Genomic DNA, 57,671 nt, shown 5'->3' on the forward strand with positions numbered 1-57,671 from the left:
CAGATTCGCGGGAGCTGGCCGACCAGCTGGTTCTGATCATGGAAGGCGTCTACGCCAGCGTGGCGGCCCTCGGCGCCGACGGGCCGGCGCGGCACGCCCGCGACCTCGTCCGGATCCTGCTGGACAGCCACGGCGCACGCCGCTAGCGCAGCGCCCTCGGGCGTCCGGCGATCGCGGCGTCGACGGCGAGCAGCCGGCGGGCGTTGTCGACGTGCAGATTTTCGATCATCCGCCCGTTGACGGTGACGACCCCCCGGCCCGCGGCCTCCGCGTCCGCCCAGGCCCGCACGATCTCCGCGGCCTCGGCAAGCTGCTCGGCGGACGGCGAGAACGCCCGGTTGCAGGGCTCGACCTGGCCGGGATGGATCAGGGTCTTGCCGTCGAACCCCAGCTCACGGCCCTGCCGGCATTCGGCGGCGAAACCCTCGGCGTCGCGGACGTCGTTGTAGACGCCGTCGAGGATCGCCTTGCCGCTGGCCCGCGCCGCCAGCAGGCACAGCCCCAGACCGGTCAGCAGCGGCGCCCGGCCGGGCACGTGCTGCGCACGCAGCTCGTTGGCCAGGTCGTTCGTGCCCATCACCAGCACGGCCAGGCGCGGCGAGGCCTGGGCGATCTCCAGGGCGCGCAACATCGCGATCGGCGTCTCCACCATCGCCCAGATCAGGGTGTGCCCCGGCGCCCCGGCCGCGTCCAGGTCCCGTTCGACGGCGTGCACGTCGGCCGGCGAGCCGATCTTCGGCACGACGACGGCATCCGGTCCCGCCTGGGCGGCGGCGCGCAGATCGTCGGCGTGCCAGGGTGTGTCCCGCCCGTTGACCCGGATCGCCACCTCCCGCCGGCCGTAGGCGCCGGCGGCCACGGCGGCGCAGACCCGCGTCCGGGCCTCCTGCTTGGCGGCCGGGGCCACCGCGTCCTCCAGGTCGAGGATGAGCGCGTCGGCCGGCAGACCCTTCGCCTTCTCCAACGCCCGCTCGTTCGCCCCCGGCATGTACAGCACCGACCGACGCGGCCGGTAGTCCGCCGCCGTCCCGTGGGCCGCCGTCGCTCCGGCCGCCGTCCCTTCGGACGCTGTCCCTTCGGCCGTGGCACCCTCGGCTGTCACCGCATCCCTCCCGTCCCCGCGCGCCCCGTCCCGCCCCGCCATCCGGACCCGGACGGTCCGCCGGAGACCAGGTGAAACCGATGTCTCTCCGACCAGACCGGCTGTTGCGGTCGAGGACACGCGGACTCACCCTACTGGCCCGGTGGCCGGTGCCGGGGGCCAGCCGACCGAGCGCAACGAGGTGAACGCACCGACCATGTGAGCGAGCCCAACGGCGCGAGCGAGCCCAACCAGGCGAGGATGTGCACGTGGTCAGTGCGAGCGGATGGCGGTTGCCGGTGGCGGCGGGACTGGAGCTGCACGTCGAGGACGTGCAGCCGGACGCCCGCCCGCCCGGTGGGGCGGCTCTGGCCGGCGCCCCGGGCGGCGGAGTCGGCAGCTGGGGCAGCCCGGTCGTGCTGGTCCACGGGATCGCCGGCAGCACCGCGGACTGGGCCGCGGTGGCACCCGAGCTGGCCGCCACGCGCCGGGTGATCGCCTACGACCATCGGGGGCACGGCGCCAGCGGCCGGGCACCCGGCGGTCGGGCGGACTACAGCTTCGACCTCCTCCTCGCCGATCTCACCGCCGTGGTTGCGGCACTCGGGCCGGCCGGGATCCATCTTGTCGGCCACTCCCTGGGCGGGGTGGTCGCGCTGCGGTACACGCTGGAGCATCCGGACCGGGTGCGTTCCCTTGTGCTCGTCGACACCGCCGCCGCGCCCGCCAGCGCCACCGGACCGGTCGCGAGGCGCATCGTGGCGGCGGTGCTGGAGGGAGCGGCGGCGATCGCGTCGGGCTCCGACCTTGCCCGTCGCGACGGCCGGGCCGGTGCCGGTACCGACGCCGACGGCCCGGCGGGCGCGGCGCAGGGCGGCGGCGTGGGTGCGGCGCAGGGCGACGGCGTGGGCGCGGTCCATGACCATCGCAACCCTGCCGAACGTCAGGTGGCGGGGCTGGGCCAGGCGGACCCGGAGGCGCTCGCCGCCTTGGGCCGGGAACTCGGCGGCTATCCCTCGCTCGTTCCCCGGCTCGGCGAGATCACCGTGCCGACGACCGTCATCGTCGGCGAGCACGACTCCACGCTGCGGGCGGGTGCGCAGACCCTGGCACACGACATCCCCGGAGCCCATCTCGCCGTCATCGCCGGGGCCGATCACAGCCCCCAGGCCAGCCGTCCGCTGGCGTGGCTGACCGCCGTCGACGCCCACTTCGCCCGCGTCGAGACGGCCGCGGCCGGCGGCACTCCGGCCGGCCGTGCCGCCCCAGCCGGCTGATGGGACGCCGTCCTGCCTGTCCGGAGGCCTCCGTGTCCGGACGCCGTCCTGCCTGTCCGGAGGCCTCCGTGTCCGTTTCGTCCCTCTGGATAGGCAGGAAGGCCAGGCCAGGCTGGCCGCGGCGGCGGGTCAGGCGAGCAGGAGGGCCGCGCCTTTTAGGGCGCACCACAGGCTGACGGCGCCGAAGGCGAGGACCCAGAACAGCGCGGGAAGGTGAGTGCTCTCGGCGAGCTTGTCGGCGTCCGAGCCGACCGCGCCGCGCCGGCGGGCGCGGTGCAGGACCAGCACCGACCGCGGACCGGAGAACAGCAGCACCCAGGTGAGCAGATAGGCGTACCAGAGCTGGACCCAGCCCGGGGCGTACCGGCCGGCGAGGATCAGCGAGGCACCGACCGAGACGACGACCAGCTCCCCGAAGCGGTTGCGCATCACGAGCAGCAACGCGGCGAGCGCCGCCACCGCCAGGATGAGCACGGCGGTCACCTTGCCCGCCGCCAGCAGCCGCGCCGAGCAGACCCCGATCAGCGAGGGGAAGACGTAGCCCGCCGCCCGCGTGGCGAACAGTCCGATGCCGCGGCGCCGGCCGAACGAATAGGTCAGGCCGCTGCCGTCGGACTCGACCCAGACACCGCCCACCCGCCGGCCGGAGAGAAAGGCCGCGAGAGCATGCCCGCCTTCGTGGACGGCGGTGTCGAGATGCTCCGGCACGCTGCTGACGAGCACGGCCAGCAGCGCGAGGAGCCCGGTCACGACGGCGACCGACCGCGGCGCCGCCGCCCCGTCCAGAACGACGGCAAGAGTGCCGTCCGCCACCACGCTCACCGCGCCCCCGAAGCCACGCCGAATCCCCCCGGGCCGGCGCAGGCGCGTCACCCCGAGCCCGAGGCTGCCCGCCGCCGGCCTGGTACCCCCAGACACGGATGCCGCCCTGACACGGATGCCGCCCGGCCTCCGCTCCCGCGTCCGGCCACGATCATCCCGGGCCGATCTGGGTGACTCCTCGTCTTTTCCCGGTATCGCCGGGATTCCGCGGCCGACAGGATGTCCGGTGAACCCGCCCGGTCACGGCTTCAGACGGTGTTGAGGTACTGGTCGCGGAGCTGGCGCTTGACCAGCTTGCCGGTGGGGGTGCGCGGCAGGTCGTCGACGAAGTCGACCGTGCGAGGGATCTTGAAGCCGGCGAGGCGGGGGCGCAGGAAGTCCAGCAACTCGGCGGCCAGCTCAGGGCCGGGGACTGCGGCCGGGGCGGGCTGGACGACGGCGACGACCCGCTCCCCCATCTCCTCGTCGGGCAGGCCGATGACCGCGACGTCAAGCACCTTGGGATGCAGGGTCAGGCTGTCCTCGATCTCCTGTGGGTAGATGTTGACCCCGCCGGAAATGATGGTGAACGCCCTGCGGTCGGTGAGGAACAGGTAGCCGTCCTCGTCGAGGTAGCCGACGTCGCCGGTGGTCGACCAGGTGGGGTGGTCGGGGTGGCGGGCGGCGGCGGTCTTCGCCGGATCGTTGTGGTATTCGAACGCGGGGACGTCCCGCTCGAAGAAGATCGTGCCGACCTGGCCGGTGGGCAGCTCGGCGCCGTCGTCGCCGCAGATCCGGACGATCCCCATCCCGGGGCGGCCGACCGAGCCCGGCTTGCGTAGCCATTCCTCCGTCGTGATGAACGTGGCGCCGGCCTTCTCCGTCGACGAGTAGTACTCGTAGATGATCGACCCCCACCAGTCGATCATCGCGCGTTTCACCTCGGGCGGGCAGGGCGCCGCCGCGTGGACGGCGACCCTGTGGCTGGACAGGTCGTACTTCTCCCGGACAGCCGGGGCGAGTTTGAGCATGCGGACGAACATCGTCGGCACCCACTGGCTGTGGGTGATGCGGTGGTGCTCGATCGCGGCGAGTGCGCCCTCGGCGTCGAAGCGATCCATCAGCACGACCGTCCCGCCGTGACGGTGCACCCAGCCGCCGAACCGCAGCGGCGCGGCGTGGTAGATCGGTGCGGGCGAGAGATAGACGGTGTCGGGGCCGAAGTCGTACATCGACCCGAACAGGGTGACCAGCGGGTCGCCGGGTTCGTGGACCTCGCGCTCGGGCAGGTCGTCCCGGATCCCCTTGGGCCGGCCGGTGGTGCCGGACGAGTACAGCATGTCCGTGCCGCACGGCTGGTGGGACAGCGGGCCGGGAGGCACCGAGGCCAGCGCCTCGTCGTACGAGCCATACGTACTCGATGCACCCGCGTCCGCGCCGTAGACCAGCCGGATCCCGACCCGGGGGGTCGCCTCGACGATCTGTTCGGCCACGTCGAGCAGGGCGGCCGAGACGACGAGGCCGCGCGCGCCGCAGTCGTCGATGATGTAGGCGACCTCGTCCGCGACGAGGTGCCGGTTGACGGCAGTGATGTACAGGCCCGATCGAAGCGCTGCCCAGAAGACCTCAAAGGCCCGCGGGTCGTTGTCGGTGAGCAGGGCGAGATGATCCCCGCGGCGCAGACCAACCTCGTGCAGGCGGCGGGCGAGCCGGCTCGAGGCGTCCTCCAGCTCGCCATAGGTGAGCACGGCACCCGTGCCGGCGACGATCACGGCCGGCTTGTGGGGAGACTGCTCGGCGAACACCCCCGGGTACATGCGCTCTCCCTGATGCCGATGCGGCGTGGCCGTTCGAGCGGATCCGAATGTGGCAGCCATCACAATATCGACGCCGTCACGTTACGTCCACAGACTTCGACACATCGGCGCCAGGCTCGACCCCCGAACCGGGCCTCGCCAGCCGGGTTGACTTCGAGTGCGCTCTCATCGTTACGGTCGGCTGCGGGCGACGGTTTCCTGCCCGTCCGAGCCCCTCGATGTCCGATTAATCCCTCTCGATAGGCAGTGCGGGGGAGTTCTCAGCCGCGGGATCGGCGTCCACACATGCAGGGTCAGCACGTGCAGGGTCGGCACACATGCAGGGTCAGCGATGACGAGCAGGAGGCTTCACCCATGCGGTACCGCAAGCTCGCCCGGACCGGCGTCGAGGTCAGCACCCAGTGCCTGGGCGCCATGATGTTCGGCGCCTTCGGCAACACCGACCACGACGAGTGCGAACGCATCATCAACCACGCGCTCGACGCGGGCATCAACTTCGTCGACACCGCCGACGTCTACTCCCAGGGCGAGAGCGAGCAGATCGTCGGCAGGGCCATCAAGGGCCGCCGTGACGACATCGTCCTGGCCACCAAGTGCTTCACCCCGATGGGCGACGAGCGCAACCACCGCGGCGGCTCACGGCGCTGGATCACCCGCGCCGTCGAGGACAGCCTGCGCCGGCTCGACACCGACTACATCGACCTCTACCAGGTCCACCGGCACGACTGGGACGTCGACCTGGAGGAGACCCTCGGCGCCCTGACCGACCTCGTCCGCCAGGGCAAGGTCCGTTACCTGGGTTCGTCGTCGTACCCGGCCGACTGGATCGTCGAGGCGCAGTGGGCCGCGCGCCGCCGCAACAGCGAGCGGTTCGTCTGCGAGCAGCCGCAGTACTCGATCTTCGCCCGGTCGATCGAGGAGGCGGTGCTGCCCGCGACGCTGCGCCACGACGTGGGCGTCATCCCGTGGAGCCCGCTGGCCGGCGGCTGGCTGACCGGCAAGTACCGCCGCGATGCCGAGATCCCGTCGGGCTCGCGCTTCGGGTCGGAGGGGGTGTTCGCCCGCCGCCGCGGCGGTGCCGGGCTGGACGAGGACCCGAGCACGCCCGCCCGCTACGACGCGGTGGAGGGGCTCGCCACCGTCGCCGAGCAGGCCGGGATCTCCCTGACCCACCTGGCGCTGGCGTTCGTGGACAGCCACCCGGCGGTGACGTCGACGATCATCGGGCCGAAGACGCAGGCGCAGCTCGACGACGTGCTCGCCGGCGCCGACGTCACCCTCGACGCGACCACGCTCGACGCGATCGACAAGGTCGTCCCGCCGGGCACCGACATCGCCGGCATCGAGCACTACAGCGGCAACCCCTCGCTGCGCCCCGCGTCCCGCCGCCGCGCCGGCTGACCCACCTCGCTGGCATGCCCGCACTGCTTGCCGTTCCAGAGGGACGAATCGGGCGCTGAACCCTCTGGAACGGCAAGGAAGGCGGACTCCGACCCGAACGGGGGCCGCTCCCGGCGCGGCGGGGCCGGGGAGGCCGTGTCAGCGGGCTGTCAGCGCGGCGGCCGCGCCACGCCCGGCGCGTCACCGGCGCCTCGCCAAACTGTCAGTGGTGGCCGGCAAGCTCATCGGCATGACGGTCACACACGAACACCGCACCCCCGCGATCGTCGCCGAGGGGCTGGTCAAGCGCTACGGCGCCACGACGGCGCTCGCGGGCGTCGACCTGACCGTGCCGGCCGGCACGGTCTTCGGCCTGCTCGGACCCAACGGCGCCGGTAAGACGACAGCGGTGCGGGTCCTGGCGACCCTGATCCGGCCGGATGCCGGGCGGGCGCTGGTCGGCGGCTACGACGTCCGCCACGACAGTCACCGGGTCCGCCAGCTCGTCGGGCTCACCGGGCAGTACGCCTCGGTGGACGAGATGCTCACCGGCCGCGAGAACCTGGTGATGATCGGCCGACTGCTCGGGTTGTCCCGGTCCACCGCGAAGGCCCGGGCGGGCGAGCTGCTCGCGGACTTCCGGCTCACCGAGTCCGCGGACCGGTCGGCGCGGACGTACTCCGGTGGCATGCGCCGGCGCCTCGACCTCGCCGCGAGCCTGGTCGGCCGCCCGCGGCTGCTGTTCCTCGACGAACCGACCACCGGTCTGGACCCGCGCAGCCGCAACGAGATGTGGGACGTGGTGCGCGACCTGGTCGGCGGCCACGGCGTCACGGTGCTGCTCACGACGCAGTACCTGGAGGAGGCCGACCAGCTCGCCGACGACATCGCGGTCGTCGACCACGGTCGGATCATCGCCCACGGCTCGCCGGAGGCGTTGAAGAAGCAGACCGGCGCGCAGACCCTGGCGGTCCGCCCCGGGGACGGCGCCGACACGCCGCTGGTGGCGGCGACGGTGGCCGAGCTGGTCGGGGTGGCGCCGGACATCGCCGCCGGCCTCGTCAGCGTCCGCGTCACCGACCCGGCCGTGCTGCCGGCGCTCGTGCGCCGCCTCGACGACGCCGGCGTCACCGTCGGGGAGATCACCCTGCGCAGCTCCAGCCTGGACGAGGTGTTCCTCGCGCTGACCGGCCATCCGGCCACGGACGGCCCGACCCCCGCCGAGCCGACCTCCTCCACCGACGTGAACGCCGGCGAGCCGGCCGTCGACGACCCGGCCGCGCGGATTCCCGCGGCGACAAGGAGCTGACCCGCCGTGACCGCCCTCACCACAGCCCTGCCGAGCCAGACCCCGGGGACGACCCGGGGAACGCAGCCGCTCGGATCCGCGCGGGTCACCCCGCTCGACGCGCTTCGCCACACCGCCACGCTGGCCTGGCGCACCCTCGTGCAGGTCAGGCACAACCCGATGGAGCTGCTCGACTTCAGCGTCCAGCCGCTGATGTTCCTGTTGCTGTTCACCTACGTGTTCGGCGGGGCGATCTCCGGCTCGACCGGCGACTACCTGACGTTCGCGCTGCCCGGCATCATCGTCCAGAACACCCTGTTCACGACGCTCAACACCGGCACCGGGCTGAACACCGACCTCACCAAGGGGGTGTTCGACCGGCTGCGCTCGCTGCCGATCGCCCGCAGCGCGCCGCTGGCCGGGCGGATCCTCGCCGACATGACCAAGCAGCTCTGGGCCATCGCGATGCTGCTCGGCCTCGGCTACATCCTCGGCTTCCGGGTCCAGACCGGGCCGCTGCAGGCGCTGGCCGCGGTCGGCCTGGTGGTGCTGTTCGCGCTGGCCGCCTCGTGGATCTCCGTGCTCGTCGGGATGCTCGTCTCCGAACCGGAGAAGGTGATGGTCTTCGGCTTCACGCTGATCTTCCCGTTGACGTTCGTCAGCAACGCCTTCGTCCAGACGTTCGACCATGCCCGGCTGGCTGCAGGCGTTCGTCAAGGTCAATCCGGTCACCGCGCTCGCCGACGCCACCCGCGGCCTGCTCGTCTCGGGCCCGGTCTGGACCCCGACATGGCACGCGCTGCTGTGGGCCGCGGGCCTGGCCGCGGTGTTCGCGCCGCTGGCGGTGACCGCGTTCAGGCGGCGGGTCTGACCGGCACGCGCACCGCGACCGCGTGGCCGCATCCGACCACCCCGGCCGCCTCGGCCACCCCGGCGCCAGCCCGGCCCGGCCCGGCCCGCGAGCATCGGCGGCGCGCCCGGGCGACCCGTCCTCACTAAGATCGAGACCAGCGCCGCCGGCGTCGCATCCACCACGTGAGGGAGCCTGCGCGATGAACGGTTCCGATCTTCTAGCCGACGCCTTCGGGCGGATCCGGGACGAGGTGCGCGACGCCGTCGCCGGACTCGACGCGCAGCAGCTCGCCATCCGCGTCGACGGGACGTCCAACTCCGTCGGCTGGCTGGTGTGGCACCTGACCCGCGTTCAGGACGACCACGTGGCCGACGTCGCCGGGCTCGAGCAGGTCTGGACCGCGGGGGGCTTCGCGGACCGGTTCGCGCTGTCGCTGCCGGCCGCGTCGATCGGCTACGGGCACACGACGGAGGAGGTCGACGCCGTCCGCGTGGCCGACCCGGCGCTGCTCGTCGACTACCACGAGGCCGTCCACGACCAGACCGTCCGCTACCTCGCCAAGATCACCGACGGTGACTTCGACCGCGTGGTGGACGAACGGTGGGAGCCGCCTGTCACCCTTGGGGTCCGCCTGATCAGCGTCGTTTCAGACGACCTCCAGCATGTCGGCCAAGCGGCGTTTCTGCGGGGCATCATCGAGCGACGGCAGTCGTGACGGCGCCGGGACGGGCCGCAGGCCGACCGGACGTTTCGTCACCCCGGTCGGGAACCCATCGCACAGTCGGCAAAAGGTAGGCGTCGTGCCCCATTGTTTCGTTGCCGGCGACGGTCAGCTCATCGTGCTCGACGTCTGGCGGCCCACCGAGGCCTTCCACCAGTTCTTCCTCGACCCGCCCGCGATCGACATCCTCATGCGGGACGCCGGGGTCGTCGACCCGCCCGAGATCCCCGTCTGGCAACCGACCGAGGGCGCCCCCGACACCTCCTGACTCCTCCACGGACACCCCAGCCCCGGCCGCCACTGGCCGCCACCGACGACCAACAGCCGGACGCGCACGGGACCGGATGCAAGAATCTCGGTCATGCCCGACGCCGGATCACGGCCTGCTCCCGGCCCGTCCTCCGTAGCCGCGGCGTTTCCCGCTCCACCGCCGCAGGACGAGATCATCCTCACGACGGCACGGGACGGGGACGCGGATCAGATCGTCAAACTGCAGTATCTCTGCTACCAGTCCGAGGCCGAGCTGTATGGCGACCACTCCATCGCGCCGCTGACGGAGACCGTCGCCGAGCTGCGCGCCATCCTCGCCGCAGGCGGTGACGGGCGGCGTGGCGACGCGGCGACCGTCCTCGTCGCGCGGTGCGGCTGGGAGGTGGTGGCGGCGGTGCGCGGGCGGCTCGACGGAGACACCTGCCGGGTCGGCCGGCTCGTCACCCATCCGCGGCTGCGCCGCCGGGGGCTCGCCAGCCGGCTGCTCACCGAGATCGAGCTCCACCACGCCACCGCCGCCCGTTTCGAGCTGTTCACGGGCGCTCGCAGCGTCGACAACATCCGCCTCTACACCCGCCACGGCTACCAGGAGACCGGACGGGCCATCGACGGCGGCATCGAAATGATCTTTCTCGGGAGGCCGGCCGGGACGCCCGCCTGAGCGGCCGGCCCGCCAGGCACTCCCACCGGCAGGCGCGGGCGCCTCGGGCCGTCAGGGATTGCGGGTGCGCAGCAGGGTGCGCAGCTCCGCGTTCCAGTCGATGCCCTCGCTCTCCCGGCCCGCCGGCACCTTCTCCTCGATCTCCGCGAGGAACCGGGTGACGATCGAGCGGGGCAGTTCGAGGTCGGCGTGCCCGGACGGACTGGACAGGGTGACGGTGACGACCGCGCGCCCCTCCGACCTGGTCGGCCGGATCCGCACGTCACCGGTGCCGGTGGGGCTCTGCGTCCCCTCTGCCAGCAGCGTGCGCGCGAAGATCCAGGTGATGGACTCCCGGCCGGGGCGCAGGATCAGCTCCACCGCGAACGGATCCGCCGGATCGTAACGCAACGTGCCCGCAACGGAGGCTCGCGCACCGTCCTCCGTGACGAAGTCGGCGGAGAGATCGCGCACCACGACATGCGCGGGCGTCGAACTGTGACGGAGCATCGCTGCCTCCCAACACGGTCAAATCCGACCGTGTCAGCATCTCTCCCGCCACGCTTCGGATCAGCCGCCCGAGGGGCCCCTGTGTACAGGCGGAACAACCCGACACTCACGGGCCGATCAGCAGGAGCGTTCGCTGGAGGTGCGCGGGGGAGGGAGCTCCAGGTCATCCCCAGGTGGTGAGGTTGCGGCTGAGGCCGCCGACCGGCGCGCCGATCACCTCGCGGTTGATCCCCCGCGTGTCCAGGACGATGGCGCCGGACGGTCGGATCCGACCGAGCTCGCCGTCGAGTTCGTCGTCGGTGTCGCCGCCGGAAGCGCCGGGGGCGCCGTCGCGGTCGCGGCCAGGGGTGTCCACGCCCCCGGCACCGGCACCGCGACGGACGGCGTCGGGAACGACGGGCGGATCGGCGTCCCGATCGGTGGGCCGGCGCAGCGGCAGGGCCGCGCCGCGCGGGACCGCCCGCCCACCGCGCAGCACGATGACCCCACGCAGCACCGTGCCGACGAGAACGTCGGTGCCGGTCGACGCGGTGACCGGCGCCGTGACCACGGCCCGCAGCAGCCAGCGCGGCCCGTCGAAGCCGAGCACGCGCACCAGCCAGGCCTCCCCACCGAGGGGCGTCTCGGCGCGGGCCGGTGTCTCGGCGCGGGCCGACGTCTCGGCGCGGGCCGACGTCTCAGCCGTGAGCCGAAGCTCCGCACCGCAGTCACCGACGGTTTCCCGGACCGACCCGCACGTCCTCGGATCGGCCCAGCCGGCGAGGCCCGCGAGCCGCTCGGCGGGCGAGGCGCGCAGCTCGGCGCGTGTCTCCTCCCACAGGCCCTGGCTCTTCGGCGCGGCGTACGCGGCGAGCGTCATCGTCGCCCGGCCGGCCCTCACCTCGACGGCGACGCCGCGGCCGGTGTCCGGATCCATCCGTAGGTCCACGGAGACGCCGGCCGGCACGGGGACGACGAGCGAGCCCAGGTCGAGGCGACGGATCTGGTCGTTCGGCGCCTCGGCCAGATCGTAGGGTCCCAGGGGCGGCTCGTGGCGCCGGGCGGGGACGCCCGCGAGATAGTCCGATCGGTCATCGGCGGCGGCGCCGAGACGGTTGCGGCCGAACCTTCCGAACATCGCGACCGCCCTCTCCACCTGGCAACCCGTTCAGGATCGCCGATGCCCCGGCCGGTGTCGACGCGAACGGGGATTCGCCAGCCGTCAGTGTGACCTGGAACCGGTGTGTACCCGTTGGGTAGACCGAGGGTAGGTTCGGGCGGGTGAGCGGAGTTCGACAGCCCCGGCCGGCGCCGCCGGCGACGAACCGTCCGCGGTCGCACGCGCGGGTGATGCACCCGGGCGCCCCGCACCCGCCGCACCGAGCCGCATGATCAGCGCCGTCGGAACGTCCACGACCGTGATCACGGCGTCCGCCCCGCTGAGCGACATCGGGCACTGGGCCCGCGGCAGCGGCCTGGAGGTCGTGCTGCTGGTGACGGGGGCGGCGCTGCTGACCCGGTTGGCAACCTGGCTCGGTGACCGCGTCACGAGCCGGATCGACGTACCCGCGACCGGCGCCGACCGGGTCGTGCGCACGGAGGCGGCCAAGCACCGGCACGCCGTCGCCCAGGTCGTCACCTGGACCGTGCTGGTCATCGTCTACTGCCTGACGGCGGTGCTGGTGCTGCAGCGCTTCGGCGTGCCCCTGACGGGTTTCGTCGCGCCGGCGACGATCGTCGGTGTCGCCCTCGGCTTCGGCGCCCAGCGGGTCGTGCAGGACATCCTCGCCGGGTTCTTCATCATCGCCGAGCGCCAGTACGGGTTCGGTGACCTGGTCCGCCTGCTCGTCGCCGGCGGCCCGGCGGCCGGGTCCACCGGCACGGTGGAGGAGGTCACGCTGCGCATCACCCGGATCCGGACGTCCAGCGGCGAGGTCGTCACCACGTCCAACGGTCAGATAGTCCAGGTGATCAACCTGTCCCGGGACTGGGCCCGCGCGATCGTCGACGTGCCGATTCCCGCGACCGCGGACCTCACCACCGTCAGCGATCTGCTCAACCGGGTCGGCGCCGAGGCGTACGCGGACGAGACCCTGCACGCCCTGCTGCTCGACGCCCCGACCGTGATGGGCGTGGAGAGCATGGACCTCGACGAGTTCAAGATCAGGGTCGTGGCCCGCACCCAGCCCGGCCGGCAGTTCGAGGTGGGCCGGACGCTGCGAGCGCGCATCGGCACCGCCCTGCTGCGGGAGGGCATCATCGTCCCCACCGATCTCGACACCGCCGCCCCCACCTCCTCATGACCCGCCCCGGCCGCACGACCCGCCCCGGCCTGGTGACCCGCGCCGGCCGCACGACCCGCGCCGGGTGCGTGGCCCACCCCGATCCGACCAGGCGGTGCCGAGCATGACCTGGCTGTCCTCGTTGCGGCCGGTCCAGTTCCTGCAGTCGATCCACATGCGCCGCTCCACCATCGGCCTGGTGGTGTTCTTCCTGCTGACCGTGGCGCTGTACCTGCTGGTTCGCCCGACCCCCGAGCGCGTCGTCCAGAACCGCCGCCTGGCGCAGACCACGCAGTCGACCGTGACCGACGGATCGGACGACGGCGCCGCGACGAGTACGACCAGGCCGCGTCGCACCACCCCGACGCCGACCGGCACCGTGACGCCCACGCCGACCCCGGCGCCCACCGCCACCGAAGATCCGGCGGCCACGGCGAGCCCCACCGCTGCGTCGACTCCCCTCTCCCCGACCGCGACCGCCGACACCGGCTCCGGCCTGCGATCGGACGGCACCGCGGCGACGCCGGGCGCGACCGCGCCGGCACCCGCCGCCACGCCCGGCCTCGGCTCGTCGGGAACCATCCCCCAGCCGTAGCCCGACCGACGTAGCCGCGCGACGTCGGACCGCCGCACGTCGTCAGACCACCGCATGTCGTCAGACCACGGAATCACCACGTATGGCCACCCGAAAGTGGGGATATGGACCGGTCGGTTGGGTACAGACCGACCATGACCACACCGCCCACCCCCGCATCGCCCGAGGGCGGTGCCCCGCGAGCCGGGACCGGTCCCACGGGATCACCGGTGTCGACGACCGAACCGATTCCCGCCACCCAGATGCCGACCGGCGCGCCGCCGCCCACCGCCGCGTACCCGTCACCGCCCGCCGCCGCCCCGTACGGCCAGACGCCCCCGCCCGGCGCACCCGCCGGCACGGCGCCCGGGCAGTACCCGCCGCCGACCGGCGCGCCCGGATCGTCGACCTCGCCGCGGACCGCGCCAGGATCATCGCCCGCGCCGACGGCCGCGCCGGGTGCGGGATGGCGGCGAGGTCCGGGGCGGGGCAGGCGCGCCGAGCGCCCGCACATCCCGGTGACCCGCACCAGCCGCGTCTGGACGACGCTGGTGCTGTTCGCGCTCGTCCTCATCCTTCTGCTGATCTTCATCCTGCAGAACCAGGACGATGTGAAGCTGTCGTTCCTGGGGGCGCACGGGTCGATCCCGCTCGCCGTCGCGATGCTGTTCTCGGCGGTCGCCGGCGCGCTGCTCGTCGCGATCCCCGGCGTCGGCCGCATGATCCAGCTCCGCAAGGTGGCCCGGCGCGGCACCGCGGCCGTCCCGGCTCGCTCGACCAGCGTGCCCGGCTCCACCGCCCCGGCTGGCTCCCCCGTGCCGCCTGGCTCCCCCGTCCCGACTGGCTCGAACGGCGTGGCGGGGTCGAACAGTGTGGCGGGGTCGAACAGCGTGGCCGGCACGGCCGATCGACCGGTCCCCACGGATCCGCCGGCCGGCAGGCCGGCCAGGAAGCTGCTCCACCGCTCGGCGCGGTGACCGCCCCGCGATGAGAGGGCGCCGGAGGGATGGTCGGGCGACCGGCCAGCGTGCCGCGGCGGCCCCGGACGCCGGTGCCGGTCGCGAGGTCGGCGGTTCGTCCGCCGGGACCGCCTCGGATGCCGGCCCCGGACGCGAGCCGCCGGCGGCGGTGCCGGACCAGACGCTGATGGTGCCGGACCAGGCGATACTGCGGGATCAGGCGGTGGCGGCCGTGCGGGCGGCCGACGGGCCGGGGCAGGTCACCGAGCTGCCCCGACGCTCCTGGTTCGGGGTGCTGCGCCGCACGGTCCGGGAGTTCATGGACGACGACCTCCCCGACCGGGCGGCCGCGCTGACCTACTACGCGGTGCTCGCCATCTTCCCCGCGCTGCTCGTGCTGGTGTCGCTGGTCGGGCTGCTGGGCAGGTCGACGACGGACCGCCTGCTCGACAACATCGAGCAGCTCACTCCCGGCGCCGCGCGCGACATCCTGCACAACGCCGTCAACGGGCTGCGCGACAGCGCCGGGTCCGGCGGGGTCGTCGCGATCATCGGCCTGGCCGGCGCACTGTGGTCCGCCTCGGGGTACATCGCCGCGTTCATCCGCGCCGCGAACGCCGTCTACGACATGCCGGAGGGCCGGCCCGTCTGGAAGATCGCCCCGCTGCGCCTGCTCATCACGATCACCCTGGTGGTGCTGCTCGCGGTCAGCTCGGTGATCGTCGTGTTCAGCGGTGCTCTCGCCGAACAGGCGGGCACCGCGATCGGCCTGGGCCACGAGGCGATCACCGCCTGGTCGTTCGCGAAGTGGCCGGTCCTCGTGCTGATCGTCACCGCCGTGATCGCGCTGTTGTACTGGAGCACGCCCAACGTGCGCCCGCACGGCTTTCGCTGGCTGACGCCGGGCAGCGTGCTGGCCGTCGTGATCTGGCTGGTCGCGTCGGGCGCGTTCGCCTTCTACGTGGCCACGTTCGGCTCGTACAACAAGACCTACGGGACGCTCGCCGGCGTCATCGTGTTCCTGGTGTGGCTGTGGCTGTCGAACCTGGCGATCCTGCTCGGCCTGGAGTTCGACGCCGAGATCGCCCGGGCGCGGGCGATCGCCGCGGGCCTCGACGAGGGCGTCGAGCCGTACGTGGAGCCGCGCGACACCCGCGCCTGGCCGCGCCCGCGCCGACGAGTCGCCCGGAACTGACAGGGCACGGAACGACCGGCTACGAGACGACGACGGGCTAAGGGACGACGGCGGGCTACGAGACGACGGCGGGCTAAGGGACGACGGTCACCGGCCACAGGCCGCTGCGGACCAGGCGGCTCGCCAGGGAGCCGATGAGCCGGTGCCCGGCGCTTTCGGACGCGCCGACGACGACCATGTCGGCCTGCACCTCGGCGGCGCTGCGCTTGATCCCGTCGAAGGGGTCGCCGGCGCGCACGAGGAAGCGGATCGGCACGCCGAGCTCCTCGGAGCGTTCCTGGATCGACGACCGCACCTCGGCGGCGATCGAGTCGATGACCTGCTGGACCGCCTCCCCGGCCGGGGCCGGCGACAGCGCCGCCCAGACCGACGGCGACGCCACGTACACGACGACGAGCCGGGACGCCTGCCGCCGGGCGAGACCCGCCGCGAACGCCGCCGCCCGCATCGCCGTGCGGGAGCCGTCCACCCCGGCGAGGATCGCCCGCGGGCCGTCCGTGCCGAGTTCGAACCGCCCCGGCTGCCACGCCGGCCCGAAGTCCTCGACCAGCATCACCGATGGCCCCACCTCAGCACTCACACCCGCAGTCTTTCGCACCCGACCGCGTCTGGACACCGGCGGGCGCCGGCAGCGCGCAGGCCGGTGGTCGGCATCAGGTGCAGGACCACCCCACCTGCCGGTGCCTCAGGCGCAGGGTTGCCTCAGGCACAGGGCCTGCCTCAGGCACAGGGCTGGTGGTAGGGCAGCGACGCGAACGCGTCGGTCCACTCCTCCGGTGTGATCCGGTTCGCCGGGTCGGCGCAGGCGGTGCGGGCGAGGCGGCCCGGGTCGGCCTCCCACAGCCGCAGCGTGCCGTCGTACCCGGCGGACAGCACGACGCCGGTGCCGGCGACGAACGTGACCGTGCTGATCGGGCGAGTGTGACCGTGCCACTGGGTCAGCGTGACCGGCGCGGCGGGGTCGCTGACGTCGAACAGGCGCACCGTCTCGTCGTCGCCGCCGGACGCCACGAGCGCGGGGGCGGCGCCACGGGCCACGCTCGAGACCCCGCCGAGCTGGCCGGCGACGACCGCCTGCGGGACGGGACGCCCGGGTTCGCGCACGTCCCACAGTCGGACGGTGGCGTCGACGCCGCCGGAGACGAGCAGGCCACCGTCACCGCCGAAGGTCACGGCACGCACGGCGCGGGTGTGTCCGCGCAGGACCGCGGCCGGTGTGGGGTGGGCCGCGTCGCGGATGTCCCACAGCCGCACCGTGCCGTCCTCCCCGGCCAGTGCCAGTGTCCGGCCGGCGGGTGCGAACGCGACGGAGTACACCCCGCCGGTGGACGTGTCGGCGCGGGAGCGCTGGGTCGGGTTGGCAGGGTCGGTGACGTCCCACAGCGCGAGGACGCCGTCGGCCCCGGCGGAGGCGAGGGTGTTGCTGTCCGGGCTGAAGGCGACGGTGCGCACGGCGTCGGTGTGCAGCCTGGCGACGGACCAGCGGGTGATGTGGGCCGGGTCGTGTACGTTCCACAGCCGCACCGCGCCGTCGGTGCCGCCGGAGGCGAGCAGGTCGCCGCCGCCGTTGAAGGCCAGCGCGCCGATCCAGCCGGTGCTCGTCACCGAGCCGAGCCGGACGAGCCGGGTGCGCTCGGCGACCTCCCACAGGGTGATGACGCCGTCCGTCCCGCCGGTGGCGACCCGGCTTCCGTCCGGGCTGGCCGCCGCCGACAGCACGGCGCCGGGCCCGGTGTCGACGGTGGTGGGGGGTACGTCGGTGCCGTACAGGGCGATCATCGCGCTGCGGGTGGCCGGCGAGCTCGGCGCCGCGGTGTAGGCCGCGAGGGCCAGGCGGCGGGCGAGCCCGTTGTCGTCGTCCTGAAGCGTGATCGCGCGGGTGGCGACCGAGTCGGGCACGTTCGACGCGGCCGACCCGTTCCCACCGCGGCCGACGAGCACCACGACCAGGCCCGCGGCGATGGCGATGACCGCGACCGCCGCCACGATCAGCCACGGCCGCCCCGAGCGACGCCGCCCGCGCGCCGACGCCGGCGCCGCGGTCTCGGCGCCCGACGCGGACGGCGCGCCGGCGGCCCAGCCGACGTCGTCGCCAACGCCGGCCTCGACCTTCGTCCCGAGCCTCTCCCTCGGCCCAGACCCGTCCCCGGGTCCGGACCTCGCCGCGATTCCGGCTTCGCGTTCGGGGGTGCGGGCGACGCCGCCCGACGCCTGGCCGACGGCGTGGCCCGACGGACGCGCGCCCGCGCCGCCGCGGGGCTCGGCCTCGGTCCAGATCGTGACCAGCCCGTCGGTGACCTCCGGCAGGCTCGTCTGCCACCGCTCCGCCGGCTGCCAGACGGAGTGCTGGCCCGACGGGGACGCCTCCCCGACCGGTCCGGCCGACCCGGCCGACCTGACCGGCCCGGACCCGCCGGTCGCGGCCGGCGGGCCGGAACGGCCACTGCGATCGCCCCGGTCCGCGGACGGCAGGGAGCCGGAGAGGTCGGCGCGTGCAGGCGTCGGCGGGAACTCGGGCGGCGGCCCGACAGGCTGATGATCGGTGATGGGGGTGACGGGGGTGAGGGGGTCCGCGGCGGCCGGGGTGGGGGGCGGCTGGGTGCCCCGCGGCGTGGTGTTCAGCGGCCGGATGAGCGCGGTCACCTCGGACAGCGACAGCGGCGGCTGTGGCACCGGGACCGGCGCGTCGGCCCGCAGGTCGAGCAGCCGGGCGTAGAGCTCCTCGGCGCGCGGCCGGTCCGCGGCGACCTTGCGCATCGCATCCTCGACGAGGGGGCGCAGGCTGTCCTCGAACCCGTCGAGCGTGGGCGGCTCGTTCACGGTGCGAAACAGCAGCCCGGGCGTCGGGCCGCCGCCGAACGGGTACCGGCCGGTCCCGGCGTAGATGAGGACACCGCCCCAGGCGAAGACGTCCGCCGCCGAGGTGACCTGCTCGCCCTTGGCCTGCTCGGGCGCCATGAAGGCCGGCGTGCCGAGCTGGCGGTCCCCGCCATGGTCGAGATCGAGCCTGGTGGCGGTGTCCAGGGCGCGGGCGATGCCGAAGTCGATGACCTTGGGGCCGAGCCGGGACAGCAGAATGTTGGACGGTTTGAGATCGCGGTGCACGATGCCGGCCCGGTGGATGGCCATGAGGGCGGTCGTCATGCTCACGGCGAGCTGGTGCAGCTCCGCCGTGTTCAGTGGGCCGCGCCCCACCACCGCCTCGGCGAGCGTCGGACCGTCGACGAACTCGGTGATCAGGTAGGGCTGCTCGGCGGTGATGTCGACGTCGAGGACCGCGGCGGTGCAGAACCGGGCGACCCGGCGGGCGTTGTCGGCCTCCTGCTTCAACCGCGCCCGGAACTCGGCGAGGCGGGCGAGGTCCGGGCGGATCAGTTTGACGGCCACCTGCCCGCCGGTGGGGGTCTCCCCCAGGTAGACCGTGCCCATGCCGCCCGCCCCGAGCCGGCGCAGCAGGCGGTAGGGGCCGACCTGGGTCGGTTCTGCGGGCCCAGGCCCGGGACGGCGGTCGTGCGCGCCGTCGGCGGTGGCGCCGTGACCGGATGGGTGGGACATCGGTGCGTCACTCCCGCCCTGGTCGTCGAGGAAGCCGGCCAAGGCTCGGCCGGTGGCTAACGGCTAGCGGCGCTGCGCCCTGGCCCGGCGCCGCCCCCGGGCCGCGAGCTGGTAGTGCACGGCCAGGAAGGACAGCGCGAGGAACAGCGGCAGCAGGACCGACGTCGCCGTCGCGCTGGTGTCCGCGGAGACGAGCACCATGTCGATCCCGGCGTCGAGGTCCTTGCCGCAGTCCGCCTTCACCGGGCGGTACCCCGGCCGGAAGCTGGCGAACTGGACGACAGTCTCGAAGGTACCGGCCTGGTCGGCGACGGCCCGCCCGACGAGTTCGCCACCGGCCGTGAGCACCGCCGGCGCCCCGGGCCGGCACCCGGCGCCGCGGGCGAACAGGGTGTCCCCCGCGGTGACGACGGTCCGGTCGAACAACAGCTCTCCGGGATGCGCCTCCCGCGCCACCGGGGTGCCGACCGGCGGTTCCGGTGCGCCGGCGGGAAGCACCGGGGTGCACGCGCCGAGCACGCGGACCGTGCCCTTGGCGCAGCGCGGCGGCGCCGGGACGGCGCACAGCTCGTCGAGCGGCACCGCGACGCCCCCCGGGCACAGCCGTCGCCCGGCCGGGCAGTCCAGCGTCGCCGCCCGCACCGAGCCGTCCCAGCAGACGACGGGGACGGGCGGTGACGGCGTCGGCGCCGGGCACGCCTCGCCCACCGGCACGCCGACCGGCGAACCGGCGCAGAACCGCTGCGGCAGCGGGCACTGGTCGGCGGTGTCGCGCACCGACCCGTCCGGGCAGGTGACCGAGGCATGCGGCGACGGCGAACCGCTGGTCGGCGTCGGCGCAGCGTGGTCGGTCCGGGTGGCGGTCGGCCCCGGGCAGGGCGTGGCGGCGGCCGCCGCCGGGCCGCGGGGGCGGGCCGGGGTCGCGCTTGCGCAGGGCGGCCGCTGGTCGCAGCCCGGCGCCGGTGACGATCCGGTCGGGCAGGTGGTCGAGCACGAGTCGGCGGACGGCTCTGCGTCGACGATGATCGGGCCCTCGGGCGCGGTCGTCAGTCCACAGGGCGGCGGCGGCGCGTGGCAGACACCGGCGGGGGAGGGGGCGGGGGCGCCGCGGGACGGCGAGGAGCAGGCCGTGGAGATGGGTCTACAGGTCCCGTCCGGGCCGGCGGTCGCGGCGGTCGGGCACACCGGTGCAGACGTCGGGCAGGTACCGGCACCGGCCAGCGCCGGGCAGACCGTGGGCGTGGGCGTGCAGTCCCCGCCGACGGCGAGGGTCGTCCCGCTCGGGCAGGCGGAGGGAGTGCTCGTCGGGCCGGTGGGGCCGGCTGAAGCCGAGGGCCCCGGGCCACTCGGCGACGCGGTGTTCTCGCCCCCGGACGGCTGCGCCGGAGTCGTCGGAGTCGTCGGCCTGGGCGGCGGCTGCGGCGCGGGATCCGTGGTCGCAGGCCCCGCCGGCGAGCCACCGGAACCCGGCGGAGTGCCACCCGACCCGGACTGGCGACCCGGTGAGCCGATGCCGGTGGAAGTACCCCCGGACCCGCCGGTGGAGGAAGCCCCGGACCCGCCGCCGGTGGCCGCGCCGCCCGTGGTGGACCCGGCGCCCGCACCCGGGTCACCTGCGGCTGAGCTGCCGGCGGGGGCGCCACCGGTCGAATCCGCGCCGGCCGCGAGGCCCCCGGACACTCCGGAACCCGACACGGCACCGGCCCCCGATGCAGAGCCGGTCCCCGACGCAGCGCCGGAATCAGCCACCGAGCCAGAACCCGACACAGAGCCAGAACCCGACGAATCGGCGGAATCCGATGAGACGGCGGAATCCTGCGTGCCGACGGAATGAGGCGGGGCATCGGTAGCCGTCGCCGCCGCGTCGTTCACACTCACCAGCCGGGGTGGCCCGAGCAGGCCGCCGGCCGCCCCCGCTCCCGCACACAGGAGCAGGACGCCAAGAAAGACGGTCGGCACGACCCCACGCCGAGACCGCCGCCCGAGTCGGTCGACCGATCGATGGCCAGACACCAGTGCGCCCCCCCGGGTGCGACCGGCAACACGTTGAGGCCGGCCCATCCCCATGACCCGCGAAAACACGTGATGCACGATTGGCGGAAGTCCCACCATACGACGCTCGTTAGAATAACAGCAGACCGGCCGCACATCCCGGTCGCGGGGGGAAGTAGTGACAATCGCAGGGCCGGCCGCGCGGCCGGCGCGGGAAAGAATTCTCATCACTGTTTGCCTGGCGGCGTGCCTCGGTTGGCTCATGTTGTCCCCGCCACCCGCTGCCCGTGCGGCGCCGGGGGGTGGCGTGGAGCTGGCCGTGACCGTCGACGGCCAGCCGCTCGGCCGGGGCGATCTCGTCCTCGATGCCGGCGCGGTAGCCCGAGTGGTGGTCGGCGTGCAGAACCTGAGCCGGTCGGACGTGGACGTCGACTCGGTGCGGCTGAGCGGCACCGTGCTCGGCCTGACCTTCTTCGACTACGACACCCGCGTCCGCACGACCGTGCCGGCCCGCGGCTCGGCGAACTGGACGGTCGATCTCGACATCCGGGACCTGGACGGGCGGGCCACCGGGCTGATGCCGATCGAGGTGGCGCTGCGCGACACCGATCTGCACACCGTGGCGAAGGCGACCGGAACCGCGAGTGTGCACGGCTCGCTGCTGTCCATCTACGGCCTGTTCGGGCTCGGCCTGCTGGTCCTGATGGGGCTGCTGTGGGCGGTGGCGCTGCTCCCCCTCGGCCGGCACGCCGCGCCGGCCGAGTGGTGGCAGCGGGGGCTGCGGTTTCTGCCGGCCGGCTGCGCGGTCGGGCTGTTCGGCGTCTTCGCCCTCTCCGCGACCCGCCTGTTGTCGCCCACCACCGCCGTCGACGTGTCCCTGACCGTCATCGCCGCGGCCGTCTGTTTCGCGATCGGCGCCCTGCTGCCCCGGTTGACCCCCGCCCGGCCCGCGTAGTCCCGCACCGCCCGTCCGCCGCGCACCCCGCCATCCAGCCGGGGCGTGTCGCTTGTTGACGCCATAACGACGCAGCGCCACCATTCAACTTCATAGAGTAGTTGCACGGTGGAGAACGCCAGGTCCTCCGTCGGGCGGACAGGAAAGGCGACTCACGTGCCGAACGACCGCAGGACCTTCATCCGCCTGGCCGCGCTGGCCGGCGCCGCCGCTCCCCTCGCGCTCGGCGCGGTCCCACCCGCCGCGGCGGCGACGGCAGGCGCCGCCACCGGCGACGCACCCGCCGCGGCGCCGCCGCCGCGTCCCCCGTTCGGGCGTCCGCCGGTGCTCGTCCCCGGCCCCAACGCCTACAGCCCGGGCCGACTGAAGGCCGGGAACGCCGCGGGACTGCTCGTCGGAAGCTGGGACGACTCCCCGTACAGCGCCATCGGCGGCATCTGGCGCGACGGGACCGTGCACTTCCTCCCGGGCAGCAACGATCCGGTGGCCGTCAACGAGGCCGGCGTCGTCGTCGGCGACGTGGTGACCCACTACGAACGCCAGGTGTTCCGCTGGTTCAACGGCAACTACCAGCGCCTGGAGCACCTCGGCGGCACCGACACCGCCGGCGGGCGCTCCAGCAGCGCGGCGGCCGTCAGCCCCACCGGGGCCGTCGTCGGCACCAGCAGCACCAACAGCGGCACGCGGCATGCCGTGCTGTGGCAGGGCCTTCGGCCGCAGGACCTCGGCACCCTCGGCGGCCCGTCGAGCCAGGCGTCCGACGTGAACGCCGCGGGCAACATCGTCGGTTCCGGCCAGACCGCCGCCGGCCAGTCACACGCCGCCGTCTGGTTCGGGGGAACCAGCCACGACCTCGGCACCCTCGGCGGGCCGACGAGCGAGGCCGTCGCCATCAACGATCGCGGGCAGATCGTCGGCCAGAGCGAGACCGCGGACGGCCACCACCACGCCGCGCTGTGGGACCGGGGCCGCGCGATCGACCTCGGCCCCCTGCCCGGCGAGACCACCTCGCGCGCGGTGGCGATCAACAATGCCGGCCAGGTGCTCGTCAGCTCGTACGGGCCGACGAACAGCGCCTTCCTCTGGCAGGCCGGACAGCGCACCCGGCTGTGGGCGCCCGACGGCTCCGTGGAGGCGACGGACCTGAACGACCAGGGAGTCGTCAGCGGCACGGTGACGGCCGCCGACGGCACCACACGCGCGTTCCGCTGGCGGGCCGGCCGGCTCACCGAACTCCCCACCCTTGGCGGCAACTACGCGAACGCGGGGGCCGTCACCCCTACCGGGATCATCCTCGGCACGTCCCATTCGGCGACCTCGCCGCTCCCGCAGGCGGTGTTCTGGCCGGCCCCCGGCCGCTGATCCCCCGCCGACCCGACCGGCCGCGAGGGCCGGCCGGGGAGGCCGGGAAAGCGCCGTCAGGCAGCCGGCTCGGCCAACACCAGAAGATATTCGAACTCGTACCGGCCCGGACCGCCGAGCGGGCCGAGATACTCGCCGGCGGCGAATCGCAGCAGGTCGTCGTCGAGTGCAGCGAGGAGTTTCGGATCCGGGCCGAGACGTTCGTATGTCTCGACCACCGGAGCGAAACACGCCCGGTAGAGCGTGCACCATTCCGCCGGCGAACCGGCGAAGTCCAGGCGGGCCGTACGCCGGTGCGTTTCCAGCCGGCCGACCCGGTCACCGAACAGGGCACGCACGTGGTCCGGGTCGCCCCAGTCCGTCGGCGCCGGCGCACCCTGCGCCCGGGTGGGGACGTACCGCTCCAACAGCGCGAACAGCCGTCCCATCGCCCCACCGGCGGTCCAGTTCGCCATCGCCACCGTGCCGCCCGGGCGGCACACCCGCACCAGCTCCCGGGCCGTCGCCGCCTGGTCGGGCGCGAACATGGCGCCGATACAGGACAGCACCACGTCGAAGTCCTCGTCGGCGAAGGGCAGCAGCTCCGCGTCCGCCTCCAGCCATTCCATGCTGATGCCGCGGTCGGCCGCGGCCTGCCGGCCCCGCTCGATGAGCTTGGGAGTGAGGTCGGAGGCGGTCACGTCCGCGCCCAGCTCCGCGGCCGCGATGGCCGCGTTGCCGCTGCCGGCGGCGACGTCGAGCACCCGGTTGACGGGGGTGACCCCCGCGGCCCGGACGAGGTCGCCGCCGAGGCCGACGAGCAGGCGGGCGATCACCGAGTAGTCCCCACGGGCCCAGGTCCGGCCGTCCGGGGCGGGCTCTCCCGGTGCCCCTGCGGCGGCGGCCGCCGCGTTCGCGGAACTCACTGGCCGCCCGACCAGCGCGTGTGCATCGAGATCGTCAACAGTCATGATCTTCCTTTCCCCGGCACGGGTTCACGGATTACACCGGGCCGATCCACCGCACCACAAAAGAAACCCCAGGTGGATCGCCACTTAACAGAGCGGAGCACCCATGAAGGGCACTCCACACCCGCCCCCAAGGCCGCTGAATATCCCCGGAAGCCGACAGGAAATATTCTCCGTGATCGGCCGGTGACACGCCAGCGATACGCATAGCCGGGGAATTGAAGCGGTCACGCCCCGGCAATGCGGCGGATGCGGTATAAGGCCCGTCCGGACGACGAGGGCGCCGGTCACCCGGTTTCGGCCGGCGGGCACGGCGCGCCCCAGGCCGGCGGATCGGCCAGGATGTCGGACGGGGCGCCCGACCCTCGGCAAACGCCGGCACCGACCAAACAGCGGAGGATCAGCATGAGCGAGTCCGGCGACGTCGCCGTCCAGACCCGGCCCGACCACGTCGCGGTCGTCGAGATCCGCCGGCCGCCGCACAACTACTTCGACGTGCACCTCGTCGAGGAGCTCGCCGACACCTACGACAAGCTCGCGGCCGGGTCCGAGGTCCGCGCGATCGTCCTCGCCGCGCAGGGCAGGCACTTCTGCGCGGGCGCCGACTTCGCCGGCGCCAGCACGGCGGCGGCGGTCACGGCCGAGGAGGGCGCGCCGGCCCTCTACCGGGCGGCGGCGCGGCTGTTCGCCGCCCCGATCCCGGTGGTGGCCGCGGTACAGGGCAGCGCGATCGGCGGCGGGGTGGGGCTCGCCCTGTCCGCGGACTTCCGGGTGGCGAGCCCGGAGACCCGGTTCGTGGCGAACTTCTCCCGGCTCGGCCTGCACCAGGGCTTCGGCCTGTCGGTGACGCTGCCGGCGGTCGTCGGCCGGCAGAAGGCGCTGGACCTGCTCTACACCGGCCGCCGGGTCGCCGGGCAGGAGGCGTTCGAGATCGGCCTGGCCGACCGGCTCGCCCCGGCGGAGGGGCTGCGCGACGCGGCGCTCGCGTTCGCCGCCGAGATCGCCGCGGCCGCGCCCCTGGCGGTGCGCAGCATCCGGCAGACGATGTGGGCGGACCTCGTGCCCGCGATCCAGGCCGCCACCGAGCGGGAGGCGTCCGAGCAGGCCATCCTGCGGGCCACCACCGACTTCGCCGAGGGCGTGCGGGCCACCGCCGAGCGCCGCGCCCCTCACTTCACCGGCCGCTGAACCCCGCTGTTCACGGGCGACCGGCGGTCGCGGGCGGCGGGGCACGGTTGTCGACGATGTCGCCGGTGGCGAGGTGGCAGCCGCGTTCGAGCAGGCGGCGTGCCGTGGACCTGCTGTCGACACCGTCGGCGATCACCTCGATGCCCAGGTCGATCACGGTGGCGAGGAACGCGTCGGTGAGGATGCGCAGCCGGTACTGGGTCGAGCGGTCGACCCACAGCGCCGTGTAGGCGGGATGCAGGGTGATCAGGTCGACGGGCAGCAGCCGCAGGCTGTCCACCGTGGTGTCCGCCGAGCCGACCTCGGCCAGGGAGATCCGCACGCCCGCGCGGTGCAGCCGGGTGAGGACCGCGGCGGTGGCGTCGAGGTCGCGGTCCCGGCCCGTCCCGCGGATGTCGAGGACGAGCGCACCGGCCGGCAGCCCCGCGTCGGCCAGGGCCGAGGAGATCTCCGCGGGTAGTCCCTCGCGGGCGACCCGCTCGGCGAGCAGCGGCACGTGCACCGCCGCCGGTCGCGCTCCGGGCTGCGTCCGGCCGGCGATCCACGCCAGGGCGTGGCGCAGCAGGAACCGGTCGAGGGCCGGCCCGACACCGGCCGAGTCGCCCAGGGCGGCCAGCCGTTGCGGACGGAACACGCCCAGCCGGGGATGATGCCATTCGAGCCGGGCCTGGTAGGCGGGCACCTCGTCGGTCGCCAGGTCGACGACGGGCCGCAGGCAGACGTCGAGCCGGCCGCCGCTCGGGTCGTCGCGGGCGGCCGCGGCGAGGGCGGCCCGCAGGGCGGGGACCGTGTCCGGCGCGCCGAGGCCGGCGTCGTAGACGGTGAGCAGTCCGGTCTTGCCGGACTTGGCCGAGTACATCGCCAGGTCCGCGCGATGCAGCAGGGTCTCGGCTGTGATCGCGGTGTCGGCGGTGCCGACGACCACGAGCCCGAAACTGGCCGCGACGGCGTAGGTGGTGTCGGCCAGCCGGACCGGAAGGCGCACCGCCTCCGCGAGCCGGTGCCCGATCGCCACCGGGTCCTCGCCGGCCTCGGCGTCGGACTCGGACTCGACGTCGGACTCGGACTCGGACTCGGACTCGGTCTCGGTACCGCCCCCGTCGTGGGGCCGGGCGCGGGCGGATTCGAGCAGGATGGCGAACTCGTCCCCGCCGAAGCGGGCCACGGTGTCGGTGGCCCGAACGGCGGCGGTGAGCCGGCGGGCGGTGACGCGCAGCAGCTCGTCGCCGGCCGCGTGCCCGAGCGTGTCGTTGACCTGCTTGAAGTCGTCAAGATCGCAGAAGACCACGGCGACCGGGTGGGGTACCCGGGCGTAGCGGGCCAGGGCCTGGTCGAGCCGGTCGGCGAACAGCGCCCGGTTGGCCAGGCCCGTCAGCGGATCGTGGAAGGCCAGCCGGCGCAGCTCCCGCTGGTTGTCCTCCAACCGCTCCAGCAGCCGCACGTTGTCGGCCATCGTCGTCAGCTGCCGGACGAGGGCCAGCACGAGTAGGCACAGCAACGCCCAGATCTCCTCCTGCCCGGCCAGATCGGTCCTCAGCACCCGCACGACCGCGACGGCGGCCGCGACGAGCAGCGGCAGGTAGGGCAGCATGACGTGCCACCAGCGCCGTCGGTACTCCGCGGCGGTCCACTGCGCCGCCGGGACCAGGACCAGGGGCGTCTGCACCGGCGGCAGCAGCGCGGCGAGACCCACCAGCAGCGGACCGATCACGAAGCCCATGTCCAGGATGCGCGGAAGGTCGGCGAGGCTCCGCGTCGTCGCGTACAGGTAGATCATGATGGCCAGCGCGAAGACCATCAGCCCCGAGCCGAGCAGGCTCAGGCCGAGCAGGGAACGCGGGCGGCGGAACGTGGCGATCAGGATGATCGTCACGGCGGTGACGAGCGCGGCGGCGGTCACGACCAGGGCCGGCAGGATGTCGTAGACGGGATGGTCGCCCTCCTTGATGCCGTTCTGCAGCACCGTCACCCAGGCGAGCAGCGCGACGGCGCCGGTCACGATGACGCTGTCGAGCACCGTGATCAGGTACCAGCGCCGCTGCCGGGCGGTGCCGCGCGCGAGCGTGTCGAACGGCTCGGTCGGATAGCGCAGCACCCCGGCCAGGCCGCACAGCCACGGCACCAGCAGGACCAGCATGGGCAGGGTGATGTGCGGCACGGGTTGTCCACCATGGACGACGTCGCGCAGCGAGGCGAGCGCCGTCCCCGACAGCGCCAGCACCATCACGCCGACGAGCAGGCGCCAGGAGCGTTCCGCGCCCTCGCGCCGGGCCGCGGTCACGAAGCAGGCCAGCGCGCCGGACGCCGTCGACGCGAGCCCGGCGGCCCGCACCACGATCAGCGCGGCCCGGGCGGGCAGCGTCAGCGTGGCCAGCGCCACCGCGACGACGACCACGGCGACGACGATCGCCGTCCACCGCCACCACCGGGCGACGGGCGGCCCCCCGAACCCGGCCGAGCGGGCCCGCGCCGGCCCGCGTGCGTCGTCCCGGATCCGGCCGTCACGCCCCGACCCGTCGTCACGCCCCGACCAGCCGTCACGCCGCGTCCGGCCGTCACGCCCCATCTGAACGTCACCGTCCAACCCGGCCGAGCGCGGCGTCACCGTGGCGGTCCGCCCCTCGGCCCCTTCGTACCTATGCCCGTCCGGCGACCCAGACCCGACCGAACCGGCCCGGCCGCTGCCCAGGGTGACCCCCGGTTCGGGGTCTGGCCTGGACGCCCGGCAGAGACCGGCGCTCCCGGGGCCGATGCACACCGGCGGCGACGGCCTGCCGGGCACCCGCGGCGAACGGCCACGGCGCTGCCCGGGCCGGTGTTCATCCGTCGTGCAGGACCGCGGCGAGCCGGTCGACCGCGGCGACGAGGCCCTCACCCGGAGTGCGGCTGTAGGTCAGCCGCAGGTGGGGGGCGACGACCTCGCCCACGGTGTAGGCACTGCCGGGCCCGACGGCGACGCCCGCCCGCCGGGCGGCCGCGGTGACGAGCCGGTCGTCGGCACCGGGCGGCAGCGGCAGCCAGACGTGCACACCCCCGCTGGGCGGCTGCGGCGGGCCGAGGGTGGGAAGGGCGCGCGCGATCGCGGCGAGCAGCGCCGCCCGGCGGGCCAGCAGCACCCGGCGCAACGAGGCCAGGTGCCGGCGCCAGCCCGGGGTGCTGAGCAGCTCCACCGCGGTCTGCTGGAGCACCGGGGCGACGAACAGGTCGTCGGTGATCCGCGCCCGGGCCAGCCGGGCCGCCACCGGGCCGCGGGCGGTGACCGCCGCGATCCGCAGGCCCGGGGACACGCTCTTCGACAGGGACAGCACGTGCACGACGTGACCGTCCGGGTCGGCGGCGGCCAGCGGGGGCGGGCTGACCGCGGTGAGATCCAGCGGCGCCACCCAGTCGTCCTCGACGCAGAACGCCCGGTGGTCCCGCAGGGCCGCGAGCACCGCCGGCCGGCGGTCCGGGGCGAGCACCGCCCCGGTGGGGTTGGCGTGCCGCGGCTGGAGGTAGACCAGCCGCGCCCCGCTGCGGCCGAGGACGTCGGCGAGATCGTCCGGGCGCACCCCGGCGCCGTCCGCCGGCACCGGGACCGGGACAAGCCCGGCGGCCCGCGCGGCGGCCAGCGCCCCCGGATAGGTGGTGTGCTCGACCGCGAGGGCCTCCCCGGGCCGGCCGAGGGCGCGGAAGACCAACGCGAGCGCCGCCTGCCCGCCGCTGGTGACGAGCACGTCGGACGCGGTGTGGGACGGGCTGACCAGGCCGGCGATCAGCCCGCGCAGGTCGGGCAGGCCGGCGACCGGGGTGCGATCCCAGGCGCCGGGCCGGCGCGCGGCGCGGGCGGCGGCCGCCGCGAGCAGGCCCACCGGCTGGGCCGCCGGATCCAGGTAGGCCGAGGCGAGGTCGAGCACGCCGTCGGGGACGGGTGAGTACAGGTCGGTCATGTCGTGCGGCAGGTCGTCGCGGGCGCCGAGCACGGCGGTCTGCCAGCTCAGGTCGGTCGACCGCGACGCCGGCGGCGCGGCGACGACGCTGCCGCGGCCGGGCGTGGTGAGCAGCAGCCCGCGGGCGGCGACCGCCGCGAGGGCCCGCTGCACCGTCAGCGCGCTCGCCCGGTGCCGGCGCTGGAGCTCCCGGGTGCTCGGCAGCGCCGAGCCCGCGGGCAGGCGGGCGCACAGCGCGGTCAGCTCGTCGACGATCCCCGCCGGCCCGCCCCCACCGCCCGGCCCGCCCCCACGGCCCGGCCCGGCCGCCGGCCCGTCGGCGCTTCCACCGATATCCTCGTACATGAGAGGCAAGGAAAGCGCATTCGTCGGGAGCGGGGAAGCGCGGGGGCTGGTGTCGGGCGCCGCGGGGGTGGTGGCGTTCAGCCTCACGCTGGTCGCGACCCGGGCCGCGGAGCCCGCCTTCGGTGCGCTGACCGTCGGCGCCGGGCGCGCCGTGCTGGCCGCCGGCCTCGCGGCGGCCCTGCTACGCCGCCGCGGCCTGCCCCTGCGCCCCCCGGACGGGCGGGCGGCGACGATCGTCATCGCGGCGACCGTGGTCGTCGGGTTCCCGCTGCTGACCTCGTGGGCACTCGCGGACGTCCCGGTCGCGCACGCCGCTGTCGTGGTGGGCCTGGCACCCGCGGCGACGGCCGGGTTCGCGGTGGTGTTGGCCGGCGAGCGGCCGAGGCCGCCCTACTGGGCGGCCCTGGGCGTCGGGCTCGCCGCGGTGCTGGCCTTCGCGGTGGTGCAGGGCGCGGGCCGGCCCCGGCTGGCCGACCTGCTGGTGCTCGCCGCGGTGGCACTCGTCGGCCTCGGTTACGCCGCGGGCGGGGTGCTCGCGCGGCGCTTCGACGGTGCGGCGGTGATCTGCTGGGCGCTGCTGGCGGCGCTGCCGGTCACGGTGCCGCTGACCGCGATCGGCCTGGCCGTGCATCCGCCGCGCGCGGTGACGGCCGGGGCGGCCGCCGGACTGGGCTACGTCAGCGTCGTGAGCATGTTCCTCGGCTTCGTCGTCTGGTATCGGGGGCTCGCCCTCGGCGGGGTGGCGCGGGTCGGGCGGCTCCAGCTCGCCCAGCCGGTGCTGACGCTGCTCTGGGCGGCACTGCTGCTCGGAGAGCCGCTGACGCCGGTCGGCGTCGGGACGGCGGTGGTCGTCATCGCCTCGGTCGTCCTCGGCCGTCGGGCTCCCGTACGCCCGAACCACGCCGGCTCCGTCACCGGCCCGGGCACGACCACGGCAGATCACCGGTAACGGCTGGTCGCGCTGGGCGGGTGGCCGAGCGCGGAGTTGCGGTGCGCAGTGCACGATCCACCGGCGTCAGACCGTGCACATCGCGCCGCGGCCGGCCCTGCCCCGGTTCGGACTCACGCCGCCGGGTCGCTCCCGTCGGTGCGCAGTGGATCGGGGGTGGCCCGCTGGGACGGGTGCGCGGCGCCCACCGGGTGGGCGCCGGGCGCCGCTCGCCCGCGCACTCACCAAGGGTGGGGGCGGCTTTGCCACACCCTGCCACCCACCGGTATGCATAAGGGTTCTCCGTACTTCACATCCGGCGGAACGAATCCAAACATCCGAGGCCGTGGAACCGGATTTCCCTCGGCCCCCCGCGAGCGGCCGAGACCCCCTTGGATGCCACACGTCGCAGGCCTGATCGGCATCGCCGCGGCGCCCACAACGGTGAATCCGCCACACCGAAGGCACCGATGGGGGGTGGCCGTCATCGGACGGTAATGAAGCACCTCACCGCGGTCACCCGATGAGGCCGTTCATCCCCTCGTCCCGCTCATCCTCGCGGACACCGTGGCGCCGGAGGAAATCGAAAAGCCGCAGCGCCGGTGCTCGCAGCGGGACCCACCACAAAGGCATGTGTGTCGCCCGATACCTTGTGCTGCCCCTCGCCCGGTAGCCCGGTCCGACCGAGCGTCGACCCGACTACCACCCATGGGCCGGCAATGGGCCCGAAAGGGCCCGAAAGGGCCCCGTCCCCCATGTGGTGGACGGCCCGGGACAGGCACCAGCCCAGGAACAGGAACCAGGCTCGTTCAAGGCACGGAGACGGTGAGGAATGAGAAGAAGCCTGCGTTCATCCGTCGCGGCGATAGCCGCGGTCGCCAGCATGGTCGTCGGCGTGACCGCGTGCGGCGGAGGCGGGGGGAACGGCGGGGACATCCTGAGCCAGGCCCGCAACGGCGGGTCCGACCCGTGCGCGCCGACACCGGGCGTCGACCGCGACACGGTCGGCCTCGGCCTGCTGTACTCCGGCTCGCCGTACGACGGCGACCCCAGCGCGCTGTTCCGGGCGGGCGTGGACGCCCGCCTCGGCGAGCAGAACGCCAAGGGCGGGATCTACGGCCGCCGGCTGTCCTACCGCATCGAGGACGACGAGGCGGTCCCCGCGCTGAACGCCGTCGGCGGGCGCGCCCTGGCGCAGCGCGACAAGGCGCTCGGCATCCTCCAGTTCAGCGTGGCGGCCGCCGGATCGGCGAAGCAGCTGGAGTCCACCGGGGTGCCCGTCGTCGACGGGCAGATCACCGATCCGTCGCTGGCGCCCCGCTCGAACGTGTTCAGCTACTCCCGGCCGGCGGTACAGGAACCCACCTCCAGCGGCTGGGGCGAGTTCCTCGCCAACCGGGGCGCGCACCGCGCGGTCACGGTCTCCCTGGAACTGTCCTCCGCCACCCGGTCGACAGCCGACGCCGCCCGCCGCAGCGTGCTCGCCGCCGGCCTGAAGGTCTCGGACAACCTGCAGGTGCCGAGCGGTCCCTTCGACGCCGACCGGTTCGTCGACGAGGTCCGGGACTCCGGCGCCGACAGCCTCATCGCCTTCGTCCCGGCGCCGAACTTCTACCAGATCGTCGCCGCGGTGCAGGACGCCGACCTCGGCCTCAAGGCGATCCTGGGCAACCCGACCAGCTACGACCGCAGCCAACTCGCGCGAGTCGGCGACTCCGCCGCGGGGGCGTACGCGTTCCTCGACTACACGCCGTTCGAGCTCAACACCCCGGCGCACCGGCGGTTCCTCGCCGCGATGGCCGCCTACGCGCCCCAGGCCGCCGCGCTGCCGGACGGCACCGCGCTGATCGGCTGGATCAGTGCGGACCTGCTGCTGCGCGGCATCACCACCGCCGGCGTCTGCCCGACCCGCGCCGGCGTGCTCGCCGGCCTGCGCCGCCAGACCCGCTTCGACGCCGACGGGCTGCTGCCGGCGGCGATCAACCTGAGCAGGGGCGTGGCCAACATCGCGCCCTGCTACGACTACGTCCAGGTCACCCAGGACGGCAGGAAGTTCGTCCCGGTGCCCGGCAAGCCACGATGCGGGCGGATCCTGCGGGCCGGCTGACCGCGCCGGCCGAGTGACCCCGCCGGCCGGGTGACGGCCGGGTGACCGCGCCCGCGCGAACGGCCGGGTTCCCGCCGCCGACCCGAGCGGGCGGACGGCGGGAACCCGGCGCGCCGGGGCATCACCCCGCGGTGAGCAGGTCGGGCGACCACCTAGCGTACGGTCGGCCACTTACCCCAGTAGTAGAAGCCGGGGTGCCATTCCTTGGGATGCCAGACCTTCGGGAAGTAGTGGTGGTGCCACCAGTAACCGGGAATCCAGTAGCCGGGTTCCCAGTATCCGGGGTGGAAGATCCGGTGCTGCCCCTTGTGGTCCTTGGGGCCGTCGTGCGGCTTGTCCACCGCCTTTGGCGGCGGCGGTGCGGGCGTGGTGGCGGCCGGACCTGGGCTTGCCAGTGACGGCGTGGCCGCGCCGGCGGGCGCGGCCGTCAGGAATGCGGCGAAGGCGAGGACGACAGCCAGGAGCAGATGTCTGCAACGCTTGATGATTTTCATGCACATCCCTTCGGCAGATGCGCCGTCACGACACCCCGACCGTTCGGATCTCCCGTCGGCAGGCCCTCCCCGGCGCACCTGCTGAATACCCTCGCCACCCTCCGCACAATCGTCGGCACGCCACGTTGTCGTGATCGGGCGAACCGCATTGTTCGGCGTTCGATACCCAGCCTCCGCCCGCTACCGGAATCGACACGTTCTGAATCCGACGGAAAAGGCGGCTTTTCCTGCGGTGCCCGTCCGCGCAGGCGGCTCGTCAGAGCACGGCACGTCAGGACACCGCGCGCCAGGACACGGCACGTCACGACATGGCGCGTCAGGAGACGGTACGACCGAGGTGACCGGCCAGCCGACGGTAGGCGTCCGCGTCGGCGGGCACCTCGACCACCGGGCCGAAGGGCATCTCCTCGCGGCCCTCGACCGGCACGGCCCGCCGGGCGATCTCCAGCGAGATGACGGCGAGCTCGGGATCGAGGCCGCCGGTGCGGCCCGTCGCGACCGCCAGATCCCAGGCGTGCGTCGTCAGCTCCTGGGTGTAGGCCGCCGCGGCAACCCGGCCGGGCAGCACCGCCCAGGGCAGGCGCAGCGGCCGGTCGAGCAGGGCGTCGTCGGACCAGACCGCGCGCAGCTCGGCGGCGGCCTTCGCGTAGCGCTCCGCCCAGCCGTCGAACGGCACCCCGGTGGTCACCAGCGGCAGCTCCCGGGGGTCGCCGCCCCGACCGGCGACGGCGACCCGGTCGACCACGGTGAACAGGTGCCCGACCAGGGTGGCGACGTCGAACTCGGAACAGGGCGTCGACAGCGCGATCTGGTCCGGCTCGACGGCGGCGACGAGCCGCCCCGCCTGGTCGAGGGCGCGGTCGAGCAGCGGACGCGGGTCGTCCAGCGGGTTCATGGAGGTGCTCCTTCGGTCGTCGTCGGTCGCAGTGGCGTGTTCGGGGGCGACGGTAGCCACCGAACAGGACACCTCCTGTCCTGTTCACGGCGCCGGACACGCCCGCTCGCGCGGCACCCCGGGAGACATGACCAGGCCACAGGCCGGATACCTACTCATCACGCTCAGGCCTGGTACACCCACGGCTTCTACGGCTCGGTCAGCCACAACGTCAAAGGGGTCTACCAGCGGTATCCGATCGTGACCCCCTGAGCCGGCCGGGCCGCCCCCGGGATCGGGCTCGGCCTACGGTGATCGGGTGCGTGCGAGTCGACTGATCGCCATCACCATGATGTTGCAGGCGCACGAGCGGCTCACCGCCGCGCAGATCGCCGGGCGGCTCGGCGTGAGCGACCGGACGGTCCGCCGGGACCTCGACGTCCTCGGTGAACTCGGGGTGCCGCTGTACTCCGAGCGGGGACGCGGCGGCGGGTGGCGGCTGGTCCACGGCTGGCGCAGCGACCTGTCGGGGCTCACCGCCGACGAGGCGCACGGGCTGTTCCTGGTCGCGGGTCCGGCGGCGCGTCCCGGGCTCGGGCTGGAGCCCGCGGTGGACTCGGCGCTGCGCAAGCTGCTGGCGGCCCTGCCGGCGGCGACCCGCCCGGACGCCGAGGCCGTCACCGCCACCCTGCTCGTCGACCCGGGCCGCTGGGGTGGCCCCGCCGTGACGCCGCCCGCCCCGCTCGCGACGCTGGCCGGCATCCTGCGGGCGGGCCACCGCGCCCGGGTCCGTTACGCCGGCCGGGCCGCCCGCGCGGCCGGCGAGCCCGCCCGCGACCGGGACGTCGACCCCTACGGCCTGGTGCAGAAGGGTGACGTCTGGTACCTCGTCGCCGGGACGGACGCCGGCCCGCGCACGCTGCGGGTCTCCCGCATCGAGTCGGTCACCGAGCTCGACGAACCGGCGAACCGTCCCGCCGACCTCGACCTGCCGGCCCTGTGGGCGCAGTCGCGCCGCGCGGTCGAGGAACGGATGTGGGCCTACCGGGTCCGCCTGCGCGCCGACCCCGCGATCGTGCCGATCCTGCTCGGCGTGCTCGGCGCCCGCGGCCGCATTGAACCGCCGGCCGCGTCCCCCATCGGCGGGAGCACCGCCGATGGCGCCGAGCATCTGCCGGCGCGCATCGCACCCCTGGGCACCGTGGACGACCACACCGCCGGCTGGACGGCGCTGTGCGCCTCGTTCCCGAGCGCGGCCGTCGCCGCCGCCGACCTCGCCGGATTCGGCGCCAGGGTCATCGTCGACGAGCCGCCCGGCCAGCCGGACGGCGTCGCCGCGCACCTTCGGCGCATCGCGACCGAACTGCTCGCGCGATACTCGGGCCCGGCATCGCGGACGGCACCGAACCCCGAGGCCGAAGATCGTCAGGAGATCGCACCATGACCCAGACCGGTACCGAGCCCCAGACCGGCGCCGAGACCACCGGACCCGATTTCGCCGAGCTGCCGCCGCGCAGCCGTCTGGTCGCCGAAGCGCTGCACGCGGCCGGGGCGGAGCAGGCCGCGCGAGCCATCCGCGAGCTGCCCGACTCGGCACGGACGGCGGCGGAGGCCGCCGCGGCGGTCGGCTGCGAGGTGGGCGCGATCGCCAACAGCCTGGTGTTCGTCACGGAGGCCGCGCAGCCGGTGCTGGTGCTGACCAGCGGCAGCCACCGGGTCGACACCGACGCGCTCGCCCCCAGGCTCGGGGTGGCCGCCCTGTCCCGGGCCAGCGCCGCCCAGGTGCGGGAGGCGACCGGGCAGGCCATCGGCGGGGTGGCCCCGGTGGGTCATCCGGCGCCGCTGCGCACCGTCGTCGACGTGACCCTCACGGACCATCCCCGGATCTGGGCCGCCGCCGGCACCCCGCACACCGTCTTCCCGACGACCTACGAGGAGCTCGTCCGGGTCACCGACGGCACCCCGCTGCCCGTGACAGCCGACTGAGCCGCCGCCGGCACGCGCGGTGTCACGACACCTGTAGGGCCGCCGGCGACTCGGGCAGGATCTGACCCCCGTCGACCACCAGCGCCTGCCCGGTGATGTAGGAGGCCTCGTCCGAGGCAAGGAACAGCGCCGCGTGACCGATCTCGTCGACCTCACCGAGCCGGCGCATCGGGATCGCGGCCTCCATCGAGTTCAGGTAGTCGGCGCCCAGCTCGTCGAGCCCTTCGGTGCGGACGCTGCCCGGGAGCACCGCGTTCACGGTGACCCGGTCCCGGGCGAGCTCGACCGCGGCGGTGCGCATGAACCCGAGCACCGCCGCCTTGGACGCCCCGTAGTGCGACCAGCCGGGATGACCGGTGACCGGCCCGGTGATCGACGAGGTGAGGATCACCCGGCCGCGGCCGGAGGCGACCAGCGCCGGCAGGAACGCCTGCACGGTGAGGATGGCGCCCTTGACGTTCGTGCCCAGCACCTCGTCGATGTCGGCCTCCGTGATCGTCGCCAGCGGCACGGACGGGAAGATCCCCGCGTTGGCGCAGACGACGTCCACCCCGCCGTGCCGCTCGGCGACGGTCCGGGCCAGCCGCGCGCTGTCCTCGGCGCTGGCCGCGTCGGCGAGCACGAAGCTGACGGTGCCCTCGCCGAGCTCGTCGAGCTCCTGCGCCGTGGTGGCCGCGGCGACGACATCCCGGCCGCTGAGCACGACATTCGCCCCCGCCGTCGCGAAGACCCTGGCGATGCCCTTGCCGATCCCCTTGCTCCCGCCGGTGACCACGACGGTCCGACCCGCGACCGAGGTGAACATGTGGCACGTCCTTTCGCCGATGCGCGGTGATGTCCGCATAGTCCCCGGCCGATGGGACGTTCAAGCAGCCCGATCCGCGGTCAGCCGGCGAGCAGGCGTCCGGCGAGGTAGGCCTCGGCGAGCTCGCAGCTGTCGCGGGCGTACGCCGGGATGCTGGGCACCGCGTCGGAGTGCGGGTGGGTGCCGAGCCACGCGACGAGCAGCAGCCGGCGCAGCAGCACGAAGGTCGGGATCATCGCGACGTCCGCGGCCGTCAGCGGGAGCCGCCGCTGGTAGGCGGCGAGCCACGCGGCGACGAGATCGCCGGCGGAGTCCAGGTGCTCGATGAACGACAGCGACGCCGCGAGGTCCCACAGGTACCAGCCGAAGCCGCAGTCGTCGAAGTCGATGACGCACACCTCGTCCGCCTTCACTGACTTCGCCGCCTGCGCCGCCTGCGCCGCCTGCGCCGCCTGCGCCGCGCTCGCGCCTCCCGTGCCGATGACCAGAGCGTCGTCGGGGACGAGGAGGTTCGCCATCCGCATGTCCGCGTGGATGAGCCCGAACCGCTGCGGCCCCCGGCCGAAGGCCGCCAGGCGCTCCTGGGCGACGGCGACGGCCCGGCCCAGCAGCTCCACGGCCTCACCCGCAGCGCCACCCCGCGATCCCCGCCCGGCGGCGACCGGAGATCCCGGCGCGTGGACGACCCGCGATCCCGGGTCGTCCACGCCCGCGGCTGCATCTGCTCCAACGACGACCGCCTCGGCCAGCGCCGTGCGCAGGCCGGAGATCCAGCTCCCCCACCGGGCGGCGGGGCCGAGGGTGCTCTCCCAGGTCCAGGCGAAGCGGGCGAACGACGGCGGGCGGGCCCAGCTCCGGGCGTGCCGATGCAGCCGGGCGGTGACGTCGCCGAGCTGGCCGAACGTCCCTCGCAGCGCGGCGGGTTCCAGGGCCTCGGGCGACCGGCCGTCGACCCACTCGAACAGCACGGCATGCCGCCCGGTCGCGGTCGCCACGAGGGCGCCGGAGCGGGTCGGGACGACCGGCGGAGTGCGCACGACACCGTCGGCGCGAAGGGCGGCCACCCAGGCGAGCTCCCCGTGGATCTCGGCGAGGCTGTGGTAGCCGGGGCGATGCAGCCGCAGCGCCCAGCGACGCCCGCCGGCCGGGTCGTCCACCTGGTAGGTGACGTTCTCCGAGACGTGCAGGAGGGTGGCCTTCGGCGCCGGCCCGAGATCGTAGGCGCCGAGCACCTCGTCGACGGTCACGTCCAGCCCGAGCAGCCCCTCCGCCGAGGTTGCGCTCATCGCACGGCCCCGCGAGGCGACGGCACCGCCCCTGCCGCCCCCACCTTCCCGTCCTTCGGCACGGGAGCACCGTAATACGGCTCCATCGTCCGTCCAGGCGAAGGTCCGTACCGTTACGCGAGCGGAGTGCATCGTCGAGCGACATGCGTCCGCGGACGGAGTGCATCGGCGAGCGGATCGCGTCTGGGACGGGAGGTGGCCGCGGTGGCCTACCGGATGACGGTGCGCGGCGAGCGGCACGTGTTCGCCGATCTGGCGGAGCTGTTCGCGAAGGCGAACGAGGAGAAGTCCGGCGACCAGCTCGCCGGGATCGCCGCCGGGTCGGCGCGCCAGCGGGTGGCGGCCAAGCTCGCGCTCGCCGACGTCACGCTCGGCGAGATCGTCGCCGCGCCGCTGATCGACGACGCGGTCACCGACCTGATCCTGCGCGGTCAGGACGCGGCGTTGTTCGCCCCGCTGGCGTCGCTGACCGTGGGTGAGTTCCGCGAGCTCGTGCTGTCGCCGTCGTTCCCGGCGCGCTGGCGCGACGACGGCCTGGCCCGCGCGATCACTCCCGAGATCGCCGCCGCCACCGCGAAGATCATGAGTGACAAGGACCTGATCTGCGCCGCGAAGCCGCTGCGGACGGTCACCCGCTGCCGCAACACGATCGGCGAGGCGGGCGTTCTCGGCGTGCGGGTGCAGCCGAACCATCCCGCCGACGACCTGGAGGGCATCCTGCTGTCGGTGCTCGACGGCCTGCTGCACGGCTGCGGCGACGCCGTGCTCGGCGTGAACCCGGCGCGCGAGTCGGTCGAGCAGGTCGGGACGATCCTGCGCGGCCTCGGCGCCCTGGTCGACGCGCTGGCTCTGCCGACGCAGACGTGCGTGCTCGCGCACCTCACCACCCAGCTCGCCGCGCTGGCCGCCGGGGCGCCGGTGGACCTGCTGTTCCAGTCGGTCGCCGGCACGGAGGCGGCGAACACGAGCTTCGGGATCACCCTGGACCTGCTCGCCGAGGGCCGCGAGGCCGTGCTCGCCCACCATCGCCGGGACCGGTCGGGCGACTTCGTCGGCGAGCAGGTCATGTACTTCGAGACCGGGCAGGGCAGCGCGCTGTCCGCCGACGCGCACCACGGCGTCGACCAGCTCACCTGCGAGGCGCGGGCGCACGGGGTGGCGCGGGCGTTCGACCCGTTCCTCGTCAACTCGGTCGTCGGTTTCATCGGCCCGGAGTACCTCGCCGACGCCCGCCAGATCACCCGCGCCGGCCTGGAGGACCATTTCGTCGGCAAGCTGCTGGGCCTGCCGATGGGCTGCGACGTCTGTTACACCAACCATGTCGACGCCGACCAGAACACCAACGACGACCTGCTCGTCCTGCTCGTCGCCGCCGGCTGCACGTTCGTGATGGGCGTCCCGAGCGCCGACGACGTCATGCTCGGCTACCAGTCGACGAGCTACCACGACGCCGCCGGCATGCGCGAGCTGTTCAACCTGCACGCCGCGCCGGAGTTCACCGCCTGGCTGACCGACCGCGGCCTGCTCGTCGACGGCCACCTCGCCGACCCCACCGGCCCCGTCGCCGCCCTGCTCACCGCCGGCCTCGACGACGCCCTCGCCGCCCTCCCCACCCGACCCGCCCTCCCCTCGGGCCCGACCCGGTGACCCCCGATTCCGACCCCACCGCCGCATCCCCCGAACGGACCAGTCCGGATCGGGGGCCCGCGGCGGTGCCGGTGGATCTGGCGGCGCTGGCCGAGCGGGTCCGGGCGGTGACGCCGGCACGGGTGTTCGTCGGCCGGACCGGAACCTCCTACCGGACGGCGAACCTGCTGGCGCTGCGGGCCGACCACGCGGCGGCCCGCGACGCCGTCGACGCCGAACTGGACCTCGCCGGCCCCGCGCTGGCCGCGACGACCGAGCGGTTCGGCCTGTTCGTCGTGCAGTCGGCCGCCGCCGACCGGGCCGAGTACCTGCGCCGGCCGGACCTGGGCCGGCGGCTGTCCGACGCCGGCCGCGCGCAGGTCGCCGCCCGCTGCCCGCCCGGCGCGGACCTGCAGATCGTGATCGGCGACGGCCTGTCCGCGGCGGCGGTGGACGCCCAGGTCCCGGCGTTGCTGCCCGCGCTGCTCACCGCGGCGGCCGAGGCCGGCTGGTCGACCGGCCAACCGTTCGCGGTGCGCCAGTGCCGCGTCGGCGTCATGAACGACATCGGCGACCTGCTGCACCCCACGGTGATCGTGCTGCTGATCGGCGAACGCCCCGGCCTCGCCACCGCCGAGAGCCTCTCCGCCTACCTGGCCCACCGCCCCCGCTCGGGCCACACCGACGCCGACCGCAACCTCCTGTCCAACATCCACCGCCGCGGCGTCACCCCCACCCAGGCCGTCGACCGCATCACCGGCCTGGCCCAGACAGTGCGCGCCGCAGGCACCAGCGGCGTCTCCATCAAGGAACCTCCGACAGCGCCGCAAATCCACACATAGCGGGAGCTTCGACCACGGAGCCGCCATCCGACCACCCCGGACGATCAGGACGTCCCACCGCGTTCTATCGTGAAGCCATCCGGAATAACGTGAAGGAGGCGGGGTTCGATGGAGCAGCCGGCCGAGGCGTCGATCTTTCTGAGCTGGTGTCATGGCGACCTCGCCGCCAAGGAGGCACTGCTCAGCCATCTGCACCTGGGCACCCTGGCCGGGGTGCGGATCGCCTGGTGGGAGGACTCGCACCTGCTGCTGGGCGCGGACTGGCGGCGGCAGATCCTGGCCCGGCTGGCCGCGTGCGACTACGGGTTGTTGCTGCTGAGCCCCGGGTTCTTCGCCAGCCGTTTCATCCTGGACGAGGAGCTGCCCCGCCTGCTCGGCCCGGACGCCGACAAGGTGCTGCCGGTGATGCTGAAGCGGGTGCCACTCGACGGCTCACGGGACCTGCACGGCCTGGACACGCGGCAGATCTTCACCGGCTCCGGGGGGCGCTGCTTCACCGAGACCCGCGGAGCCGGCCGGGAGCGGTTCGCCCTGGATCTGACGACAGCGATCCGTCACCGCGTGCTGAGCGACGCGGCCTGATGCGGCGACTCCCCCGCCGGGCGGTGCTGCGGCACCTCGACCGGCTCACCGACGACCTCACCCCCCGGCAGATGTCCCGGCTGCGGGGGCTGGCCGACCTGATCGGCGACGACGACCGCATCCCGATGCCACAGGCGTTGGACGTGGCCACCCCCGGCGGGGGCGATGTGAAGGCGCAGGACACCTTCCGCAAGTTCCGCGCCGCCCTCGACGACGCGGCGAAATCGGCCAAGGTCGACCTGCGGCTGGTCAGCGACCGGCGCAAGGCCCCGCCCACCGACCGGTTCTGCTGGTTCGAAGGCGCCGACGTCACCGTTGAAGAGATTGCCGAGCGTTCCGAGCGAGAGGCGGACCGTCGGACCGTCGACGAGCTCGTGCCGGCATCGGTGGCCGAGGTACTCCAGCCGGTCGTCCACGTCGAGACGGCTCCGCAGGCCTCCGAGGCGATTCGCGGTCTGGAGCGTCAGTTCGTGGAGCTGCTGATCGAGCAGGCCGCCGCCAGCTACCGGATCACCAGCCCGTTCGACCTTCGGCTTGGCGTCGACATCGTGGCCGAGCGGCAACGGTTGCGGGAGGCGGCCGAGGTGGTCGTGGAACTCGACAGCGCCGCCGCCCGCCTTCACGACCTCCCGGGCACGACCATCCGCCGTCCGCTCAGGTTCGCCCTGGAGGGCGTGCCGCCGATCGTGCCCGCCACCGAAGGCGCTCCGCTCCTCACCGACCGGCCGTTCAGTGAGTGCCAGGACCGCACCGCCAAGCTGCGTTTCGTCCGAGTGGTACTGGGGCTCGTCGATGATCGGCTCCGGACCGGCCAGATCGGGCCCGGCCCGGAGCTGCCGGCGCGGGCCCGCCCCGAGCCGGCGGCAGCGGACCGGGCCGACCCCCACGCGTGGGACGGCTCCGCTCAGGTGTCCCTCGCCTTGACGATGATGAGCCGGCGCCCGCTGGACGTGAAGCCGGTGCCTCCCATGGCCGGTGAGACCTCACTCGCCGAGCGAACCCCCGGGGCACCGGCGCCGCGGCAGCTCGGCGAACCGACGCCGGCGGTGGACCGGCTGTTGGCGTGGGCTCTCGACGAGTCGCCGTCCGCCCGCTACCTGTGCGCGCTACTCGGTGACGTCGGGATGGGCAAGACCACGACCGCCAAGCTGTTCACCGAGGCGCTCTTGGACCGCCGCAGGCAGGACGCCGCGGTGCCGCTGCCGATCCTGTTCGACCTGCGGGACCTGCCGTTGACGGTGGCGCGGGCAGGTGAGGGCCTGCCGAAGATCGTGCAGGCGCTGCTGGACGCCGGCAGCCGCGGCGCGGGCCCGTCGGCCGAGCAGGTGCTGGACCTGGTGGCCGCGGGCGACTGCGTCCTGATCTTCGACGGGCTGGACGAGGTCCTGGTGCACCTGGAGCCGCACCCCGGCCAGGTGTTCACCCGCACGCTGTGGCGTGCCGCCGAGGACACCTGGCAGTCCCGGACCGCCGGCCGGCGGGGAACCCGGCCGAGCCGACTGCTGTTGTCCTGCCGGACCCACTACTTCCGCACCATCAAGGACGAGACCAACCACTTCACCGGCCAGCACCGCGACGGTCCGGCCGGCGCCGACTACCTGGCCCTGCTCATGCTGCCGTTCAGCGAGGAGCAGATCCGCGCCTACCTCGCGGCGAACGTGCCCGGAGGCGACGCCGACCGGCTGCTGGAGCTGCTCGACAGCGTGCACAACCTGCGGGAGATCGCCGAGCGACCGCTGACCCTGCGGATGGTCGCCGAGCAGCTGGAGACGGTGGAGCAGGCGAAGCTCGAAGGCCGCACCGTGCGCGCGGTCGACCTGTACGCGTCGTTCGTCGAGCAGTGGCTGGACCGGGACGAGGGCAAGCACTCGCTACTGCCGGAGCACAAGCAGCTGCTGATGGAGGGCCTCGCCGCCCGGCTGTGGCGATCCGGCCGGGCGACGTGGCAGGTGAACGAGGTCGAGCAGTGGATGCTGACGTTCCTCGCCGGCCGCCCCGACCTGGAAATGCACTACGCGCAGAGAGCCCCCGCCTTGTGGAAGGAGGACCTGCGCACGGCGACGTTCCTGGTCCGCCGCAACGACGACACGTTCGGTTTCGCGCACACGTCGCTGCGCGAGTACTTTCTCGCCCGCCACCTCGCCCGGGCCCTGGAGCTTCCGGCGGAGCAGGCGCGGGCCGCCTGGCAGCTGCCGGTACCGAGCCCCGAGACGCTTGATTTCCTGGGCCAGTGGCTGGCGGGCCGCGAGGAGACGCAGCGCGCGGGATGCACGGCCGCGCTGGCGTCCCTGGCCACGCACGTCCCCGGCGGACGGGCCGACGCGGCGGCGGTGCTGGCCTTCGCATACTGCCTGGCGGCAGGCCGCGGCGGCCACCCGAGCCACCCCCCGGCCAGGTCCGTCCTGACCGGGGCCGACCTGACCGGTTGGCGGATCGACGGGGGCGACCGGCGGCTCGACCTGCACGGGGTGTCGCTGGCGGAGGCCACCCTGACCAACGCCGTGGTGTCCGACGCGGACCTGACCCGGGCCGACCTGTCCGGTGCGGACCTGACCCGGGCCGAGATCCACGACAGTGCGCTCAACGGCGCCGATCTCCGCCGCGCCACCCTCGCGGGAACGGTGTTCCGCACCTGCGACCTGACCGGCGTCCACTGGGCCGGCGCCCGCGCCTACGCCACCCAGGCGCTGCTGTGCCACCCGGCCGACGACACCCGCGGCGAAGGCTGGCTCGTGGCGCCGACCGCGTCCACGCGCCCACCCGGCTTCCGGCTGTCGTCCTTCACCGGCCACTCCGCCGCGCTGACCGGCGGCGCGTGGAGCCCCGACAACACCCGCATCCTCACCACCAGCGGGGACGGCACCGCCCGGATCTGGGACGCCACCACCGGACACCACCAGCTCACCCTCACCGGCCACAGCGACTGGGTGACCGGCGGCGCGTGGAGCCCCGACAACACCCGCATCCTCACCACCAGCACCGACGGCACCGCCCGGATCTGGGATTCCACCACCGGACACCACCAGCTCACCCTCACCGGCCACACCGACTGGGTGACCGGCGGCGCGTGGAGCCCCGACAACACCCGCATCCTCACCACCAGCGACGACCGCACCGCGCGGATCTGGGACACCACCACCGGACACCACCAGCTCACCCTCACCGGCCACACCAGCTTGTTGACCGGCGGGGCGTGGAGCCCCGACAACACCCGCATCCTCACCACCAGCGACGACCGCACCGCGCGGATCTGGGACACCACCACCGGACACCACCAGCTCACCCTCACCGGCCACACCAGCTTGTTGACCGGCGGGGCGTGGAGCCCCGACAACACCCGCATCCTCACCACCAGCGACGACCGCACCGCGCGGATCTGGGACACCACCACCGGACACCACCAGCTCACCCTCACCGGCCACACCAGCTTGTTGACCGGCGGCGCGTGGAGCCCCGACAACACCCGCATCCTCACCACCAGCACCGACGGCACCGCGCGGATCTGGGATTCCACCACCGGACACCACCAGCTCACCCTCACCGGCCACACCGACTGGGTGACCGGCGGCGCGTGGAGCCCCGACAACACCCGCATCCTCACCACCAGCACCGACGGCACCGCGCGGATCTGGGATTCCACCACCGGACACCACCAGCTCACCCTCACCGGCCACACCGACTGGGTGACCGGCGGCGCGTGGAGCCCCGACAACACCCGCATCCTCACCACCAGCACCGACGGCACCGCGCGGACCTGGGATTCCACCACCGGACACCACCAGCTCACCCTCACCGGCCACACCGACGCGCTGACCGGCGGGGCGTGGAGCCCCGACAACACCCGCATCCTCACCACCAGCGACGACGGCACCGCGCGGATCTGGGACACCACCACCGGACACCACCAGCACACCCTCCCCGGCCACACCGACACGGCGACCGGCGGGGCGTGGAGCCCCGACAACACCCGCATCCTCACCACCAGCACCGACGGCACCGCGCGGATCTGGGACGCCACCACCGGACACCACCAGCACACCCTCACCGGCCACACCGACACGGCGACCGGCGGGGCGTGGAGCCCCGACAACACCCGCATCCTCACCACCAGCACCGACGGCACCGCGCGGATCTGGGACGCCACCACCGGACACCACCAGCTCACCCTCACCGGCCACACCGACACGGCGACCGGCGGGGCGTGGAGCCCCGACAACACCCGCATCCTCACCACCAGCACCGACGGCACCGCGCGGATCTGGGACGCCACCACCGGACACCACCAGCACACCCTCACCGGCCACACCGACACGGCGACCGGCGGGGCGTGGAGCCCCGACAACACCCGCATCCTCACCACCAGCCGGGACGGCACCGCTCGGACCTGGGACGCCACCACCGGACACCACCTGCACACCCTCACCGGCCACAGCAACTGGGTGACCGGCGGCGCGTGGAGCCCCGACAACACCCGCATCCTCACCACCAGCCGGGACCACACTGTCCGGATCTGGGACGCCACCACCGGCCGGGCGGTCGGCTGGCGGCTCGAACAGCTCCCGGACGGCGAGCTGGCGCTCTGGTCGGCCGACGGGGATGAACTGCGTGGCGCCTCCGAGGGCTCATGGAGGTGGCTGGGTTGGCTGGTGCCGCGCGGCGACCAGCTGGTCCGGTTGCCCGCCGAGACCTGGGGCCCGCTTCCACCGCTGTATCGGTCAGCCGCTCCGATGCCCTGACCCTCCGCCATCACGAAGGTCGGACCGGCAAGGATGAGATCCATGGCGCAGACACGGCTTCTCCTGATCTCGGGCAGCACCCGCGGCGCGTCGACGAACACCGCCGCGCTGCGTACCGCCGCCGCGCTGGCGCCCGCCGGGGTAACGGCCGTCCTCTACGACGGGCTGGCGGAGCTGCCGGCGTTCACCCCGGACGCCGACGACTCCGCTCCGCCGCCTGCGGTCGCCGCGTTGCGGGCGCAGCTCGCGGCGGCCGACGCGGTGCTGTTCTGCACCCCGGAGTACGCGGGCGCGCTGCCCGGCAGCCTGAAGAACCTGCTCGACTGGACGGTCGGCACCGGCGATCTCTACGGCAAGCCCGCCGCCTGGATCAACGTCGCCGCCCCGGGCCGCGGCCTCGGCGCCCTGGCGGAGCTCACCACCGTGCTGGGCTACGTCACCGCCGAGATGATCGAGCCGGCATGCGTGGCGATCCCCGTGGCCCGCGACGCCGTCGCCGCCGACGGAACGGTGTCCGACGAGGCCGTCCGGGCCGCGCTCGGCGCCACGGTGCAGGCAATCACCGACCATCTTTCGGCACGGAACTCCGCTCCCCAGGACGCCACGCCAGGCTGACCACTCAGCCCACCTCGCCTCGCCGAATCGTCACCTCGCGGTCGCGCTGCGTACGATATCGTCCGCCGTGGGTGCATTCGCCAGAGCGACGGCCGGGAGGAAGCGATCAGTCCCTCGCGCCGCCACCGGTCGCCAGACCGGGCCGGACGCGGACAGCGGGACTGATCGGTGGCCGAGTTCGACAACCCGCGCCCGGCCGACGAGCTCGGCGGGGGTGCCCGGGCGTCCCGACCCGACGCGGGTCAACCCGCCGCCGATACTCCCCCGCTCCAGTCCGACCGGCCCACTGCCACCCCGCGCGAGGGAGTCGAACGCAAGGCAGCGCTCCTCGACCGCCGCGCCACCGAGGCCCCCGCACACGACCGGCCCGCACCTGCCATCACCGCCGCCGAACGGAAGGCGGCGTTACTCGAAGCCCGCGCCGCCGGCGTGGACCGGCCCGCGCCCGACGAATCCGCCAGGCCGTCCACCGACGCTCCCCGCGCCACCACCGACCCCGAACGCAAGGCCGCCCTCCTCGACAGCCGCGCCACCAGACGACTGCCAGACGGACCACCTACCCGCCCCGCGGACGCACCCGCCCGGCCCGAGATCAGCGAGAAGGTGTTCCAGCACATCCTGCACGGCGAGTGGAACAGGCGCGGCCGCCCCGTCGGCTTCCACAGCGCCCCCGACGGCCATCCCCCACCCGACCGCCGCATCACCTCGGTGGAAGACCGGAAACCAGACGGCACCTACCATGCCGACGTCGAGTTTCGCCATCCGACCACCGGAGAGTGGAGGAGGAAGGACGTTCCGGAGCACACCATGTTCCCGAACCAGTGGCCGGAACAGAAGGTGCGCGATGCGGTGCAAACAACCTACGAGAAGATCTACGATGACGTCATCGAGCCGCGACTGAGAAACAACGAAGAAATTCCCAAGAAGGCACTGCGAGACAGGTACGACGGTGTGCTGATACAGCTCTATGTAAGCCCAAGTGGAGAACTCAGGACTGCATTCCCGATCCAGAAGTCCGACCCTGGGGAGCATCGATGAGCAGATGGACGTTCCGGCGCGACGCAGACCAGAATTTGGAGATAGCCGAACCCCCGCTCGACCGAAATACCGAGGCTGCCGTCCTCGATTTCCTGGAAAGCGACGTCGGCCCATACCCGACGGACATCGAAAGATACGTGCGACGATGGCGGAGAGTTCGCACGGGCGAATTGAACGCTGCCCTGGGGAACGGCACCGTGCAGGAGATTGAGGGGGATCGGGTGCTGTTGGAGTCGTTGTACGAGCAGTGGGAGTCGGTGTATTTCACGATCGCGGAGTTCGAGGAGCTGCTGGACGACTATGCGGCGTTCCTCGACTCCCGGAGCCGGCCCGGCGCCGACGGGTGAGCGGTTCCGCGGAACCGTCGTCGGGTAGGCCGTCGAGCGGTTCCGCGGAACCGTCGGCGAGCGCCGGACGACGAGCGAGGGGTTGGACCACCAGCACGGGCCGAACCGTCAGCGGGGTAGGCCGACAAGTTCGTCGAAGCGGATGTGGCGGAGTTGCACGCCGAGGCGGCGGGCCTGGCGGCGGACCGGGCCGGCGGGGTCGGGGGCGAACGCCAGGCCGGCGTCGGCGGCGATGTTCGCGGCTACGGCGCCGATCGGCATGCCGTCGGTGGACAGGTGGCGGGCGAATTCCGGAGCCCGGAGCGCGGCAAGGGAACGGTCGGCCTGGGTCGCGGCGAAGCTGCGGGCGGTCTCTCCGCGGGAGCGGATGCGCCGTAGCAGGACGGCTCGGTCGGCGAGCAGCGTCACGTGCCGCACCTCGTGGCCGGCGCCGCGCAGCGGGTCGACAAACGCGGCCAGCAGGCCGGGGTCCAGCACCGTCATCGGCACGACGACCGGCCCGTCGCCGGCATCGAGCACAGTACCGAGCATCTCGACGACGCCGTCCCGCCACAGGGGCATCTCGCGAAAGTCGCCGCGCAGCGACGCGGGCAGCATCCGGCGCAGCGCGAAACCGAGGTGCTCCGGGTCGCAGACAAAGGAGCCGGCCAACCCACGGTGCAGTTCGTAGGCCACCTGCGTCTTACCGATGCCATTGGGTCCGTTGAGCCATATCAGCACCCGGAAGACGATATCAGCGCCAGGACCGACCTTCGAGTGCCATCCCCGCATCGGCCCTCCCGCACCGGCGGATACGGGATACGCGAAGCGCCGGCAGCCGCTGCCAAAAGGGCCGATCCGGCGGCGGCCGGGCCGAAGACGGACCAACACCGCGTCGCCGAACGCCACGCGTCAAGTGTCCGCTTCAGCGGCAGCGGCAGCGGCCGGCCCTACGCTTCGGGCCGGTGACCGGAAACCGTCATCGCCGCGGCCTCACAGGTCGGCGACGAACCGGGCGGTGGTTCACGGACCGCCGTTCGCGGAAAACGGGGTAATCCCGCCACCTCACCTCACGGCCTGACGCCGCCCGGCGATCGGCCCTGTTCTGCTCCGACTTTCGGCAAGGAGACTCCACGAGTGGCCACCAGCCCCCAGCGAACGACCGTCTTCGATTTCGCCCCCCAGGACCGATCCCTGCTCGACGCCCAGAACCGGGCGTTGGAGAACCTGGACCGCGGTGACTTCCGGGAGCTTCCGCCCGCGACCGCCGGCAAGTTCCAGCAACTCCAGGGCGCCGGAACGTTCGCGTCCGTCCGCATTCCCGGCGCGGACCCGGACGTCCAGCTCGACGCCGGCGTGTTCGTCCCGCTCGGTGCCGGTCAGCACCCGGTCGTCGTCCTACCCGCGCCGCTGGCCCCCACCGGGTGGCGCTCCTACCCCGGGCTGCTCGTGAACTTCGCGATCCGGGGCTATCTGGCCGTCGCGTACAGCGAGCGAGGACTGGCCGACTCCACCGGGAAGATCGACGTGGCCGGGCCGCGGGACCGGGCGGACGGTTCCGCCGTCATCGACTGGGTCCTGGAGAACCACGCCGACCGGGTGAACCCGGATCAGATCGCGTTCGCCGGGTCGTCCTACGGCGCCGGCCAGAGCCTGATCATCGCCGCGCACGACGACCGGGTGAAGGCCGTCGCCGCGCAGAGCGCGTGGGCGGATCTCACCCGCTCGCTGTACGAGAACGAGACCCGGCACATCGCGGCCTTCGAGGCCCTCGCGGCGCTGTTCGGCGAGGATCGGCTCTCCGACGAGACGCGGCAGATCTTCGAGGATTTCCGCGCCAACAAGAACATCAAGAACCTGATCGACTTCGGCGCCATCCGCTCGCCGATCAGCTACGTCGAGCGGCTGAACTCCCGGCAGGTGCCGGTCTTCCTCGGGACCTACTGGCACGAGACGATCTTCTCCGTGCCGGCCGTCGTCGAGTTCTTCAACGAGCTCAGGGGCCCGCGCCGGCTGCTGGTGCAGATCGGCGACCACGGCGGCGACGAGATCCTGGGCTTCCTCGGCGGCTGGAGCCGGCCGACCGCGACGACCTTCCGCTGGCTGGACCATCACCTCCAGGGCAAGGACAACGGCGTCGGCCAGGACGGCAACGTCCACACCGAGTACATGCACAACCTGTTCGACCTGCGGAAGTCCAACGACTGGCAGTCGTACGTCCAGCCGACCCGGCGGTTCTACCTCGACCAGCCGCGGGGCGGCGCCACCGACGGCGTCCTGGCGTCCCGGCCGGCCACCGGGTGGACGACGACCATCCAAGCGGGTGTCGACACTCCCGCGCACGTCGCCGAAGCGCTCGTCCAGACCGGCGTCCTGGAGCGGCTCGGCGCCCCCGCGATCTACGACACGGCGTCGATCTCGCGGCGGGACGCGGCCGTCTGGGTCACCGAGCCGCTGGTCGCGCAGAGCCAGCTCACCGGGAACGTCCGGCTGCACCTGACGGTCCGCCCGTCCGCGGCGACGGCGACGATCGTGACCCACCTGTTCGACGTCGACCCGGGCCGCGCCAAGGGCAAGATCATCACCAGTGCGCCGTACACGCTGCTCAACGACCGCGAGGGCGAGGCCCGCGCGATCGACGTCCAACTTCAGCCCGCGGACTACCGCATCCCCGCCGGCCACCAGCTCGCCCTCGTGATCGACACGAAGGACCGGCTCTTCGCCGACGCCACCGTCGACGGCAGCCAGGTCGAGATCGCCTCCCCGGACGGCGCCGCCTCCTACCTGGAGCTCCCGCTCGCCGACCTCCCCGACGCGGACTAGCCCTCCTGTTGCGCGGAACATGCGCCTGAGTCGGGGACGGGACGACGGCCGGGCCCGTGCGGTGGACGCCGCACGGGCCTGATCCGTCCGCGACGATGGCGGCGACCGAACGGCGTTCGGCGGCCGGCCCCGCATCGCGGTACGGATCGGTGGGCCGCGGGCCCACCGGCGGCTAGGCTCGGCGCCTGCGCCCGCCGCCACCGGTTTGGAGACGTCCGTCGATGAGCTCCGACGTTGTCCTCGACGCCCGGTTCACCCATGCGGTCTACACGCGCGCCCAGGCGGCCCGCCACGTCGGCCTCGACCCGGACGACCTGCGTCGCACCGCGATGTGGACGGTCGCTCGGGCACGGGTCGGCAACCAGATCGGCACGGCGCGCAACAACCCGCCACCGATCGTCACCTCACTTCGCCGCCCCTCCCCGCCGGAGCCGCGCATCCCGTTCATCGGCCTCGCCGAGGCCGTGGTGTACGCGGCCGTCCGGCAGGGGACAGCGCTGCCGCCGATCCTCGCCCACGGGGCACTGACCACCGTTCGGAAGAGCCTGGGCGGCGCGCACCCCCTGGCCACCAGGGCGTTCGTCACCGATGCGCTCGCCGTGCTGCGCACCTACGCCCAGCACGAGGACGCCGCCCCGGAGATCGTCCAGGCCGTGACCGCGCCCGCCCCATCGACCCCGCCGACTCCATCGAGCCCGCCAACCCCATCAATCCCGCCAACCCCGTCAACGCCGCCAACCGCGCCAAACCCGCCAACCGCGCCGGCATCACCATCCGCGCGAGACCTGCCGGCGTCACCGGCCGCCCTACCCGCCGACGGGTCGGAGTTCGCGCTTCTCGTCGCCCGCGTGGCCGCCCACGTGGACTATGGCGAGGACGGCTACATCCGCCGGATCCGACTACCCGGACACGCGACGGCGGACGTGATCGTCGACAGCGGAATCTCCGGCGGTCGGCCGTTCTTCGCCCGCGGCGGCCCGGCGGCGGACGTCGAGACGATCGTGCGGCAGTATCAGGGCGGGGTGCCGATCGGCGAGCTGGCCGACCGGCACGGCGTTCCCTCCGCCGAGATCGCCGAGCTGGCCGATCTCACCTGGCCGGACCCCGAAACACCCTCCATAGCCCCGCCCCCCGACGATCACCCTCGGTAGTAGGCATCGCGAGCGGCGACGGCGAGGAGCCGTCCGACGGTTCGTCCGCGTCACGACCTCGGCGATGTGGCGACCACTTCGCCGGGGTCGGCGTGCTCTCTCGGCGGGCGCCGTTGTCCCTGTGTGAACGCTTGCCGACTGACGGAGGGTGCGTCAGGCCCGGCGGTAACAATGGTCTCGATGTCCTCCACGCCGTCCTTCGCCACGTATCTCGCCGGTCTCGACCCGGTGGAGCTGGGTGCCGTGCTGCGCGCCCGCCCCGACGTCCTGGTCGAGCCGCAGCCCCGCGGCTTCGACCAGCTCGCCCAGCGGCTGACCGACGAACGCTCGTTGAGCCGGGCGCTCACCGAGCTCGACCGCGACAGCCTGGAGGTAGGTGTCGCGGTCGCCCTGCTGCCTGGCCCGGTGACGGCCGACCGTCTCGCGGACCTGCTGGACGTGCCCCGCGAGGCCGTGCGCGCGGTGGTGGACGGTCTGTTCGCCCGCGGCCTGGCCTGGCCCGCCCCTGCGTCGGCGGCCGGCGTCGAAGGCGGCGAGGGCACTCCCGGCGAGCCGGTCATCCACCTCCTACCGCCGCTGCGCCTCCACTGGTCGGAACCGTTCACCGAGATCGAGACCGCGACGCGGCTCGCCAGCGCCGCGCTCGTCGAGGACGTGCGGACGGCGGTGCGCGCGCTCGGCAGGGATCCGGCGGGGCTGCGCAAGCCCGAGCTCGCGGCGCTGTTCGCCCGCCTGCTGGCCGATCCCGCGCGGGTGGCGGGCCTCGTCGCCGGGCTCCCGGCGCCGGCGCGGGAGCTGCTGACGGACCTGTGGACGGCGCTCGACGAGGAACTCCCGTTCGTCGTCATGCTGGCCGAGCGGGAGCAGCGCGCCGGGCCGGCCGCCGTGCGGGCCCTGATCCGCGCTGGCCTCATGCTGCCGGTCCGAGGCCTGCCAGAGCTGCCCCGCGAGGTAGCCGTCGCCGCCTGGATCACCGAGCATCGCCGCACCCTGACCGGCCCGCCGGACATCCCCCGCCCGGCGGCGGATCCCGCCGGAGTGCGATCCAGTGCGCAGGCCGCGGCGCAGGACGCCGTCCGCACCGTCGCCGCGCTGCTCGACGAGGCGGCGGCCGTGCCGATCGCGGCGCTCAAGCGCGGCGGGATCGGCGGGCGGGAACGGCTGCGGCTGGCCAAACGGCTGTCGCTGCCGCCGGCGGACCTGCCGGTGTGGATCGATCTGACGGCGACCGCGGGCCTGCTGATCCACGACGCGGCCGGCTACGTGCCGGGACCGGAGTTCGCCGCCTGGCGGGAGGCCCCGCCGAGCCGGCAGTGGGCCCCGCTCGCACTGGCCTGGTACGTCCAGGAGCACGCCCCGTCGGGCCGGGAGCTCGACGACGAGCGGGACATCGCCCCGCCGTTGCCGATCGAATCCGATGCCGGCCTGCTGCGCGGGAACCTGCTGCGCGCCGCCGACGGCGGCCGCTCGGTGCGGCTGACCGCCGAGAACATCGACTGGTTCTTCCCGCTGGACGGCTACCCGGACTCCCTGCGGACGGCCGTGATGACGGCGACCATCCGCGAGGCCGAGCTGCTCGGCGTCGTGGCCGTCGACGTCCTGTCCGAGCTGGGCGAGGCGCTGCTGACCAGCACCGCCGACCTGGCCGACCTCGCCGGCCCCGCCGGCGCCTTCCCGTCGTACCGCGCCCTCACCGCAGCGATCACCCTGGCCGCGTCGGCCCTCGGCGACCGCTGTGCCGAGCTGCTGCCCGAGTCCAGGCCCAGCCTGATCCTCCAGTCCGACCTCACCGCCGTCGTCTCCGGCCCGCCGACCGCGGCGATGGCCCAGGTGCTGCGCGCCACCGCCGACCCCGAATCCCGCGGCGCCGCCGGGACCTGGCGGTTCACCCCCGCGTCCGTCCGCGCGGCGTTCGACGCCGGCTGGTCGGCCGACGAGCTGCTCGACGAGCTGCGCGCCATGGCCGACCACACGCTGCCCCAGGCCCTGGAATACCTCGTCGCCGACGTCGCCCGCCGCCACGGCCACGTCCGGGTCCGCGGCCTGCGCAGCGCCATCCTCGGCGACGAGCCGACGACCACCGAGCTGCTGCACACCCGCGTCCTCGCCAAGCTGCACCTGGCCCGGCTCGCCCCCACCGTCCTGTCCAGCCCCGAGGACCCCGACACCGTCCTCGCCGAACTGCGCCGCGCCGGCTTCTACCCCGTCGCCGAGGACGCCACCGGCACCGTCATCGTCCCGTCGTCCGGCCGCTCGCCGGCAGGGCCTCCGCCGCGCCGCCAGAAGGCCGCCGCCGGCCGACAACCCTCGACCGCGTCACCCGGCCGGACCCGGGCCGCCGACGACGCACCCCGCCGCGTGACGCCGGAGGAGCTCGTCGCCCGCCTGCGCACCGGCGCCGACGAGAGCGTGCCCCCGCCGAGCCCCCTGGTCCGCGAGCTCGCCGGCCTCAACGACCGCCTGAACGACAGCGAACTCGCCCTACTCGCCGAGGCCGTCGAGTCCCGCGGCGACGTGGTGATCACCTACCGCGACAAGAACGGCAAGCGCACGGTCCGCCGCATCACCATCAACGCCATGTTCGGCCGCTGGCTCGACGCCTGGTGCCACCTCCGCAACGACGACCGCGAATTCGCCGTCGCCAACATCCAGTCCATCTCCCCCGCCGGCTGACCCGGCCGTCGCGGCGCGCTGAAGCGCATTGCGGTACGTCCCGCACGATCCGCAGGCTCAGACCGTGCACAACGCACCGCAATCCGCCCTGCCCCGGCAGCAAGGCGGTCAACTCGGCACACACGCCCAGCCGCCCGCACCGTCCGACCGGACACCGGCGAGCTCCGCCAGATTCTCGCCGAGTTACGACCTCCAGAGATGACCACCGACACGGCCAGGTCGCTTTCCGCCCCGCACAGGGCGAGATTGCGATCCCTCCAGGAATGATCAGCGACGTTAGGAAGCCTGAAATCCTGCGCAGAGAGAATCAGTTGCGATCCCTCCAGGGATGATCAGCGACCCCATAGTAAAGGTGCAGGTCAAGGGCGGTGCGGATCGGGTGTCAGACGGCGATCTTGCAGCGGTCCGGCGGTAATGCAACCGCGCAGGTCAGAGCCATGATCCGGAGCGGGAGTCCTGAAGCATTCGGGAAGTGCCCGGTTCGCTCGGATGCGTCATCACAGTGAATACCGGAGGTACTCGTCCAGGGCCTACCGCCGAAAGCCGACGATTTCACGGCCCGCCGCCGCGTTTCCTGACCGGCGAACTCGAGGGCTCCGGATGAGTGCCTGAGCGACGTCGAGCTGGCCCTCCTGGGCTGCGTCGTCGAAGCTCGCGACAACGGTCATGGCCTGGCGGAGCCGTCACATTGCTACCGTCTGGGACGTCAGCCCGCTCCCCCGCCGGCTGATCCACGGCAGAACCTCACATCATCGCTCGCTGCGACGTCTGCGCGTCCGCCTGGGCGTTCGTCTGGACGTCTGACTGGGCGGCACTCGCGACGGCGGTAGCCGCGCGGAGGAAGGCGGCGACGGCCGGCGAGCGGGAGTCCTGTGCGGTCCCTCCAGGGATGATCAGCGACGCCTTGTCCTGGTCGACCTCCGGCCAGGACAAGAGCCGCGTGTTGCGATCCCTCCAGGTGATCAGCGACCCATGGTAAAGGTGCAGGTCAAGGATGGTGCGCACTGGGCACAAACCGGCGATCTTGCAGCGGATCGACGGTAGTGCAAGTGCGCAGGTCAGAGCCATGACTTGGAAGTACGGCCGGGACGTTTCGATGGGTCGGGATCCCCGGCGCGTCACCCTGGCGGGGGCGTGGAACCCGGCCTTCGCCACCGGCAGCGGGAAGCGTGGCAGGACAGCCCATTCGTGCCCGGCTCGCTTGTCCTCGGTCACGGTCTGGCTGGCGCGAACTCTCGGACGATCGGGCCGATCGACGCCTTCGCGGTCCGCTCACCTGCTGTGAAGCTCCATCTCGGGGTTTCATCGTCCGAGAAAGGGGCGCTGCGCCACCTGTCTGGCCAGGCTGGGTGGCCTGCGCCACGACGCGGCACGGCATTTCAGCAAAGATGATGGGCGGATGGACCCAGACCCCCTGATGACCGTCCTCCAGGTGGCTGATCACCTCAGGATCACTCCGTCATCCTGGCGGGCCAATGTGGCGAGCGGCGACGCCCCAGCCGCCGACGACCCCGACACCGATCGACCGGCGAATCGTCGCAGGCCGCGCTGGCGACGCTCGACGATCGAGGAGTGGAACCGGACTCGACGTCGAGGGGGGCGCCCGCACCCGGACACCCCGCCGGTCGATCCCGCCTGACGACCTTGCCCGAGGCCGGTCTGATGCGGTCCGATGCCGGCTCGGCACCGCTTCGACACGTGTCCGGGGAACACGCTCGAGTGGCAGGTCTCCTCGTCCAGCCAGGGACGCAGCACCCGGCATGACTGCGTGGTCGGCGGGGCCAGGTAGCCGGTGATGCAAAGAAAGTATGGTGCTCGGGAGTGGTCAGCCCGACCTCCTGGTGCAGGCCGAGTTGCAGCGCACGGCCGTGGGCCCAGCCGGTCCGCACGTCCGGCTCGCCGATGCCCAGGCGGCTGGCGTGCGATCTCTCCAGGGATGATCAGCGACGCGACGGCTTCGACCGCTACCTGATCCAGGGTCACGCGTTGCGATCCCTCCAGGGATGATCAGCGACCACCACACCCACCGGCCAGATCGGCCGCCAGCTCCTGTTGCGATCCCTCCAGGGATGATCAGCGACCCCATAGTAAAGGTGCAGGTTAGGGACGGCGTATGGCGGGAGTGAAAGAGTGATCTTGCAGTGGTCCGGCGGTGATGCAACTGTGCAGGTCAGGGGCATGATCCCGGATCAAGTTACTGGGGAGACTCTCGGGGCTGAATTGGGAGTTCCGCTGCCTCGGGCTGATCCGTTGGGCGTCGAGCACCCCACGGCGAGCGCGAGTCTGCATCGAGAAGTACAGCAGCCCGGACTCGCTCTGGCGTCCAAGGGCTCGCCAGCGCTCTGCTGGTAGAGCAGCCGGCGCACACCTCGGAGCCGTGCGCGGTCCATGGGACGCGGTCGAGCCGAGGGCGGGAAGCCGGCCTGTCAATCTCTTCTCTCCAGCAAAGAGATCGAGATACGCGCTGGTCAGGCTAGACGTCAGACTGCGTTTCGGAGTGACAACCGGATCGTTGGCGGGTAGCCCGGGTGGTGAATCCCGGCACCTTGCATCGCCGCGGTGACCCCCACAGACAGAGGGTAGCTGCGGCTGTGCGAGACTACCCGGCTGTGCGGATGACAGCGCAGCCGCTGCAATCGGACTGAACGGTCCGTGCATGAACGGGGGAGGCGTGAGATTTAGGGTCGATCTCGCAGCCGACAGGTCGTCGTTGCAATGGGGTGACGTTTTCACACCCGCACGGGCCTTGGCGTACGACCTGATCCGCGGTCAGGATCCGGAGCTGGCCGAGGAGCTGCACGAGCGCGGCTATGCAGGCTCGCCGTTGCGTCCGCTCGGCATCTCGGCGCCACAGTTCCGTGGAGCGCCCAAGAGTCGCG

Annotated in this window: 49 protein-coding genes (2 of these 49 only partly in view); 32 read left to right on the plus strand and 17 right to left on the minus strand. The window is 73.5% G+C overall.

Annotated elements, in window-relative coordinates; translation table 11 throughout:
- Positions 1 to 146, plus strand: the end of a protein-coding gene (locus FRAAL_RS24055; RefSeq protein WP_157892207.1) for a TetR/AcrR family transcriptional regulator. Its footprint begins 574 nt before the window's first position; only the last 146 of its 720 coding nucleotides appear in the window; its start codon lies beyond the left edge, outside the window; its stop codon occupies positions 144 to 146.
- On the opposite strand, the gene FRAAL_RS24060 is transcribed toward FRAAL_RS24055, so the two are convergent.
- Positions 143 to 1,102, minus strand: a complete 960-nt coding sequence (locus FRAAL_RS24060) for an HpcH/HpaI aldolase/citrate lyase family protein (RefSeq protein ID WP_231861322.1) — start codon at positions 1,100 to 1,102, stop codon at positions 143 to 145. The two genes, FRAAL_RS24055 and FRAAL_RS24060, sit on opposite strands and share 4 nt — an antisense overlap.
- 248 nt (positions 1,103 to 1,350) lie before the next feature.
- Between FRAAL_RS24060 and FRAAL_RS24065 the strand changes: the two genes are divergently transcribed.
- A complete protein-coding gene (locus FRAAL_RS24065) occupies positions 1,351 to 2,358 on the plus strand; it encodes an alpha/beta fold hydrolase (RefSeq protein ID WP_231861324.1) in 1,008 nt (335 codons plus the stop codon).
- 129 nt (positions 2,359 to 2,487) lie between these two features.
- On the opposite strand, the gene FRAAL_RS24070 is transcribed toward FRAAL_RS24065, so the two are convergent.
- Positions 2,488 to 3,276: a M50 family metallopeptidase gene (locus FRAAL_RS24070; RefSeq protein WP_231861326.1), complete on the minus strand. Its 789-nt coding sequence runs from the start codon at positions 3,274 to 3,276 to the stop codon at positions 2,488 to 2,490.
- A gap of 152 nt (positions 3,277 to 3,428) precedes the next feature.
- Entirely contained in the window at positions 3,429 to 4,976 is a 1,548-nt protein-coding gene (locus FRAAL_RS24075; RefSeq protein ID WP_041939722.1) for an acyl-CoA synthetase, read from the minus strand.
- Positions 4,977 to 5,330: 354 nt separating this feature from the next.
- Between FRAAL_RS24075 and FRAAL_RS24080 the strand changes: the two genes are divergently transcribed.
- The 6 genes from FRAAL_RS24080 (at position 5,331) to FRAAL_RS24105 (ending at position 10,149) form a co-directional block, all read left to right on the plus strand.
- A complete protein-coding gene (locus FRAAL_RS24080) occupies positions 5,331 to 6,377 on the plus strand; it encodes an aldo/keto reductase (RefSeq protein WP_011606610.1) in 1,047 nt (348 codons plus the stop codon).
- 229 nt (positions 6,378 to 6,606) lie between these two features.
- Positions 6,607 to 7,665 (plus strand): ATP-binding cassette domain-containing protein, encoded by a 1,059-nt coding sequence (locus FRAAL_RS24085; RefSeq protein WP_173402702.1) that lies wholly within the window; start codon positions 6,607 to 6,609, stop codon positions 7,663 to 7,665.
- Between the two features lie 6 nt (positions 7,666 to 7,671).
- The gene (locus tag FRAAL_RS24090) at positions 7,672 to 8,643 is read left to right on the plus strand and encodes an ABC transporter permease (protein WP_011606612.1); all 972 of its coding nucleotides are present in this window, start codon (positions 7,672 to 7,674) and stop codon (positions 8,641 to 8,643) included.
- A 53-nt stretch (positions 8,644 to 8,696) separates the two neighbouring features.
- The gene (locus tag FRAAL_RS24095) at positions 8,697 to 9,212 is read left to right on the plus strand and encodes a mycothiol transferase (RefSeq protein ID WP_011606613.1); all 516 of its coding nucleotides are present in this window, start codon (positions 8,697 to 8,699) and stop codon (positions 9,210 to 9,212) included.
- Between the two features lie 85 nt (positions 9,213 to 9,297).
- Positions 9,298 to 9,486: a hypothetical protein gene (locus FRAAL_RS24100; RefSeq protein WP_011606615.1), complete on the plus strand. Its 189-nt coding sequence runs from the start codon at positions 9,298 to 9,300 to the stop codon at positions 9,484 to 9,486.
- Between the two features lie 93 nt (positions 9,487 to 9,579).
- Positions 9,580 to 10,149, plus strand: coding sequence for a GNAT family N-acetyltransferase (locus FRAAL_RS24105; protein WP_011606616.1), 570 nt, complete (start codon positions 9,580 to 9,582; stop codon positions 10,147 to 10,149).
- A 51-nt stretch (positions 10,150 to 10,200) separates the two neighbouring features.
- Here the strand turns inward: FRAAL_RS24105 and FRAAL_RS24110 are convergent, their stop codons facing one another.
- Together FRAAL_RS24110 and FRAAL_RS24115 are read right to left on the minus strand one after the other, a co-directional pair.
- Complete coding sequence (locus FRAAL_RS24110; RefSeq protein WP_041939723.1) at positions 10,201 to 10,638, minus strand: SsgA family sporulation/cell division regulator; 438 nt, start codon at positions 10,636 to 10,638, stop codon at positions 10,201 to 10,203.
- A 163-nt stretch (positions 10,639 to 10,801) separates the two neighbouring features.
- On the minus strand, positions 10,802 to 11,755 hold the full coding sequence (locus FRAAL_RS24115; RefSeq protein ID WP_041940945.1) for a DUF3710 domain-containing protein: 954 nt from the start codon (positions 11,753 to 11,755) through the stop codon (positions 10,802 to 10,804).
- Between the two features lie 280 nt (positions 11,756 to 12,035).
- Between FRAAL_RS24115 and FRAAL_RS24120 the strand changes: the two genes are divergently transcribed.
- The 4 genes from FRAAL_RS24120 to FRAAL_RS24135 all read left to right on the plus strand — a co-directional run bounded on the left by FRAAL_RS24120 (position 12,036) and on the right by FRAAL_RS24135 (position 15,627).
- Complete coding sequence (locus FRAAL_RS24120) at positions 12,036 to 12,920, plus strand: mechanosensitive ion channel family protein (protein ID WP_231861331.1); 885 nt, start codon at positions 12,036 to 12,038, stop codon at positions 12,918 to 12,920.
- A 103-nt stretch (positions 12,921 to 13,023) separates the two neighbouring features.
- Positions 13,024 to 13,494: an Rv3103c transmembrane domain-containing protein gene (locus FRAAL_RS24125; protein ID WP_050997441.1), complete on the plus strand. Its 471-nt coding sequence runs from the start codon at positions 13,024 to 13,026 to the stop codon at positions 13,492 to 13,494.
- Between the two features lie 209 nt (positions 13,495 to 13,703).
- Positions 13,704 to 14,450, plus strand: a complete 747-nt coding sequence (locus FRAAL_RS35265) for a LapA family protein (protein ID WP_231861332.1) — start codon at positions 13,704 to 13,706, stop codon at positions 14,448 to 14,450.
- A gap of 169 nt (positions 14,451 to 14,619) precedes the next feature.
- On the plus strand, positions 14,620 to 15,627 hold the full coding sequence (locus FRAAL_RS24135; protein ID WP_041940947.1) for a YihY/virulence factor BrkB family protein: 1,008 nt from the start codon (positions 14,620 to 14,622) through the stop codon (positions 15,625 to 15,627).
- A 73-nt stretch (positions 15,628 to 15,700) separates the two neighbouring features.
- On the opposite strand, the gene FRAAL_RS24140 is transcribed toward FRAAL_RS24135, so the two are convergent.
- From FRAAL_RS24140 to FRAAL_RS24150, 3 genes are all read right to left on the minus strand, one after another.
- Positions 15,701 to 16,207, minus strand: coding sequence for a universal stress protein (locus FRAAL_RS24140; RefSeq protein WP_231861333.1), 507 nt, complete (start codon positions 16,205 to 16,207; stop codon positions 15,701 to 15,703).
- A gap of 140 nt (positions 16,208 to 16,347) precedes the next feature.
- The gene (locus FRAAL_RS24145) at positions 16,348 to 19,182 is read right to left on the minus strand and encodes a WD40 repeat domain-containing serine/threonine protein kinase (RefSeq protein WP_173402703.1); all 2,835 of its coding nucleotides are present in this window, start codon (positions 19,180 to 19,182) and stop codon (positions 16,348 to 16,350) included.
- 63 nt (positions 19,183 to 19,245) lie between these two features.
- Positions 19,246 to 19,959 (minus strand): hypothetical protein, encoded by a 714-nt coding sequence (locus FRAAL_RS24150; protein ID WP_231861334.1) that lies wholly within the window; start codon positions 19,957 to 19,959, stop codon positions 19,246 to 19,248.
- Between FRAAL_RS24150 and FRAAL_RS24155 the strand changes: the two genes are divergently transcribed.
- The 3 genes from FRAAL_RS24155 to FRAAL_RS24165 all read left to right on the plus strand — a co-directional run bounded on the left by FRAAL_RS24155 (position 19,949) and on the right by FRAAL_RS24165 (position 23,491).
- Positions 19,949 to 21,016, plus strand: a complete 1,068-nt coding sequence (locus FRAAL_RS24155; RefSeq protein WP_157734432.1) for a hypothetical protein — start codon at positions 19,949 to 19,951, stop codon at positions 21,014 to 21,016. The genes FRAAL_RS24150 and FRAAL_RS24155 overlap by 11 nt on opposite strands.
- A gap of 477 nt (positions 21,017 to 21,493) precedes the next feature.
- Positions 21,494 to 22,129, plus strand: a complete 636-nt coding sequence (locus tag FRAAL_RS24160; protein ID WP_083867044.1) for a hypothetical protein — start codon at positions 21,494 to 21,496, stop codon at positions 22,127 to 22,129.
- 156 nt (positions 22,130 to 22,285) lie between these two features.
- Positions 22,286 to 23,491, plus strand: coding sequence for an HAF repeat-containing protein (locus tag FRAAL_RS24165; protein ID WP_041939725.1), 1,206 nt, complete (start codon positions 22,286 to 22,288; stop codon positions 23,489 to 23,491).
- A 56-nt stretch (positions 23,492 to 23,547) separates the two neighbouring features.
- Here FRAAL_RS24165 and FRAAL_RS24170 read toward each other — a convergent pair whose 3' ends face one another.
- Complete coding sequence (locus tag FRAAL_RS24170) at positions 23,548 to 24,441, minus strand: class I SAM-dependent methyltransferase (protein ID WP_083866911.1); 894 nt, start codon at positions 24,439 to 24,441, stop codon at positions 23,548 to 23,550.
- A 402-nt stretch (positions 24,442 to 24,843) separates the two neighbouring features.
- Here FRAAL_RS24170 and FRAAL_RS24175 point away from each other — a divergent pair, with 402 nt between their 5' ends.
- Positions 24,844 to 25,626 (plus strand): enoyl-CoA hydratase/isomerase family protein, encoded by a 783-nt coding sequence (locus tag FRAAL_RS24175; protein ID WP_011606631.1) that lies wholly within the window; start codon positions 24,844 to 24,846, stop codon positions 25,624 to 25,626.
- Between the two features lie 10 nt (positions 25,627 to 25,636).
- Here the strand turns inward: FRAAL_RS24175 and FRAAL_RS24180 are convergent, their stop codons facing one another.
- Together FRAAL_RS24180 and FRAAL_RS24185 are read right to left on the minus strand one after the other, a co-directional pair.
- Positions 25,637 to 28,192, minus strand: a complete 2,556-nt coding sequence (locus FRAAL_RS24180; RefSeq protein WP_157892208.1) for an EAL domain-containing protein — start codon at positions 28,190 to 28,192, stop codon at positions 25,637 to 25,639.
- A 253-nt stretch (positions 28,193 to 28,445) separates the two neighbouring features.
- Positions 28,446 to 29,900, minus strand: coding sequence for an aminotransferase-like domain-containing protein (locus FRAAL_RS24185; RefSeq protein WP_011606633.1), 1,455 nt, complete (start codon positions 29,898 to 29,900; stop codon positions 28,446 to 28,448).
- Here FRAAL_RS24185 and FRAAL_RS24190 point away from each other — a divergent pair.
- Both FRAAL_RS24190 and FRAAL_RS24195 read left to right on the plus strand, forming a co-directional pair.
- Positions 29,899 to 30,849, plus strand: a complete 951-nt coding sequence (locus FRAAL_RS24190) for a DMT family transporter (RefSeq protein WP_011606634.1) — start codon at positions 29,899 to 29,901, stop codon at positions 30,847 to 30,849. The genes FRAAL_RS24185 and FRAAL_RS24190 overlap by 2 nt on opposite strands.
- Before the next feature lie 811 nt (positions 30,850 to 31,660).
- Positions 31,661 to 32,935: an ABC transporter substrate-binding protein gene (locus FRAAL_RS24195; protein WP_011606636.1), complete on the plus strand. Its 1,275-nt coding sequence runs from the start codon at positions 31,661 to 31,663 to the stop codon at positions 32,933 to 32,935.
- A 152-nt stretch (positions 32,936 to 33,087) separates the two neighbouring features.
- Here the strand turns inward: FRAAL_RS24195 and FRAAL_RS24200 are convergent, their stop codons facing one another.
- Positions 33,088 to 33,429, minus strand: a complete 342-nt coding sequence (locus tag FRAAL_RS24200; protein ID WP_011606637.1) for a hypothetical protein — start codon at positions 33,427 to 33,429, stop codon at positions 33,088 to 33,090.
- A gap of 316 nt (positions 33,430 to 33,745) precedes the next feature.
- Positions 33,746 to 34,324 carry a TIGR03086 family metal-binding protein gene (locus tag FRAAL_RS24205; protein WP_011606638.1) on the minus strand — a complete coding sequence of 193 codons (579 nt, stop codon included), beginning with the start codon at positions 34,322 to 34,324 and terminating at the stop codon, positions 33,746 to 33,748.
- Between the two features lie 36 nt (positions 34,325 to 34,360).
- On the opposite strand from FRAAL_RS24205, the gene FRAAL_RS36210 reads away from it, so the two are divergent.
- The 3 genes from FRAAL_RS36210 to FRAAL_RS24215 are packed head-to-tail and all read left to right on the plus strand — an operon-like array spanning position 34,361 to position 36,289.
- Positions 34,361 to 34,576, plus strand: a complete 216-nt coding sequence (locus tag FRAAL_RS36210) for an alkyl sulfatase dimerization domain-containing protein (protein WP_011606639.1) — start codon at positions 34,361 to 34,363, stop codon at positions 34,574 to 34,576.
- 46 nt (positions 34,577 to 34,622) lie between these two features.
- Entirely contained in the window at positions 34,623 to 35,747 is a 1,125-nt protein-coding gene (locus tag FRAAL_RS24210; protein ID WP_011606640.1) for a helix-turn-helix transcriptional regulator, read from the plus strand.
- On the plus strand, positions 35,744 to 36,289 hold the full coding sequence (locus tag FRAAL_RS24215; protein WP_011606641.1) for a YbaK/EbsC family protein: 546 nt from the start codon (positions 35,744 to 35,746) through the stop codon (positions 36,287 to 36,289). Before FRAAL_RS24210 ends, FRAAL_RS24215 begins: the two co-directional genes overlap by 4 nt.
- A gap of 22 nt (positions 36,290 to 36,311) precedes the next feature.
- Here FRAAL_RS24215 and fabG read toward each other — a convergent pair whose 3' ends face one another.
- Together fabG and FRAAL_RS24225 are read right to left on the minus strand one after the other, a co-directional pair.
- Positions 36,312 to 37,094, minus strand: coding sequence for a 3-oxoacyl-ACP reductase FabG (fabG, locus tag FRAAL_RS24220; protein ID WP_041939726.1), 783 nt, complete (start codon positions 37,092 to 37,094; stop codon positions 36,312 to 36,314).
- A gap of 80 nt (positions 37,095 to 37,174) precedes the next feature.
- A complete protein-coding gene (locus FRAAL_RS24225) occupies positions 37,175 to 38,380 on the minus strand; it encodes a phosphotransferase enzyme family protein (RefSeq protein ID WP_011606643.1) in 1,206 nt (401 codons plus the stop codon).
- Between the two features lie 204 nt (positions 38,381 to 38,584).
- Between FRAAL_RS24225 and eutB the strand changes: the two genes are divergently transcribed.
- The 7 genes from eutB (at position 38,585) to FRAAL_RS33280 (ending at position 48,166) form a co-directional block, all read left to right on the plus strand.
- On the plus strand, positions 38,585 to 40,027 hold the full coding sequence (gene eutB, locus FRAAL_RS24230) for an ethanolamine ammonia-lyase subunit EutB (protein ID WP_041940952.1): 1,443 nt from the start codon (positions 38,585 to 38,587) through the stop codon (positions 40,025 to 40,027).
- Positions 40,024 to 40,848: an ethanolamine ammonia-lyase subunit EutC gene (gene eutC / locus FRAAL_RS24235; RefSeq protein WP_011606645.1), complete on the plus strand. Its 825-nt coding sequence runs from the start codon at positions 40,024 to 40,026 to the stop codon at positions 40,846 to 40,848. Before eutB ends, eutC begins: the two co-directional genes overlap by 4 nt.
- Before the next feature lie 108 nt (positions 40,849 to 40,956).
- The gene (locus FRAAL_RS24240) at positions 40,957 to 41,430 is read left to right on the plus strand and encodes a toll/interleukin-1 receptor domain-containing protein (protein ID WP_011606646.1); all 474 of its coding nucleotides are present in this window, start codon (positions 40,957 to 40,959) and stop codon (positions 41,428 to 41,430) included.
- Complete coding sequence (locus tag FRAAL_RS30695) at positions 41,430 to 46,166, plus strand: pentapeptide repeat-containing protein (protein ID WP_011606647.1); 4,737 nt, start codon at positions 41,430 to 41,432, stop codon at positions 46,164 to 46,166. The genes FRAAL_RS24240 and FRAAL_RS30695 overlap by 1 nt, the downstream gene beginning before the upstream one ends.
- A 42-nt stretch (positions 46,167 to 46,208) precedes the next feature.
- Positions 46,209 to 46,781, plus strand: a complete 573-nt coding sequence (locus FRAAL_RS24250; RefSeq protein WP_157892209.1) for an NADPH-dependent FMN reductase — start codon at positions 46,209 to 46,211, stop codon at positions 46,779 to 46,781.
- Positions 46,782 to 46,949: 168 nt separating this feature from the next.
- Positions 46,950 to 47,819 carry an EndoU domain-containing protein gene (locus FRAAL_RS24255; RefSeq protein ID WP_050997238.1) on the plus strand — a complete coding sequence of 290 codons (870 nt, stop codon included), beginning with the start codon at positions 46,950 to 46,952 and terminating at the stop codon, positions 47,817 to 47,819.
- Positions 47,820 to 48,016: 197 nt separating this feature from the next.
- Entirely contained in the window at positions 48,017 to 48,166 is a 150-nt protein-coding gene (locus FRAAL_RS33280) for a hypothetical protein (RefSeq protein WP_157892210.1), read from the plus strand.
- A 108-nt stretch (positions 48,167 to 48,274) separates the two neighbouring features.
- Here FRAAL_RS33280 and FRAAL_RS24265 read toward each other — a convergent pair whose 3' ends face one another.
- Positions 48,275 to 48,886, minus strand: coding sequence for an AAA family ATPase (locus FRAAL_RS24265; protein ID WP_041939727.1), 612 nt, complete (start codon positions 48,884 to 48,886; stop codon positions 48,275 to 48,277).
- A gap of 396 nt (positions 48,887 to 49,282) precedes the next feature.
- Here FRAAL_RS24265 and FRAAL_RS24270 point away from each other — a divergent pair, with 396 nt between their 5' ends.
- From FRAAL_RS24270 to FRAAL_RS24280, 3 genes are all read left to right on the plus strand, one after another.
- Positions 49,283 to 50,968, plus strand: coding sequence for a CocE/NonD family hydrolase (locus FRAAL_RS24270; RefSeq protein WP_011606654.1), 1,686 nt, complete (start codon positions 49,283 to 49,285; stop codon positions 50,966 to 50,968).
- A 221-nt stretch (positions 50,969 to 51,189) separates the two neighbouring features.
- The gene (locus FRAAL_RS30700) at positions 51,190 to 52,119 is read left to right on the plus strand and encodes a hypothetical protein (protein ID WP_011606655.1); all 930 of its coding nucleotides are present in this window, start codon (positions 51,190 to 51,192) and stop codon (positions 52,117 to 52,119) included.
- A gap of 180 nt (positions 52,120 to 52,299) precedes the next feature.
- A complete protein-coding gene (locus FRAAL_RS24280; RefSeq protein ID WP_231861335.1) occupies positions 52,300 to 54,792 on the plus strand; it encodes a helicase-associated domain-containing protein in 2,493 nt (830 codons plus the stop codon).
- A 744-nt stretch (positions 54,793 to 55,536) separates the two neighbouring features.
- On the opposite strand, the gene FRAAL_RS33285 is transcribed toward FRAAL_RS24280, so the two are convergent.
- The gene (locus tag FRAAL_RS33285; protein ID WP_011606657.1) at positions 55,537 to 56,007 is read right to left on the minus strand and encodes a hypothetical protein; all 471 of its coding nucleotides are present in this window, start codon (positions 56,005 to 56,007) and stop codon (positions 55,537 to 55,539) included.
- Between the two features lie 1,531 nt (positions 56,008 to 57,538).
- Here FRAAL_RS33285 and cas6 point away from each other — a divergent pair.
- Positions 57,539 to 57,671, plus strand: partial view of a CRISPR-associated endoribonuclease Cas6 gene (cas6, locus tag FRAAL_RS24290; RefSeq protein WP_231861336.1) — the 5' end (the start) only. 482 nt of this gene lie beyond the right edge of the window; only the first 133 of its 615 coding nucleotides appear in the window; it begins with the start codon at positions 57,539 to 57,541; its stop codon lies beyond the right edge, outside the window.

Origin of the sequence: Frankia alni ACN14a (assembly GCF_000058485.1) — a bacterium.
Taxonomy (GTDB): Bacteria; Actinomycetota; Actinomycetes; order Frankiales; family Frankiaceae; genus Frankia; species Frankia alni.

What these genes read in the sequence shown, in the direction of transcription:
- FRAAL_RS24170 (WP_083866911.1), bottom strand. Translation starts at nt 24,441, where the DNA reads ATGACTGTTGACGATCTCGATGCACACGCGCTGGTCGGGCGGCCAGTG.
- FRAAL_RS24075 (WP_041939722.1), bottom strand. Translation starts at nt 4,976, where the DNA reads ATGTACCCGGGGGTGTTCGCCGAGCAGTCTCCCCACAAGCCGGCCGTG.
- FRAAL_RS24215 (WP_011606641.1), top strand. Translation starts at nt 35,744, where the DNA reads ATGACCCAGACCGGTACCGAGCCCCAGACCGGCGCCGAGACCACCGGA.
- FRAAL_RS24085 (WP_173402702.1), top strand. Translation starts at nt 6,607, where the DNA reads ATGACGGTCACACACGAACACCGCACCCCCGCGATCGTCGCCGAGGGG.
- FRAAL_RS24105 (WP_011606616.1), top strand. Translation starts at nt 9,580, where the DNA reads ATGCCCGACGCCGGATCACGGCCTGCTCCCGGCCCGTCCTCCGTAGCC.
- FRAAL_RS24200 (WP_011606637.1), bottom strand. Translation starts at nt 33,429, where the DNA reads ATGAAAATCATCAAGCGTTGCAGACATCTGCTCCTGGCTGTCGTCCTC.
- FRAAL_RS24185 (WP_011606633.1), bottom strand. Translation starts at nt 29,900, where the DNA reads ATGTACGAGGATATCGGTGGAAGCGCCGACGGGCCGGCGGCCGGGCCG.
- FRAAL_RS24145 (WP_173402703.1), bottom strand. Translation starts at nt 19,182, where the DNA reads ATGTCCCACCCATCCGGTCACGGCGCCACCGCCGACGGCGCGCACGAC.
- FRAAL_RS24115 (WP_041940945.1), bottom strand. Translation starts at nt 11,755, where the DNA reads ATGTTCGGAAGGTTCGGCCGCAACCGTCTCGGCGCCGCCGCCGATGAC.
- FRAAL_RS24195 (WP_011606636.1), top strand. Translation starts at nt 31,661, where the DNA reads ATGAGAAGAAGCCTGCGTTCATCCGTCGCGGCGATAGCCGCGGTCGCC.
- fabG (WP_041939726.1), bottom strand. Translation starts at nt 37,094, where the DNA reads ATGTTCACCTCGGTCGCGGGTCGGACCGTCGTGGTCACCGGCGGGAGC.
- FRAAL_RS24095 (WP_011606613.1), top strand. Translation starts at nt 8,697, where the DNA reads ATGAACGGTTCCGATCTTCTAGCCGACGCCTTCGGGCGGATCCGGGAC.
- FRAAL_RS24175 (WP_011606631.1), top strand. Translation starts at nt 24,844, where the DNA reads ATGAGCGAGTCCGGCGACGTCGCCGTCCAGACCCGGCCCGACCACGTC.
- FRAAL_RS24280 (WP_231861335.1), top strand. Translation starts at nt 52,300, where the DNA reads ATGTCCTCCACGCCGTCCTTCGCCACGTATCTCGCCGGTCTCGACCCG.
- FRAAL_RS24135 (WP_041940947.1), top strand. Translation starts at nt 14,620, where the DNA reads ATGGTGCCGGACCAGGCGATACTGCGGGATCAGGCGGTGGCGGCCGTG.
- FRAAL_RS24180 (WP_157892208.1), bottom strand. Translation starts at nt 28,192, where the DNA reads ATGGGGCGTGACGGCCGGACGCGGCGTGACGGCTGGTCGGGGCGTGAC.
- FRAAL_RS30700 (WP_011606655.1), top strand. Translation starts at nt 51,190, where the DNA reads ATGAGCTCCGACGTTGTCCTCGACGCCCGGTTCACCCATGCGGTCTAC.
- FRAAL_RS24080 (WP_011606610.1), top strand. Translation starts at nt 5,331, where the DNA reads ATGCGGTACCGCAAGCTCGCCCGGACCGGCGTCGAGGTCAGCACCCAG.
- FRAAL_RS24125 (WP_050997441.1), top strand. Translation starts at nt 13,024, where the DNA reads ATGACCTGGCTGTCCTCGTTGCGGCCGGTCCAGTTCCTGCAGTCGATC.
- FRAAL_RS24205 (WP_011606638.1), bottom strand. Translation starts at nt 34,324, where the DNA reads ATGAACCCGCTGGACGACCCGCGTCCGCTGCTCGACCGCGCCCTCGAC.
- FRAAL_RS24110 (WP_041939723.1), bottom strand. Translation starts at nt 10,638, where the DNA reads ATGCTCCGTCACAGTTCGACGCCCGCGCATGTCGTGGTGCGCGATCTC.
- FRAAL_RS30695 (WP_011606647.1), top strand. Translation starts at nt 41,430, where the DNA reads ATGCGGCGACTCCCCCGCCGGGCGGTGCTGCGGCACCTCGACCGGCTC.
- FRAAL_RS24240 (WP_011606646.1), top strand. Translation starts at nt 40,957, where the DNA reads ATGGAGCAGCCGGCCGAGGCGTCGATCTTTCTGAGCTGGTGTCATGGC.
- FRAAL_RS24250 (WP_157892209.1), top strand. Translation starts at nt 46,209, where the DNA reads ATGGCGCAGACACGGCTTCTCCTGATCTCGGGCAGCACCCGCGGCGCG.
- FRAAL_RS24225 (WP_011606643.1), bottom strand. Translation starts at nt 38,380, where the DNA reads ATGAGCGCAACCTCGGCGGAGGGGCTGCTCGGGCTGGACGTGACCGTC.
- FRAAL_RS24190 (WP_011606634.1), top strand. Translation starts at nt 29,899, where the DNA reads ATGAGAGGCAAGGAAAGCGCATTCGTCGGGAGCGGGGAAGCGCGGGGG.